We start from the raw sequence: 56,504 nt of genomic DNA on the forward strand, positions 1-56,504 counted from the left end.
GGGCCGTTCAAGCGCGGCCGCGTGCTCGACCTGTCGTATGCGGCGGCCAAGGTGATCGGCCTCGTGCACGCCGGCACGGGCCGCGTGAAGATCGAAGGGCTGTCGCCGCAGGAAGCGCGCGAGGCGCGCGACGAAATGTTCGCGTCGATCTCGGCGAAGTAACGCGGCGGATCGTCCGCTCATGCACAAAGGGCTGCCTTCCGGCAGCCCTTTGTCGTTTCCGCGCGCCGGCGTCGCGCGTCAGCCTTCCTTCAGCGCGAGCGCACGCGCATACAGCGTGTTGCGCGATGCACCCGTGAGCGCGGCCGCGAGCTTGGCCGCGCTCTTCACCGGCACTTCTTCCAGCAGCAGCCTGAGCAGCGCGTCGTGCGCGGTGTCGTCGGCTTCGCCGCTTGCCGCCGGCGCGCCTTCGACGACCAGCACGAACTCGCCGCGCTGCCGGTTCGCATCGCCCGCGAGCCAGCTCTGTCCTTCGGCCAGGGTGCCCTGGAACAACTGCTCGTGTAGCTTGGTGAGCTCGCGCGCGATCAGCAGCCGGCGCGCGGGGCCGAACGCGTCGGCGAGCGCGGCGACGGTCTCGGCGATCCGGTGCGGCGCTTCGTAGAACACCAGCGCGTACGGGTGCGACGCCAGCGCCTGCAGTGCGGTCGCGCGCTGTTTCGCCTTCGGCGGCAGGAAGCCCGCGAACGTGAATGCGCCGGCCCAGTCGCCGGCCACGCTCAGCGCGGTCACGGCCGCGCTCGGGCCCGGCAGCGGAACCACCGTGAAGCCGGCGGCACGCACGGCGTCGACGAGTCGCGCGCCGGGGTCCGAAATGCCGGGCGTGCCGGCGTCCGACACGTAGGCCACGCGTTCGCCGCCACGCAGCAGTTCGATCACGCGCTGCGCGGCTTCGCGTTCGTTGTGCTCGTGCACGGCGACGAGCGGTTTCGAGATCCCGTAGCGGGCGAGCAGTTGGCCCGTGTTGCGGGTGTCTTCGGCAGCGATGCGGTCGGCGAGGCCGAGCACGTGCAGCGCGCGCAGCGTGATGTCGGCCGTATTGCCGATCGGCGTGGCGACCACGTAGAGCGCGGCGTCCGGGTAGTGCTGCGTAGGCGCGAGTTCGAGGAGGGCAGTCATGGCAGGCAAGGCACGCAATCGCGGCACGAGCGGAACAAGGACGGCATTGTGCCACGCGGCGCCGGCCCGGCCGGATGGCGCGCGCGGTCGGCCGCATTCGGGCGACAACTTTTCCGGCGCGGCGCGATCCAAACCGGTCGGCGCGGCGTTCGAGCAGCGCGCGCGGCAGTTTCTCGAGCGCCGCGGTCTCGGGTTCGTCGCCGCGAACGTGACGATGCGCGGCGGCGAGCTCGATCTCGTGATGCGCGAGCCCGACGGCATGCTCGTGTTCGTCGAAGTGCGTGCGCGGCGCAGCACCCGGCATGGCGGTGCGGCCGCGAGCGTCGGCTGGCGCAAGCGGCGGCGTCTGGTCGCGGCCGCGTTGCAGTTCTGGTCGCGGCACGGCGCCGGCGCCGCATGCCGTTTCGACGTCGTTGCGTTCGAGGCCGGGCGGCTCGCGTGGTTGCGCGACGCATTTCGTACCGACGACGCGTAGCCGCGAGCTGTGACGAGATGTAAAGAGTTCTTGCCGGACCCCCGGAGAGGGCGCCGGAGTACGGTAAACTCGCCGCACCCACGATGTCGCGCGAGTTGTGCCGCGCGCCCAGTTCACCAGGAATCGATGTCAGTCGAACGTATTCAGCAACAATTCCGCGACAGCGCCGCGCTTCATGCCGAAGCGGCCGACACGCTGTCGCTGCCGATCGCAGCCGCGGTCGATGCGATGTTCGCCGCACTGGCGAACGGCAACAAGATCGTCGCATGCGGCGACGGCCCGTCGGCCGCCGCCGCGCAATACCTCGCCGCGTCGCTCGTCGGCGGTTTCGAGCGCGAGCGTCCCGGGCTGCCCGCGATCGCGCTGGCCACCGACGCGTCGCAGGCCGGCCTCGCGGGCGCCGCGGCCGTCGAGCAGTTGTTCGCGCAGCAGGTGCGCGTGCTGGGCCAGACGGGCGACATCCTGCTGGTGCTCGACGCGGGCGGCGCATCGCCGCGCGTGCTCGCGGCGATCGACGAGGCGCACGAGCGCGAGATGACCGTCGTCGCATTGACGGGCGGCAACGACCACACGGTCGTGGCCGCGCTGTCCGACACCGATATTCCGATCAGCGTGCCCGCCGTTCGCGCGGCGCGCATCCACGAAGTCCATCTGCTGACCATCCACTGCCTGTGCGACGGCATCGACGCGATGCTGCTGGGTGAGGATTGAACGAAGGAGAGCCGTCGATGAATCAAAGCCGCGTCAAACAGACGCTCGTCAGAACCACGCTGCTCGCCGCGCTGACGGCGGGCCTCGCCGTGTCGCTGCAGGGTTGTGTGCTCGGAGTCGTGGGCGCTGCGGCGGGCGGCGGCGCGCTGATCGCGACCGATCGCCGTACGCTCGGCGCGCAGACGGAGGATCGCGAGATCCAGGTCAAGTCGCTCACGCAGATCAACAACGGGCTGCCGGACCAGTCGCACGTGAACGTGACGGTGTTCAACCGTCGCGTGCTGCTGACGGGCGAAGTGCCGAACGATGCGTCGAAGCAGCGCGCCGAGGAAATCGTGCGCGGCATCAACAACGTGAACGGCATCGTCAACGAGCTGTCGGTCGAGCCGGCGTCGTCGCTGTCGTCGCGCGCGAACGACTCGTACCTCGAAGGGCGCGTGAAGTCGGAGCTGATCGCGACGAAAGGCATCTCGGCGAACTACTACAAGGTCGTCGCCGAACGCGGCAATCTTTACCTGATGGGCCTCGTGACGGTGGATGAAGGCAATCGCGGTGCGGAAGCCGCGAGCCAGGTGCCGGGCGTCGAGAAGGTCGTGAAGGTGTTCCAGTACGTGAAGCCGCAGGACGCGCAGGCGCTGCAGGACGCGTCGCCGGCGAGCGGCGCATCCGGCGCGCAGGCGGCTGCCGCACCGGCGGACAGCGCGACGGTCGGCGCGGTGCCCGACGCATCGGTGCAGTCCGCGCCGCTGCAGCCGCCCGCGCCGATCTCGAATTCGTCGAGCGTGCATCCGGGCAATCCGAAGGCGAAGGCGCAATGACGGGCATGCGGATGAAGCAGATGAAACGATGGATGGTGCAGGGCGCCGCGGCTGCGGCGCTCGCGGCCGGCACGCTGGGCGTCGCGCATGCGGACGTCGGCGACGGCCTGAAGGTGGCCCGCAGCAACGCGTGCATGGGCTGCCACGCGGTGGACCGCAAGCTCGTCGGCCCGTCGTTCAAGGATATCGCCGCGCGCTACAAGTCCGATCCGCAGGCCGTGGCCAAGCTGTCGAAGAAGGTGAAGGACGGCGGCTCGGGTGTCTGGGGCGCGATTCCGATGCCGGCGCATCCGCGCATGAGCGACGCAGACGTCCGGTCGGTGGTCGAATGGGTGTTGGCTGGAGCACCGTCGAAGTAACGCGTCGGGGTGACGTAACCCCTATTGCCAAGCGCGGAAATGCGTGTGTATGATGATCGACTGTTGGGGCGGTAGCTCAGCTGGGAGAGCGTCGCGTTCGCAATGCGAAGGTCGGGAGTTCGATCCTCCTCCGCTCCACCAACGGACTTCGAAGGGCTTGATCGCATGAGACAGGAAGCATATTTTTGCCCCAAGTGCAAAGATATGCTTCCCTGACAAAGTGCAACGTTATGCTTCCTTGGCAAAAAGCCGGCCTCGTGCCGGCTTTTTGTTTGGTCGCTCACGTTCTTGCTTACTCGAGCCAGCACACCAGATGAATATTCTCAAAGGCTGCGTCAGCTGACAGCTTTGTCCCTTATCGTTGCCGGCAGTTGTGAGTGCATTTGCGTGTCGATCGGGGCGCGTGACTCACCGCATGAACGCTCGGCGGTTTGTTGTCCGGTAGGCAGCCATCGAGACTCAGCCATTCACCAGTCAAACTTATAGGATCTCTCTGACCTGATTTCGTCAATCGTGCGCTTGATTTGCCGCCGATCATCCTCGTTCAGGCGGTCCAGATCGCTTTCAATCCGCGTAAGGTATTCCTCACCACCGTATGAAGCGGCTACCCGCTTGAGAATCTTGGCGATATCGTGAGTTCGACATGCAACTAGCGCCAGATCGCCGGCCTTCCACGACGACGACATAAATGCGTTGACGAGCTCCCGGCGTGCTGTTTTGCAGCGATCCCAATCGAAAAAACGGGACAAACTTTAAGAAGTCTGGCACATCGTCGGCCTTCGCAAATTCCTGATAGACCACGGGAAACAAGGCCGCGATCAACATCGAGACCGGCTGTCGACGGGCGTGAAGCAGCGATTGTATGAGCCATCCGGCCGCATTCACCAGAGCGTTACGCGATGTCTTTTCAGCGTCGAACATAAGTCTGGCGCACGCGTCGTAGGCCGCTTCAGTCAGATCCAGCGCTTGTCGGCCTTGTAGGACATGCGCGATTTTATCGACCGCCCCAACGATAGATGTGCGTGCGGTCGATGGCGCTATCTCGAAGGCGATAAGGTTTCGGCTTGCGACTGCGGCGTCTCGGTCGCGCTTTAGCCCGACCCTACCATAACGCTGATGTCTGAATACGGTATTGAACGGGTGCGCGGCGGGCATTTTTGTCAATCCGATCAAGTAAATGTCGAAGCGGCCCTGCGAGCAACAGGGGCGTGGGATCGCATCAAGCAAGCTCAAGCACCGAAGATTGCTTGGAGCGTGGATGCCTCTTGGAGCGACGCACTCGATGAATTCTTGAATATCGCCGTGCAATATTACGATGCTGGCGTTCCGGAGCACCTGCGTGACAGCGTGTTTGGCGCAGCCTATCGTTTGACGCGATACCGCTTCTGGCGAGATGAGTTTGCTCCGGGATTGGCTTGGGATTTCTGGAGTCCCAAGGGCGTACTTCCAGTGTTGCTATCGTTCAAATACCAGCGCCCAGTGTCCAGTGGGTTGCCCTCGTCATATGACGTGTTGGCGGCTGCGCTAAACCGAGGGCGAGGCGGAAATCATCCGTTGCGACGATTGTTTCTCTTGGCTTGGAAGACATACCAACCCCCGACAACCGATCGGCAGGCTGCCACAGTCGAGCGATTTATGGGATACCTCGACGAGGATGAAGACTACGATCGTAGATACGATGATTTCGTATCCGTTTTGCTCCCGGAAACAAGAAATTTGCTAAGAGGAAAATGAGATAGCTCTCGGTTGTGCGGTTAGGTTGTTGATCTTTGCGTGTAACCGTAAGAAGAATAGCTTTGTCATGACAAGCATAAGTACCTGCTTGTCAAGCTACAGCGATCTCAGTTATGAAAGGTGCGGGAAACTAGCGTGCGGTGTCCTCTTTCTACTGTTGATGAACCAAAAAGGCGGGCATTTTACTTATCCGCGAGAAACTGCTGCTGACTAGCGATCAGTGATGCACCACAGGCGGTCTTCATGCCATGCAGGGCGACAGCGCGACCTTCAATCGAATACTGGCTCGATCCCTGAATGATCGGGAATATACCTTTACATTTCGGGCAACTGACCATATGGCCAACGCCAGCCGCTGGCTGACCACTGAGATCCATGCCTCCGAAGCCATCCAGCACGATACCACCGTGATCCGTCAAGTCGCCCTTACGAATGATGGGTTGCATTTTGTCAACTCAATACTTCATTCTTTGTCAATTACTACTCGGCTGTTATCGAGATATTTTTAGAAAATATCATTCCGAATCAGTAAATTTCGGGTCCTTCACTATGTCATCATCGTCGCTGGAGTAGTAAAGAAATCCAAGCTCCTTTGTTTCCACAAGAATACCTTCAGACAATTTTCCGCCTCCGACCAACTCTTCATCGATAAGCCAGTCGTCATACCCATCTACACATTGGCGCTTGTCGAAATCACAGACGACAAGGCCAGCAACGTCCCCCTCGACGATAACATGATCGCCAATGTGGATCTCTAGCCCAGATGAAACGTATTTCACGATGCGCCTCCTCCCTATCAAGGCGAGTTGAGAAATGGCTCAATCGGCACCATGCTTGACGTCAACTGCTCCGGCTTAAGCACATATTTTTGCTTCGCCCAGAAGCAAATGCATTTCGGATATGGCGACTGATTGGCCTGAAATATATTGTGATGCGACCCGTATACGCCATGTTGCATTTCATTATCAGGTATCACATCAAGCGGCCTGTACGCAAATGTGCCAACCGCGATGATTTTCCCCGAAACGGTTTTGCACGGGTTGCATTTATTCGGGCAATCATCTTTTTCTTTGACCTTTTCTTGCGTACTGTCCGTGGACCTCGTCATGTACCAAATGCCCGCTCCGATCATGACCAGCGCACCGATTCCTGCGCCGATCAGTGTTCCCGGTCCCGGAACGACGCTTCCGATACCGGCCCCCATTGCTATTGTGCCGAGGCCATCGGGATCGATCTTGTGTGTCGGAATGCCGTCCGCATAGGCGTAGAAATTTAGCCCTGCACGCAGTCCGATCGGATCTTGATTGATGTATCGACCTATAGCTGGATCGTAGTATCGATGCCGGTTGTAGTACAGCCCGGACTCTCTGTCCCTGAATTGCCCCGGAAACCGAATCGGGTTGTCGATTTCGTCGGCGATCATCGACTTCGTCTGTCCGTAGCCGTCGAAGTCTGCCGCCCACACGACGCGGCGCATCTCGTCGTAGAGTTCTTGCGGAGCGCCAAGGTGGTCGGTAATGTAGAAGTACCTTTTGCCGCGCTCGAGCCGAGCCACAGGCCCGGCATGGTCTGGATGAGCAACATAGGTCACGGACTCATCGTTACGAGGTGTCCGACCTGTACGGACCTCCTGCAGCATCCAGTCGCCGTCCCAGACGAACAGCGTCGTAGACGGTGCTGCGCCGGCGGGTGTGTGAACCTTTGCGATCCGTCGGCCGAGCGCGTCGTACTGGTATTCGGTGCGGCTGCCGTCGGCCTGTTCGATACTGCTCAATTGATGCCCGTTGTCGTAGCGGTAGCGCGTTTCCACGGATTCAGGCGTGGTTACGGGGGGGACGGCCTCCCTGCGGGCAAGTAACCGGTCGAGCAGCCCCGGATTGTGATCCGACTCGGGAACGTCCTGTATCGGACGCTCTACGCGCCCTGTACGGTTGCCGTGCCCATCGTAGCTGAAATCAAATTGGGAGCGTGTCATTCCGGCGACTGTGATGAATCTCTTCAGTCGATCACCAGGTGCCTCCGGGACGGCAGCCGCATCGGCCATCGACGTAGCTGTGCTATCGCGTTCCGATCCGTGGTCCAGCCGCGAGAGCAGGTTGCCGGCTGGATCGTACCGATATATTTCACCCGATGGGTGCGGGACGGCTTCGCCGCCCCGCCGGTTCACACCGGTCAACCGCGCGAGCGGATCGTATTCGAAATGACGCTCGCCTCGCCACGTGTCGGCCAACCGCGTGATCTGCCCGGCCATGTCGTAATCCCATGCGCGCCACGGACGCGGTTCTGCACGTGGCTGCCCGCGCTCATCAAGATCCTGCAAGCGCTGCGTTTGAAGGAATCCGGCTTCGTTGTACACGAACAACTGCGCGATAGGGCCTTGAACTGCATGAATCGTCCGATGCAATGCATCGCGTTCGAAACTCGCCAGCGGTTCGCCGTCGAGCAGTAGCCCGTGAATATGACCACTGCCGTAACGTTGCCACGTCAGCAAGCCGACGCCGGGCAACTGCATCCCGCTGCGGTTGCTGGCTGCATCGAACGTGTGCTGTAGTCGCCAAACTCGCCCGTGGTGCGATTGAACCTCGGCCGTGCGCCGTCCGGCAGCATCGTATTCGTACGTGATCTGCGATGGTTCGCTGTCTCTCGGTTCGTGGCGGATCTGCGTCAGCAGGCCACGAGCGTCGTAGCCAAATGTGGTGTGTGTGCCATCCCCGAGTCGTCGCTCGATCGGCCGTCCCAGATTGTCGTACAGCAGCGTCGTGCGCAATTGGCCGTCATTGCCGTGATTGATTTGCGCGATCTGTTCGCCAACGGCGTTGTATTCGACTTGCTGGCGTCGGCCATCGAATCCCGTTTGGGCAATCATGCGACTCTGCGCGTCATACTCGAACGTGCAGCGCTCGCCCTTGGCGTTGGTCAGCGCCACGACTCGCCCGAGCGCGTCGTAACCGTAATTGGTGGTGGTGCCATCCGGCGCTTCAACCCGGACGATCTGGCCGTAGGCGTCCCGTGTCACCTGCGTCGTGCGCCCGAGCGGATCGGTATAGGCAATCGCCTGTCCTGCCCGATCGTATGTCGTTTTCCAGACGCCGAGCCCAGCCGGGGCGATCGCCGTCGGCAGTCCGGCAGCATTACCGTAAAATTTGCTCGTCTGCCCGAGTGCGTTCGTCTGGTGGGTTTGCCGCCCGCGCTCGTCGTAACCGTACTGCGTCGTGAAGCCCGAGCAGTCGGTGCGTGCGATCATCTGACCGGCGTCGTTGAATTGTGTTTTCGTCACGTTACCGAGCGCGTCGGTGTGCGCAACAGCCAAGCCATTCTCAAACGTGGTAATAGATGTGTTGCCGAGCGGATCGATCTCCTTGACCAGATGGCCGTCGGTGTCGTATTCGCGCTGCCAGATATGCCCGGCGGGATCGGTAATTCGCGTAGGCAAGTTCTGGTCGTTGTATTCAATGCGCGTCAGCTGACCTGCGGCGTCACGGATCGCGATCGGATTCCCGGTTGCGTCGCTGATTGATTGCGTCTTGCGGCCGAGCGCGTCGATGCGCGCCGCGACATTACCCGTCTCATCGAACTCGGTCTGGTCCGCGCTGCCGTCCGAATGAACGATCTGGTCGACTGCCCATAGGCCGTTGTAGCGGTATGTCGTCGTGTTCCCGAGTGCATCCGTCACCTGCGTCATCCGGGCGGTCGGCTGGTACGAGAAGCGTGCCTCGCGCGTCACGACTGGCTGGCCGTCGGCGTCGAGTGTGTACGCGTAGGTTCTGATGCAGCGCGCCTGTGGCGTCTCGCCATCCCACTCGGCGACGAACGTTGCGCCGGCCGGCGTCTGGTAGCGCGTCAGCAGGTGTGTGTGATACGCGTATGTCCAGGTTAGATTGCCACTGTCGATCGCCTGAACGAGATCGCCGTGATCATCGTATCGATACGCGGCAAGTTTCTGCGTCGAAGTGCCATGCTCGTCGAGCAGATGGACCTCGATGATGCGGCCTTCATTGTCATGCTGGCACGAGACCGTATGGCAGTTGTTCTGGATCTGATGCAGGTTGCCGCTCGGCGTATACCTAAACGACAGCGATTGCTTGTCGCGGGTCTCGTAGCGCTCCAACAGCCAACGATCGGATTCGCTCGGATGCGGGCTATACGTCTCGACGATGCCATTCGGAAAGCGTACCGCGTACCTCGTGAGCCCCTCGATACTGTCAAGCCGCTGAAGCGTGTATTTCTCGATCGGATGAAAGTGTTCCTGACCCGAATCGAGCAACGGAAATTGCAGCTGTCGGCCGTCGAAGTCGATATAGACGAGCTTCGGTATATCAGCGATCGTCACGCGACGTACTTCGGTCGCGTACTGAAGCTTCCATGCGACGCCGAAACTGCCGATTCGCTGATCGGCACTGCGATAACGCCGGTTCCAGCGGATCGGCACTCTTCCTGGCAATGTGAAATCGTCGTGCGTGAGCAACTTCTGGCCAGTTGCAACGTCCACTGGATGCGCGCTGGTGGTCTTCTTAGCGCATTCCGCGCAATCGGCCTCCGTGACGGGCGCGAGACCTTTTGCACTGCCGCCGCTCTGCGTGACCGGTCCCTCGAGATAGATGCCCTTGCCCTTTAGGTGAATACCGGCCGCGTCGATCGTGATCGTGCCACCCGGACCGATCAGTTGCGCTGTCTTCGCGCCTGAGAGGCTTGCCTGGCCCGAGTCGGTGATTCGGATCTGATTGCTATTCGCACTCTGCACCGGATCGGGGATTTGTGGGCTGAAGCTGGGGGAAATGTCGAGCGGCCTCTCCTGGTCTTTCTTGACCGCATCGCCGACGGCCTTGCCTCGTACTGTTACCTCATAGGTATGCCCCACGTGCGCGGTCCAGTCTTGTACCACGCGATCAACCCGATCCATGCCGACCGTGCTGGCCATCTGCAGTACGACATTGCGTAGATACAGGCCGCCGACGTTGACATTGTAGGCCAGACCGACGTTGAGCATTTTGCCAAGTCCGACCGATTGCACGGAGGCCAGACCGACGGTCTCAAACTTGACGCCACCAGTCGATAAGGTCCAGTTCTGGCCAATGCTGGCCTTCTCGTCGTTCCCAACCGATTTTTCGCGATCGTTGCCGACCGAGTGCGATTCATCGTTCTCGACTTCGATGCGCTGATCTCTCTCCGCATGCAACCAGACTTCTTCTTGTCCCTTTCGGTCTTCGAAGCGCAGTGCGTTCGCCGTTCCATTGTCGCCGCCTGTCGTTGAGCGTGTCAGGATGCCGCTCTGGGTCGCGTTGTCCGGCAGCGCCCACGGTGGCATGTTCGCCGCGTTGTAGACAGATGCAATAATTAGGGGGCGATCAGGGTTGCCGTCGGTGAAGGTCACGACGACCTCGTCCCCAATGCGAGGAAGCTGGATCATCCCGAATCCGCTACTGGCCCAGGGTTGCGCGACGCGAACCCAACACGAACTCGCCTGATCCTGCTTCCCGAGCCGATCCCAAGGCAGCTGGATCTTCACGCGACCAAGCCTGTCGGTGTAAATTTCCTCGCCTTTCGGCCCGACCACCACTGCTGTCTGCACGCCATGGATCATGGGTCGCGGACTCGTCAGCAGCGGCCGATAAGGAATCTTCTTGCGGATGCAGCGGAATTCGGCCGTATAGATCGCGCTGCCCAGCGCGGGTAGGACTTGCGACTCCGGCTTTGCCTGGTAGTTGTTCGTTCCGTGGTGCCGGATCGACGTCAATAGAAATTGCCGGTCCTCGGGCTTCGCCTGCTCGTGATCGTAGTGCGCGTCGAGCTCGAAGTACCGCTCAAGCTCGAGCCTGCGGTAGTGACTCTTGCCGACGAAGATCTTGCTGTGGGCAGCCAGCGCCTCGGCCCGGAATCGGGCGAGTTGTTCGCCTCGATCGGAATCGGGAAAACCGTGGGCGCCGAGATAGTCGTAGAGCTCGTAGTTGTCGACTTCACCTTGGTCGACAGCCGTGTCGCGTTCGACGTAGCGCCGCGCACCAGGCGCTTTATAGTCTCCGGTCTTGAGCGCGACGCTGCCCGACGTGAATTTGCGACGCGATACGAATGATGTAACGACCTGGTTGCTTTCTAGGATCTCGTCGGTCGAATAGCGCAGCACCGGACTGTACCCGGCAATCGGACCGGCGTTGATCGACGAGTCCGTGATGATTAACGTATGGCCGTCCTTCTTGTGTTCGAAATAGAAGAACAGCCCTTCTTCCTGCATCAGGCGCAGCGCGAAAGCGAGATCAGTCTCCTTGTACTGGGTACAGTAGCTGCGATTAACCGTTGGCGCGGACAAACGAAACACGACGTCACCGAATCTCCGGTATCGATGCATCACGTCGTTGAGGATCTCGCCGACCGTCTGTTCCTGAAAAATCCGGATATCCTGACGGCGATCCATGAAGGCGAGCCATGGCCTTGCGACGGCCTCGTAGGTTGCCAGACCGCCATCGGTGCCTGTGTGTATAAAATCGGTGACGTAGCCGTGGAAATAGCGCACGTCCGTGCTAGCAAGCGCGTCGGTCAGCTGCAGGGTGACCGTCACCGGCTTGCCGATCAATTGCTTGAGCTCGATGTTCGGGTCTTGGGACGCGAGCATGAACTTCATTTCAAACAGTTCGCCCAACCCCTCTTCGCAGACGAACTCGGTCAGCACGAGCGCTGAGCGACCGGACAGCGGCGTGTCGATCGTGAACAGCCGATTGTTTTGCAGCGCAAAGAATTGCTTTGCGATCTCTTGAAGGGAAATCGGCGACATAGGCGATGACGTCCTGTCGTTGTTGGTTCTTCTATCGGACCGGGAGGCAGCCTCCTCCCATATATCGGTCCCTCTCTCATCAGGCATACTGCCCAATCGTGCGATCGTAGCAAAGTCGTTTTCGCGAGGCACGATTTTTTTGGCTATTGTTTCTTATCGATGCCGAACTGGAGGGACGTGCGCCATATTGTTGGCGAAATTGTGGATTAACGTGTCGCTGCGGCTCACGATGACGTTGTCCGATGCGCAATAATCAGTTGCGCCGCTGCAGTGCCTGCTCACGTACCTCGAGAAAGATCGAACGGCGAACTTTATTGGGGCATATCAAATTTGTTCATGACTGCGCCTGTTGAGGTGATTTTTAACCGGTATTCAACATAAAGAATTAAGTTGACGCGCCGGGATATAGGGGAAATTATTCTGCCGACATCGCTGCGTTGCATCACAGGAATCGTCTGCTACAACCCGAAATCAGTGAGGGCGTTCTGTACCGATGCCGCGTCCATCAATATGTCGGTTGGTGCTTCATCGATGTCCTAGATTTCATCACTGACGCAGCTTCGACTCACGAGAGCTGCTGCTGTGATGGCGGAAAGTTTCATCAATGAAATGGACTCCTTGGAGAATGAGTCCTTGGGTTGCCCCGATCAAATTTGGAGGCTACCAGTAGGCCCCGGTTTGTGCGCTCGCGAGCATTCTCGAAATCAGGTCGATGCCTTCGGGAGTTTGAAGGTAGTCTGCGGGGCATCTCCCTCCGAGCGCGGGAACTGGTGAACGAAGCCAGTTGAGCAGCCATGATCGTGCGTCAAAGCCATCTGGATTCCCCGAGTCATCAACCATTCTCTGAACCTGCGCGGTAAGCATTTCGATGACAGCAGGCGGGACGCTTGCTGGGCAGGAGCCCGATGATGGCGAGCGCTCGTTGCTGCCTTTCCTAATGTTGGGCATATCCGTGTCATAGTCGGTTTGGCGTCGGTCGTGCTGTCACACCTGATAAAGCTTCACAAGACGTGGTTCCGATCTCCAAGAGTAGTTCTTCTCACGCCTGCTGCGGAACCCGTTTAGACATTCACGATTCACCGTTGACTGAACAAAGTGCAACGAATTCGTTCACATTTGGACAAAGTGCAAATATATGGTTCCGACCAAATCATCAAGGAAGGATGTCGGAGGCTAACTAACGGGGTTTCAGTGCAGAGATATGGTTCCAGCCATCGAAGAAATATGCTTCCTGTCTCAGCAAGATCAGGCCCTTTTTGTTTTTGCTCCTGGCGTTTCACCTCTATCTCGAAATACAAACGTATACATTTGCATACGGTCGCATTATGCTTCGAGTAAGTGACTCGAAGGGATTGAACGTCATGCAAACCGTATCGGTACGAATTCCGGAGGACGATCTCGCGTGGCTAGTCGAACTGCAATTGCCGGATGCGACAAGCCCGAGCGACAAGATTCGCGCGCTGATTGCCGACGCTCGTCGGCGGGTCAAGGGGGCGCACGACTTCGTCCGATGCGCGGCGCTGCTCAGGGAGCAGGTGCGGCCGATCCTCGACGCGATCGACGCCTACGAACATGCCACATATCACCGTTCTGAAATCGTGACGCTGCTCGCGTCGCAACTCCCGGAACTCATGGCCAGCCTCGTGACGGCGGCGCCGCCGGGCAAGCCGATTGGCGAGGCCGCCGGCGAACTCGAAGCACGGCTGACTGCGAAGAGCATGCGCATGCTGCTCGGGCTGCTGCGCCTTGCCGTGACCGGCAATCCACCCGCTTATGATCCTGCCGTGCTCGATTCGTACGTGCACGAGGTCAAGGAACTGGCGAATCTTATTCAGCCGGCTCAGGCGAAGCCGTGAGCAGTCGATGAAACCGGCGCTTGGTGACCGGGCCGGTCAGGCCCGCGTGAATTCCTGAAGGAGTGACAAGTCGTGACGACAGAACATTTCGGTATCCGAGTCAAAAGGTTGTTGACCGCGAACGTGCATTCGCTGATCGGTTCGCTGGAAAGCCGCATGCCGCAGGCCATCCTCGAGCAGTACCTGCGCGAGTTCGACGAGGTGATCGCGCAGGCGCGGGTGGCGCTGGGCCGGCATGAAGCCGCGCGGTATCAGGCTTCCAAGGCAATTGCGCGCATCAACAACGAGATCGAACGTTTGAACGAACTGCTCGGCACCGCGCTCGCCAGAAACGACGATGCAGCCGTGCGTGCCGGCGCGGAGCGGCAGATCGAGCTGGAGGATCAGCTCGGCGTGCTCCAGCAGTCGCTTCACGAGGCGAGCGAGCACGCGCAGGTCGCCGAGGGCGATCTGCTGGGTCTGCGCGCGAAGCGGGCCGAGATGGAAGCGGGGCTGCGTGAACTGATCGCGGCACGGGCAGTCGCACCCGGCGACGGCGAGCGCCGGACGGAAGGCACGGCAGCCGCGGACCCGCGGGCGGAGCAGCTCGAACAGGGTTTCAACCGGACGATGGCCGGCGCGACCGGCGCGCCGGGATTGGGCACCAGTCCCTCGTCGGCTGATCCGTCGCTGCTGTATCGTCTTGAAACTCTGCACAAGGAGCAGCGGATCGAGGAACGCGTCGCGCGCCTGAAGTCGCAACCCGGAAAGCTAGCGGGCGACATCTCCTGATCGGGTGTTTCCGAACCTGAGAGCAAAACGATAATGATTTCTTCACTGATGCTGCCGGGCAACGCGCCGTTCGTCGTCGCCATCGGGCTGATGATCGTCATTGGCGTGCTGGAATGCGTGTCGATGCTGATGGGGCTGAGCCTGACCGAGCATGCGGGCAGCTTGCTTGTGCTGCATTTTGGTCTCGATCATGCCGACAGCGGCGCCGACGCCAGCGTTGTCGGCCAGTTTCTCGGCTGGCTGCATGTGGGCCGGGTTCCGTTGCTGATCCTGCTGATTCTCTTCCTGCTCGGCTTTTCGATTGTCGGACTAGCGTTGCAGACATCACTGCAGGCCGTCGCGGGTTTCATGATGCCTACCGCGCTAGCCGTCGGGTTGGCGGCGGCCGCGGCGCTGCCGTTCGTGCGCCACACCGGCAAATTCGTCGCGCGCTTTCTCCCGCAAAGCGAAACCACGGCGGTTTCCGAAGCCGATTTTATCGGCCGCACCGCACGGATCATCACCGGCGAAGCATCACTGGGCAATCCGGCCGAAGCACGGCTCGTCGACGAGCACGGCCAACAGCACTATGTCCGGGTGGAGCCGGACGAAGCCGGCCGGACTTTCGCGAAAGGCACGACGGTCCTGCTCGTGTCGCGCATCTCGGGTTCGCGCTATCACGCGATCGAAAATCCCCGGCCCGAATTGCTCTGAATCACTTTTCGCCAGGCGGCCGCCGTTCCGGGCGGCGCGGGCTAGCGCATGTTGCTGTCACCATCCGTACACAGGAGTCGAACAAATATCATGATGAATGCACTCTCATTCTGGGGCGCCATTGCGTTGGCAGTGGTGGTGGGTCTCTGCGTGATCGGCCTGATTTTCGCGCGTCTCTATGTCCGGGCATCCGCGGAGCGGGCCTTCGTCCGCACCGGTCTCGGCGGTCAGAAGGTGATCATGAGCGGCGGCGCGGTGGTGCTGCCGGTGTTTCACGAGGTGATCCCGATCAACATGAACACGCTGAAGCTCGAAGTGAGCCGAGCGACGCGCGATAGCCTCATCACGAAGGACCGGATGCGTGTCGACGTGGTCGTGGCCTTCTTCGTGCGGGTCGCACCGACCGAAGAGGGGGTGTCGACCGCCGCGCAGACGCTCGGGCAGCGCACGCTTGCGCCGGAAAACCTGCGCGCGCTCGTCGACGACAAGTTCGTCGATGCGCTGCGCTCGACTGCCGCGCAGATGACGATGCAGGACCTGCAGGACGCCCGCGAAAAATTCGTGCAGGGCGTGCAGAACACGGTCGCCGAAGATCTGACGAAGAACGGGCTCGAGTTGGAAAGCGTGTCGCTGACCAATTTCAACCAGACGTCGAAGGAGTATTTCGATCCGAACAATGCGTTCGACGCCGAAGGCCTGACGAAGCTCACCCAAGAAACCGAGCGGCGCCGCAAGGAGCGCAACGAGGTCGAGCAGGACACCGAGGTAGCTGTGCGTGAAAAGAACCGTGACGCACTGTCCCGCAAGCTCGAAATCGAGCAGCAGGAATCGTTCATGAAGCTCGAACAGGAGCAGCAGGTCAAGACGCGCACGGCCGAACAGAATTCCCGCATCGCCACGTTCGAGGCCGAGCGTCACCAGGAGGCGGAGCAGAGCCGGATCGCCGCCGAGCGGCAGATCCAGGAATCCGAGATCCAGCGCGAGCAGGCATTGCGCACCCGCAAGGTGGAAGCGGAGCGCGAAGTGCGCGTGAAGGAGATCGAGCAGATGCGGGTCACGGAGATGGCGGCGATCGAGCAGGCGAAAGTGACTGAAATTGCGCAGCAGGAGAAGGCAATCGTGATCGCGGAGAAGTCCGAGGCGCAATCGCAGGCGCAGGCTCGCGCGAATGCCTCGCTCGCGGACGCGGTGCGCGCCGAGCAGCTGGTCGAGACGACACGCAAGACCGCCGAGGCGGATCGCGCGAAGCAGGTGGCGCTGATCGAGGCGTCGCAGGAGGCGGAAACGCAGGCGGTTCACATCACGACGCAGGCGCGAGCGGAGCGGGACGCGGCTCAGATGCAGGCTGCCGCGATGGTCGAGCTGGCCGAAGCGGCGCGCAAGAAGGGTCTCGCGGAGGCGGAAGCGCAGCGTGCGCTGAACGACGCGATCAATGCGCTTTCGTCGGATCAGACCAGCCTCAAGTTCAAGCTCGCGCTGCTGCAGGCGTTGCCGGGCGTGATTCAGCAGACCGTCGAGCCGATGAAGTCGATCGACGGCATCAAGATCATCCAGGTCGACGGGCTCAATCGCGGCGGTGCGGCGGACGGCGGCACGTCGGTCGCGACAGGGGGCAATCTGGCCGAGCAGGCGATGTCCGCGGCATTGTCCTATCGCGCGCACGCGCCGCTGATCGATTCGCTGCTCGGTGAAATCGGTTTGTCCGGCGGATCGCTGCAGGGATTGGTGCCGGCTGTCCCGACTGACGTGCCGGCAGCGAACCACGCACTGGCGGCGAACCACGTGCCGGCGGTCACCGTTTCGCCCGAGAGCGGCCGTGATGCCGGCTAACGCCAGATAGTGGTGGATCGGTCGCCGGCTTGGCCGGCGGCCGGTCGGGGTTGGTGCTTGCTGTTTGTTGCCGCCTGCGCTTCCCGTCATCCCCGCCCGAAACTCGGCCGCTTCGGATCATACGTCCACCCCGGCACCAGATAACGCATCGCGACCGCATCGTCGCGCGCGGTGCCGCCCACCTCGTTGTACAGCGCATGCGCGGCCTCGACCTGCGCCATGTCCAGTTCGATGCCGAGCCCCGGCCGTTCCGGCACGGCCACTTTGCCGCCGACGATCGCGAGCGGCTCGCGGGTGAGCCGCGCGTCGCCTTCCTGCCAGATCCAGTGCGTATCGATCGCGGTGATCGTGCCGGGCGCGGCCGCTGCCGCATGCGTGAACATCGCGAGCGACACGTCGAAGTGGTTGTTCGAGTGCGATCCCCACGTGAGCCCCCAGTCGCGGCACAGTTGCGCGAGCCGCACCGAGCCCTGCATCGTCCAGAAATGCGGATCGGCGAGCGGAATGTCGACCGCCTGCAGCCGCACCGCATGATCCATCTGCCGCCAGTCGGTCGCGATCATGTTGGTGGCGGTCGGAATCCCCGTCGCGCGGCGGAATTCGGCCATTACCTCGCGGCCCGAATAGCCGCCTTCCGGCCCGCAAGGATCTTCCGCATACGCGAGCAGGTGGCCTTGCCCGCGGCACAGCGCGACGGCCTCGTCGAGCGACCACGCGCCGTTCGGGTCGAGCGTCGCGCGCGCGGCGGGAAAGCGTGCCTTGATCGCCGCGATCGCTTCCATCTCGTCGGCGCCGGCCATTACGCCGCCCTTCAGCTTGAAATCGGCGAAACCGTAGCGCTCGACCGCGGCTTCGGCCTGCCGCGCGATCGCGGCCGGCGTGAGCGCCGCTTCGTTGCGCAGCCGGAACCACGGGTCCGACGCCTGCGCTTCGTCGCGATACGGCAGATCGGTGCGGCGCCGGTCGCCAAGGTAGAACAAATACGCGAGCATCGGCACCGCGTCGCGCTGCTGGCCTTCACCGAGCAGCGCCGCGACCGGCACGTCGAGGTGCTGGCCGAGCAGGTCGAGCAGCGCGGCTTCGATCGCGGTGATCACGTTATCGAGCCGCAGGTTGATCTCGTGCGGCTGACGCAGCACCGCCGCCTCGCCGGCCGACGTCACTTCGTGGCGAATCGTGCGCCCGGCGCCGGCGCCCGCACCGGACAGCGCCGCGCGCACCGCGTTGAGCGTTGCCTGGTAGCGTCCGATCGACTGCCCGACCACGAGATCCGTCATGCGCTCGAGCGCGTGGCGGATGCCTTCGCCGCCCGGCACTTCGCCGACGCCCGTATGCCCGCTGCTGTCGTCGAGGATCACGAGGTTGCGCGTGAAGTACGGCGCGTGTGCGCCGCACAGGTTGAGCAGCATGCTGTCGCGGCCGGCGACGGGAATCACCTGCATGCGGGTGACGCGCGGGGTGCCGGCACGGCTGGGTTCGGACATCGATTCGCTCCTGGTTCCGGTGGCGTGCGGGCCGCCGGACGCGCCGGCGCGGCCCGCGCCGTTCATTGAAGCTCGACGCGGCGGATCTCGCCGACGACGAACAGGTAGCAGACCACGGCGACGAGCGCATGCGCGACGACATAGACGAGCGCGCCGTTGAACGAGCCGCTGCGGTCGACGATATAGCCGATCGCGATCGGCGTCGTGATGCTGGAAAGATTGCCGCACGTGTTGAGCAGCGCGCCGCTCAGGCCGGCGATCTGGCGCGGCGCGGTGTCGGCGTTGACGGCCCAGCCGAGCGCGCCAAGCCCCTTGCCGAAGAACGACAGCGCCATGAACACCACGACGAGCACGTGCGAATCGGTGTAATTGCAGACGATCATCGACATCGACAGCAACATGCCGATCACGATCGGCACCTTGCGCGCGACCGACAGCGACCGGCCCTGCCTGAGCAGCGTATCGGACACGACGCCGCCGAGAATCCCGCCGAGGAACCCGCATACGGCGGGGATCGACGCGACGAGGCCGGCGTTGAGGATCGACATCCCGCGCGCCTGCACGAGATAGACGGGGAACCACGTGATGAAGAAGTAGGTGAGCGCGTTGATGCAGTACTGCGCGACGTACACGCCGACCAGCATCCGGTTTCTCAGCAGCGCCTTCACGTGGCGCATCGACGGGCCGCCGTCGCGCCTGCCCGTCGCGTGGTCGATGTCGACGAGCGCACCGCCTTCGGCGAGGTAGTCGAGTTCCGCGCGGTTGATGTTCGGGTGATGCTTCGGGTCGTACATCGTGCGGTTCCACACCAGCACGAACACGAAGCCGAGCACGCCCATCACCGCGAACACCGACTGCCAGCCGAACGCATGCACGAGCCAGCCCATCAGCGGCGCGAACACGACGGTCGCCGCGTACTGCGCGGCGTTGAAGATCGCCGACGCGGTGCCGCGCTCGGGCGCCGGGAACCACGCGGACACGATCCGGCTGTTGGCGGGGAACGACGGCGCCTCGGCCGCGCCGACCAGAAAACGCAGCCCGAACAGCAGCGCGAACGCGGCCGCCCCGCCGAAGAAGCCGATCCCGCCTTGCAGCAGCGTGAACAGCGACCAGAAGAAGATGCTGAATGCGTAGACGATGCGCGAGCCGTAGCGGTCGAGCAGCCAGCCGCCCGGCAATTGCGCGACCACGTACGACCAGCCGAACGCGGAAAAGATGAAGCCCATCTGCACGTGGCTCAGGTGCATCGAGCGGGCCAGCGCCGGGCCCGCGATCGCGATGGCGGCGCGATCCGCATAGTTGATCGTCGTGATCGCGAACAGGACGGCCAGCACCAGCCAGCGCACGCGGGTGCGCCGGGCCGTTGCCGACGCGGACGCCGGCAGCGCGTGAAGCGGATTCATGACTCGTCTCCTCCGAAGGGCGGAAGGTGCCGTCGTGCGGCAGGCGCGTCGGATGCGCGCGTGATGTGTGTGGATGCCGCCGACGGGAGGCCGGGCACCGGACGCCGATGCAGGCGCAGCGTCCCGGCCATTCTGTCATGTCGACATTTGCGCTTTCATGCCAATTGCTGACTTGATCGATTCAGCATTTGAATCGATCGAAGGCGGTGCGCGGTCACGCGTGCGCGTCGTCCGGGCCGTTGCGGTGGTGGTGCGCCACGTGCTGCGCGAGAAACTCGACGGCGGCGCGCACGCCGGGCAACTGGCCGCGCCGATGCGGCATCAGCAGCGTCGTCGTGACGGTGCCGGCGCACCAGCCGGGCAGCACGCGCACGAGCGTACCGGACGTGAGCGCGGCCCCGGCGATCCAGTCGGGCAGGCATGCGAGCCCGAGGCCGGCCGTCGCCGCCTGTAGCAGCAGCGTCGATTCGTCGGCCTGCAGCCGCAAGCGCGGCGTCACGTCGACGGTGTCGCCAGCGTCGCCGCCGCGCTGCAGCCGCCACGGCTGCGGGCCCGGGTGGAGCCCGTCGTGCTGCGCGAGATCGGCCGGTGTGTCGGGCGTGCCGGCCCGTGCGAGATAGGCTGGCGCGGCGACGACGACGATCGGCGACGCCGCGAGCGGCCGTTGCACGAGCGCGGAATCGGGCAGCGGCGCGAAATGGCTGCGCACCGCGATGTCGAAGCCTTCCTGCGCGATGTCGACGAGGCGGTCGCTCGCATGAATCTGCAGCAGCAGCTTCGGGTGCGCGATCGCCAGCGCCGGCAGGCACGGCGCGAGGATGTGCTGCGCGACCGGCACCGAGCTCGTGATCCGCACGACGCCGGCCGGCTCGGCGGCCTGCCGCAGCACCGCGTCGCGCGCGCTTTCGGCCTCGATCACGGCGGCGCGCGCATGCTCGAAGAATTCGGCGCCGACCGGTGTGAGCCGGAAGCTGCGCGACGTGCGATGCACGAGCCGCGCGCCGAGCGTGCGCTCGAGCTCGGCCACGCGCTTGCTGACCGTCGATTTCGGCAGGTCGAGCCGGCGCGCGGCCGCCGACATGCTGCCGGCATCCACCGCCTGCACGAACAGGTAGAGATCGTTCAGATTCACTTCCAGCGTCCACATGGAGAAACGACGGGTTTCGATTTTAGCGGCTACTGCGCCATCGTCCGCCATGGGAGCATGACGGCTCGTTCAACTTTCGCGGAATTCTCCGATGTCTCCGATCCTTCTCTACGGTATTCCCGCCGGCTGCTCGTTCGGCTCGATCGTCGCGCTCGAATGGGTCGGCCGCCCGTACCGGCTGTCGCGTATCACGATGCCGGGCGCGGTGACGAGCGACGCGTTCGTCGCCCTGAACCCCGTCGCCGAAACACCGGCGTTCGTCACCGCGAACGGCGACGTGCTGACCGAAAGCATCGCGATCCTCGGCCATATCGGCGCGCAGGCGCTCGACAGCGGCCTCGCGTTTCGCCAGGGCAGCGCGGATTTCGACCGGCTGAACCGGATGCTGGCGTGGCTGAACACGACGTTCTTCAACGCGTTCGGTGCGCTCTGGTACGTGTACGAACACGACACCGAAGGCGCCGAGAAAGAGGCGCTGCAGGCATACGGTCGCGGCAAGGTGCTGAAGGCGCACCGGCAACTCGAAGCGCTGCTCGAACGCGGGGAAGGCCCGTGGCTGCTGGGCGCGCGGCGCACGCTGGCCGATGCGTACTTCGCCGGGATCGCGCGCTGGGCCGACTATCACGCGGTGTTCGAGCGCGATGCGTTCCCGCGTGTCGCCGCGCTGCGCGCGCGGCTCGCCGACGATGCCGGCGTGCAGTTCGCGCACGCGATCGAGGAAAACCTGCCGCCGCCGGCGTCGTCGGCGTTCGAAGGGCATGTGTCGCTCGACGACGCGTTGGCCAGCGCGCGCGGCATCGCGGTGCCGGCGCGGGTGGCCTGACCGGCCACGTCGGCCATCCCGGCCACGCGGCGGGATGGAATCCGCTGGCTTTTTTTACCCGGATAATATTGACATCCAATTAATACCCGGATAAAAATAGCGTCATTCCGATTCCAGCCTGCGGGCGACCACCATGACGACTTCCACGCTCCTTCCTTCGTACACGGCCTTCGACGGGCACCGGCGGCTCGCGTCGGGCCCGCTCGTGACGGTCGCGCTTGCGGTCCGGCAGGCGGCCGGCGACGCGATGCCCGGTTCGATCCTGATCTTCGACGACGCGACGGGCCGCTCGATCGACCTCGACCTGCGCGGCACGGCGGACGACGTTCGCGCGCGCTATGCGGTGCCGTCGGGCGATGCATCCGGCGGCGCCGGCGAGCCGGCCGGCTCGGGCGAGCAGCGCGGCCGCGGCCGGCCGAAGCTCGGCGTCGTGTCGCGCGAGGTCACGCTGCTGCCGCGTCACTGGGAATGGCTCGGCGCGCAGCCGGGCGGCGCGTCGGTCGCGCTGCGCAAGCTCGTCGAGGACGCGCGGCGCACGCATGCGGCGGCCGACCGGCAGCGCGACGCGCAGGCCCGTGCCTACCACTTCATGTCGGCGATGGCGGGCGACCTGCCCGGTTTCGAGGAAGCCGCGCGGGCGCTGTATGCGAACGATCCGGCGCGGCTGGCCGAGTGCGTCGCCGGCTGGCCCGACGACGTACGCGACCATGCGCTCGCGCTGGCGCGCGGCGACCTGCCGCCGTCCACCGAAGGCCACTGACGGAGCGCCGACGCAATGACCGTATTCGACCTGAACCGCGGCGCGATTGCGCCGGTCGCCGACGAAGTCGACCTCGTCGATCTGCGTGTGACGGGCACCATTCCGCGCGAACTCGACGGCACGCTGCTGCGCAACGGCCCGAACCCGCCGGGCGGCCGTTTCGAAGGCAACGACGTGCTGTCGTGGTGGCCGGAGGCCGCGATGCTGCATGCGATCGCGTTCGACGGCGGCCGCGCGGCCAGCTACCGGAACCGCTGGGCGCGCACGCAGCGCTGGGCCGCCGTGCACGCACCCGGGCAAGTGCCGCATCTGCCCGACACCAATCCGAACGTGAGCGTGTTGCAGCATGCGGGCGAACTGCTCGCGCTGGCCGAGGGCGGCGCGCCGCTCGCGATCACCGCCGCGCTCGATTCGCCCGGCCTGCCGGCGCGGCATGCGGGTTTCGACGGCGGGATGACCGCGCATCCGAAGGTCGACCCGGTGACCGGCGAGCTGATCCTGTTTCGCGCGGACTGGCGTGCGCCGTGGCTGCGCTACGGCGTCGTGGATGCGCAGGGCGTGCCGCGCGTCGGTCTCGAGATCGAGCTGAGCGCGCCGTCGATGATGCACGACCTCGCGATCACCGAAACCCGCAGCCTGTTGCTCGACCTGAACGTCGGCTACGACTTCTCGCTGCTGAAGCAAGGCCACCGGATGCCGCTGCGCTGGCACGACGACCGGCCCGCGCGCATCGGCGTGATCCCGCGCCACGGTGGCGACGTGCGCTGGTTCGGCGTCGAGCCGTGCTTCATCCAGCACGTCGTGAACGCGTACGACTGCGACGCGTCGTGCATCGTGCTCGACGCGGTGCGCTATCCGTCGTTCCTGCGGCTCGACGCGCGCACGGGCCGCTTCGCCGACAACCCGGTCGGCGAGCTGTGGCGCTACGTGATCGATACGGCGAACGGATTGGTCGACGAAGGACCGCTCGCCGACGGCGGCATCGAGCTGCCGCGCATCGACGAAAGCCGGACCGGGCGCCGCTACCGCTATCTGTATGCGGCCGAGCAGCCGAACCCCACGGAAATGCGCGGCGTGATGCGTTTCGATCACGTGCGCGGCACGACGATGCATTACGCGGTGCCGCCCGGCGACCAGAACGGCGAACCGGTGTTCGTGCCGCGTCCGGGCCGTCGCGACGAAGACGGCGAGGACGACGGCTGGCTGCTGGTGATGGTCTACCGCGCGGCGACGGATACGAGCGACGTCGTGATCCTCGATGCGCGCGCGATCGACGCGGGGCCGGTGGCGACCGTGCATCTGCCGCGTCGCGTGCCGGCCGGGTTCCACGGCGCGTGGGTGCCGCGCGAACGTCTAACGTGAGCGGCGGCGCGCGTCACTGCGCGCGCAGTGCGTCGACGATCTTCAGCCGCGCGGCGCGCATCGCCGGCAGGAAGCCGCCGACGAGCCCCATCACGAGCGAGAACACGAGCGTCTTCACGACGATCGTCGGCGTCAGCACGAAGCGGAACGACAGGTCCGAGAAGGTCTGGAAGTTGGTCGTCGAGAACGACGCGAACTGCATCAGCGACGCGCACGCGAGCCCCATCACGCCGCCGACGAAGCCGAGCAGCAGCGCCTCCAGCAGGAACGCGACGAGCACGTTGGTGCGCTTGAAGCCGAGCGCGCGCAGCGTGCCGATCTCGGCCACGCGGTTCGCGACCGACGCATACATCGTGATCATCGCGCCGATCATCGCGGCGATCGAGAAGATCGTCGACAGCGTGATGCCGAGGATGTTGATGAACGTCGACAGCGCCTTCGACTGGTCGCCGTAGAAGGTCTGTTCGCGCTTCGCCTCGTCGGTCAGCCGCGGGTCGACGTCGATGTCGGCCTTGAAGCGCGCGAAGCCGTCGGCGCTCGGGATGCGCAGCACCATCGACGAATAGCTGGTACGCCGGAACGACTGCATCAACTGGTCGACGTCGCCCCAGATCTCCGAGTCGAAGCCGCTGCCGCCCGCGTCGAACACGCCGACGACGGTCCAGTCGCGCTGCGCGAAATGCAGGCGGTCGCCGAGCTGCGTGCCGCTGAAGCCTTTCGCGATCGCGCTGCCGACGACGATCTCCGACGAGCCCGGCGCGAACGGGCGGCCGGCCGCGAGCTTCACGTGCGGCCGCAGCGCGAGGCCGGCCGGCGACACGCCGCGGATCACGACGTTCGACGGCTTGCCGGTCGACGTCTTGACGAGCGAGATCAGCACGACGGCTTCCTTCGATACGAGCGGCCGGCCGTCGGGGCCGAGCGCGACGGCCGGGTGCATCTCGAGCGCGTTGGCCTGCTGATGGTCGATCGAACTCTGGATCTCGGTCTCGGCGCCCTTGCGGATCACCACCGCGTTGTCCGCCTCGCCGGTCGACACGAGCGTTTTCGTGAGCCCCGCGTCGAGCATCTGCACCGTCGCGAACACGAAGATCACGAGCGCCATCCCCCCTGCGGTGAGCGCGGTGGTGAGCCGTCGGGTCCACAGATTGCGCGCGATGTAGGTGAGCGGGATCGCCATGCGCGCCTCTATCCGATCGCCCGCAGGCCTTCGACGACGCGCACGCGCGCGGCCTGCCATGCCGGCACGAGCGCGGCCGCGAGGCCGACCGCGACCGAGCACGCGGCCTGCAGCACGACCGTCTCGGTCGACACCTTGAACACCGGGAAGATGCCGCCGGCCGCCTGCTTGAACAGGCTCGCGGCGGGCGGCGTCGCGAGGATGCCGAGCCCGCCGCCAGCCACCGCGATCGCGACCGATTCGCCGAACACGATCAGTGCGAGGAACCCGGGGCCGAAGCCGAGCGCCTTCAGCGTCGCGTATTCGGCCGTGCGCTCGCGCGCGCTCATCGCCATCGCGTTGGCCATCACGGCCATGATGATCAGGATCACCACGTACGACACGAGGCGGATCGCCGCGATGATCTGGTTCGACATCGCGACGAAGCCGAGCTGGAACGCCTGTTCGGTCTCGGTCAGCGTTTCGGCGAGCGAGTTCTTGAACACCGCGTCGACGTTGCGCGCGATCGACGCGCCGTCGTCGGGGTTCGCGATGCCGAGCACGAACACGCCGACCTGGTCGGCCTGCTTCGGCGTGCGCTTGCGCACCGTCTCGTTCAGGTAATCCCAGTGGAACACCAACTGGCGCGTGATCGTCGAATCGTCGCGGCCGTCGAGAATCCCGCGCACGACGAAATCCCACGTGCCCGGATAGATCGTGCCCTTCAGCGGGATCACGTCGCCGACCTTGAAGCCGAATTGCGTCGCGAGCTGGCGGCCCACGAGGCAGCCGCGGCGGTCGCGGTCGTAGTCGGCGCGCTGCTGTGCCGGCAGGATGAATTCGGGATACAGGTCGAGATAGTTGTCCGATACCGCGAAGCTCGCGAAGAAGTTCTTCGGGTCGCGGTAGATGCCGCCGAACCAGTTCGAGCGGACCACGGCCGTCACGCCGTCGACGCCGCGGATCCGGTTCTCGTCGCTCACCGGTAGCGGAAACACCAGCGAGATCGCGTTGCGGGTGACGAGCCGGCCGCTGGACGCGGCCGCCGCGCCCGCGTACCACGCGTCGACCACCGTATGCAGCAGCCCGAACGCGAGCACCGCGATGGTCAGCCCGAGTACGGTCAGGAGCGTGCGCAGCCGGTGCCGCAGCGCGTTGCGCGCGATCAGCTTCACGACCATCTTGCGCGCTCCCGCCGCCGGTCAGCCGGCGTGCCCATCGATCAGCTCCCCTTTTTCCAGATGCACGAGCGAACGCGCGGCGCCGGCCGCATGCGCGTCGTGCGTCACCATGATGATCGTCTTGCCGAGTTCGGCGTTCATCCGCTGCAGCATCGCGAGCACGTCGGTCGCCGACGCGCGGTCGAGGTCGCCGGTCGGCTCGTCGGCGACGATCAGCACGGGATCGGTGATCAGCGCGCGCGCGATCGCGACGCGCTGCTGCTGGCCGCCCGACAGCTCGGATGGGTAATGGCGCGTGCGATCGCCGAGATTCACCATGTCGAGCACGAGCTCGACGCGCTCGCGTCGTTCGCGGCGCGACAGGTGCGTGAGCATCAGCGGCAACTCGACGTTCTCGAACGCGGTGAGCACGGGCATCAGGTTGTAGAACTGGAAGATGAAGCCGACGTTCGCGGCGCGCCATTCGGCCAGTTGCGCCTCGGCGAGTTGCGAGATGTCGAGGCCGCCGACGCGCAGCTCGCCGCTGTCGGGCCGGTCGATGCCGGCCACGAGGTTCAGCAGCGTGCTCTTGCCGGAGCCGGACGGTCCCATCAGCGCGACGAAGTCGCCTTCGCCGATGTCGAGCGAGATGTCGGTCAGCACGGGCACGATCTGGTTGCCGCGCCGGTACGACTTCGCGACGTGGCTGATCTCGACGAGGGGCGACGGGGCGTCGTTCACGCGCGCTACTTCTTCGCGACGGTCACTTTCGCGCCGTCCTTCAGCTTCGCGCCCGGCGCGAGCACGACCGTGTCGCCGGGTTTCACGCCACGGATCGCCACCAGCTCGCCGATCCGCATGCCGCGCGTCACGGCCACCGCATGCACGGTGTCGTCCTTCACGACGAACACGACCGGCCGGCCGTCGCGCTCGACCACGGCGCTCGCCTGCACGGCGGTCACCGGCTGCCGGTCCTGCGGCGACGCCGGCTTCGACAGGAATGCGATCTTCGCGCTCATGTCGGGCAGCACGCGCTCGTCGCGGTCGACGAAGCGCACCTTCACGAGCACGGTGGCCTTCGAGCGGTCGACGGTCGGCACGATCCGCGACACGCGGCCGGCGAAGCGCATGTCGGGCAGCGCGTCGAGCTGGATCTCGCACGGCTGCTCGGCGCGGATCTTCGCGATGTTCGATTCGGCGACGTCGGCCTCGACCTCGAGCGTCTCCATGTCGGCGATCGTCACGACCGCGCCCTTGCTGTCCGACGCGGACGAGAACGGCGTGATGTTGTCGCCCACGTTCGCGTGCTTGGCGAGCACGATGCCGTCGAACGGCGCGCGGATCACCGTCTGGTCGACCGCGACCTGCGCGGCCTGCGCGTTCGCTTCGGCGGACGCGATCGCAGCCCGGTCGCTATTGAGCGTCGCGCGCGCCTTGTTCACGCGGGCCGTGTCGGTGTCGAGCTGCGCGGCCGGCACGGCGCCGCGCGGCGCGAGCGCGGCGGTGCGGCGCAGCGCGATCTCCGCATCCTTGAGTTCCGCCTGCGCGACGCCGAGGTTCGCGCGGGAGACCTGCACCTGCGCGCGCGCCTGGGCAAGCGACGCTTGCACGTCGCTGCTTTCGAGCCGCGCGATGATCTCGTCCTGCTTCACGCGCGTGCCTTCGAGCACGCCGAGCCATTCGACGCGCCCCTGGCCCTTCGACGCGACCGCGGCCTTGCGTTGCGGCACGACGTAGCCGGTCGCATTGAGCTGCGTGTCGTTCTGGTACGGGTAGGCGGACGTGACGGACGTAGTGTCGACGGTCGGCCGACCGGTGAGCGCGAGGCCGGCGACGATCGCGATGACGATCAGCACGGCGGCGGCCGCATAGCGGACCCACCGGCGCCGGCGCGGCACCGGTGCGATCGGACGCCGGTCGATTTTCAGTTTGTCCAGATTGTGATCGGGCAATTTGAGCGCCTCGAGACGGCGGCGGTCGTATGACCGGCGCGATCCGGTTTCCGGGGAAAGGGACGGATGGACGCCAGTATAAGCGCCGCCCCGGCGTCGCGCGAGCCGGTTTGCGGCGCCGTGCGGCGACGGCCTGTCCGGCCTGCCGGCGCCGGCCGACGCGCCTGCCCCCGGGGAAACCCGAGGATGCAAGCAACGTGTCAACTTGCTGCGAACGCGGTGCGTTATGGAACCAGTGCGTCAGGTTTTGTCGCGACGGAAACGGCGAAAGCCGGCCTCGCGGCCTGGGGCTCCGGTGCGAATGCCTCGCATCTTTGATTACCGGTACGTTTGATTTTTTCTCCGCTAAAGGAAGAACAATGAAGAAGACGCTCGCTTCGATCATCGCCGCAGCATTCGCACTCGCATCGGTTTCGGCATTCGCACAGGCGTCCGCGCCGGCAGCCGACACGTCGGCCGCCGCTTCGGCACCGGCCAAGAAGGATCACAGCAAGCCGAAGCACCAACTGAAGCACCACGGTTCGAAGAAGGGCCAGGCGAAGGCTGCAGCCGCATCGGCTGCCGGCACGAACGACGCAGGCACGCAGAACTAAGCGGTTCGCCGCCACGGCCGGCGTTGCCGGTCACCGGTCTGCCAACCCCGCATGCTCCGGCATGCGGGGTTTCGTTTTTTCAGGCGCCGGGTTCGGCGGGTTCGTCGAGCCGGGCGGGCGGCGGCATGCGCATCGCGTCGACCACCGCGCGCATGCGCCGCCAGTGCGAGCCTTCCCAGAACACGCGCCGGCACACGTCGCACGCGGCGAAGCGCCGGTGCCGCTGCCGGATGCCGGCCGGCACGCGCGGTGCCGCGGCCGCTGCATCGAGCGGATGCAGCGGCGCGTTGCAGCGCAGGCACAGCCGGAACGGCCGCATGTGCGGCGCGAGATCGAGCCGCTCGAACAGTTCGCGCAACTGGTCGGCCGGCTGCAGCGCATGGAGATAGCAGCCGCGCGCGACCGCGCGCCGCTTGAGCAGCTCGCGATCGCGCGTCAGCACGATCCGGTTCTCCCGCTCGGCGAGCGCCGCAAGTTCATCGTCGCGGTAGTGGTTGTCGTAGCAGGTGTCGAAACCGGCGAGGCGCAGCAGTTGCGCGAGGCCGCCGAGATGCGCGTCGGCAACGAAGCGCCATGACGCCGGTTGCCGCGCGGCCGCGCCGTTGGCCGCCGGCCGTGCGCGCTCGGGAAAGACCTCGACGCGGTCGCCGTCGTCGAGCGGCCGGTCGAGCGCGGCCGGCGCGTCGTTCACGCACAGCCGGCCGATTTCGGTATGCGGGACGCCGAGCGCCTCGATCGCATGCTTCGCCGTCGCATCGCGGGCGTACACGTGCGCGAACGTCCGATCGCGCTGCGGGCGCGCGAGAAAGGCGTTCAGTTCGCCGTGAAAGCGGAAGGTCGCGGTCGTCATCCGTGCAGTATCGCACCGCGCCCGGCCGGCGGCAGGCGCTGCAAAGCGCCGGCATCTGTGTTTAACTCGCGGCTTCACGGAGCGAAGGAGCGGGACATGGATCTCGGGTTTATCGGGCTGGGCGAAATGGGGCAGGCGATCGCGACGAACCTGCTGAAGGCGGGCCACACGGTGCGGGTCTGGAACCGGTCGCGCGAGCGGGCCGAGCCGCTGGCGGCATTCGGCGCGCGTGTCGTCGACACGCCGGCCGACGCGTTTCGCGGCGACGCCGTGTTCTCGATGCTCGGCGACGATACGGCCGCGCGCGCGGTATTCGACGACGCGCTGTTGGCCCAGGCGCCGCGCGGGCTGATCCACGTAAACATGGCGACGGTGTCGGTCGCGCTCGCCGAATCGCTCGCGCACGCGCATGCGTCGCGCGGCATCGACTACGTCGCCGCGCCGGTGATGGGGCGGCCCGACGTCGCGGCCGCCGCGCGCCTGACGATCATGGCGGGCGGCCCGGCCGAGGCGATCGACCGCGTGCAGCCGCTGTTCGACGCGATCGGCCAGAAGACCTGGCGCTTCGGTTCGTTGCCGCAGCACGCGAACGTCGCGAAGATCGCCGCGAATTTCACGCTCGCGTCGGCGATCGAGACGCTCGGCGAGGCGTCCGCGCTGCTGGGCGCGCACGGCGTCGCGATGCGCGATTTCCTCGACGTGATCACCAGCAGCGTGTTCCCGGGGCCCGTCTACGAAGGCTACGGCGCGATGATCGCGGAGCGGCGCTACGAGCCCGCGCGTTTCAAGGCGCGGCTCGGGCTGAAGGACGTGCGGCTCGCGCTGGAGGCCGGCGACGCGACGTCGGTGCCGCTGCCGGTGGCGAGCGTCGTGCGCGACAGCCTGCTCGACGTGCTCGCGCACGGCGGCGGCGACCAGGATTTCGCGGTGCTCGGCGAGGCCGCGCTGCGCCGCGCCGGCCGCTGACACGCGACAGAAGTGCCGTGCGCACGGCATAATCGGCAGTCCGTTTTCCCTTACATCATTCCAGGCAGAGGCAGTTCATGAACTTGCATACGTGGTGGCTTTTCGTGGCGACGGTGTTCGTCGTGTCGGCGATTCCGGGCCCGAACATGCTGCTCGTGATGACGCACGGCGCGCGGCACGGGCTGCGGCGCTCGTCCGCGACGATGGCCGGTTGCCTGAGCGCGCTGGTGCTGATGCTCGCGGTATCCGCGGCGGGGCTCGGCGCGGTGCTCGAGGCATGGCCGGCGATGTTCAACGCGCTGCGCTTCGCGGGCGCGGCCTATCTGATCTATCTCGGCGTGAAGGCGTGGCGCGCACGCGTGGACGACGCGCCGGCGGCCGACGCCGATGCCGTGTCGCAAGGGGCGTCGGCGTCGCGCGTGGCGCTGTTCCGCAATGGCTTCCTGGTCGCGGGCAGCAATCCGAAGGCGATCCTGTTCGCAGCCGCGCTGCTGCCGCAGTTCATCAACGCGGCCGAGCCTACGTTGCCGCAGTTCGGCATCCTCGTCGTCACGTTCGCGGCGATCGAAGTGAGCTGGTATCTCGTCTACGCGGCGTTCGGCACGCGCATCGGCGCCACGCTGAAGAGCCAGAGCGTCGCGAAGGTGTTCAACCGGCTGACGGGCGGGCTATTCGTCGGCTTCGGCGCGATGATGGCGCTGGTTCGTCACTGATTCCCGGCCCGCACCGGCGTACCGAACGCCCCGTCCCTCGCAAGAGGGCGGGGCGTTCAGTTTTCGGGCTCCGCGTCGCACCGCTGTCCGCTTACGCACGCGGGCGATCCAGCGCCACCGCGCCGGCGCCGCGTCCGGCCGTCAGCCCGAACACGGCCGCCGCACCGGCGAACGCGAACCCGACACCGCACACTGCGCTCCATCCGCCCCATGCCCACGCGCTGCCCGCGAGCGCCGCGCCGAGCGCGCCGCCGACGAAGAACAGCCCGACGAACAGCCCGTTCAGGCGTCCGCGCGCGGCCGGGTTCAGCAGGTTGATCGCGCGACGGCCGATCGTCTGGTCGACGATCACGCCCGCATCGAGCAGTGCCGCGCCGCCGGCCAGCAGCGCGAGCGCGACGCCGCGATGCGCATGCGCGTCGAAGCCGAACCAGCCGGCGCCGGCGATCCCGAGCACGGTGAGCGCCGCGAGCATCGTGCCGTGCGCGAGCCGCTGCGCGGCCGGGCCGTGACCGCGGTCGCCCGCGCGGCCGGCGAGCGGCGTGACGATCGCGCCGCTGGCGCCGGCGAACGCGAACAGCGCGATCCCATGCAGATCGAGCGCGAACGGCGGCTGCGCGAGCCGCAGCCCGACGGCGGTCCAGAACGCGCTGAACGCGGCCATCGCGAGCGCGGCCGACAGCGCATGCCGGCGCAGCACCGGCTCGTCGGCGAGCAGGCGTCCCATCGATGCGAGCAACGCGCGGTAGCCGGCCGTGATCGACGGCGTGCGCGTCGGCAGGCGCAGCGCGAGCACGACGGCGATCGCCGCGTTCGCGAGCGCGGCCAGCAGATAGAACGCACGCCAGCCGGCCGACCCCGCGATCAGGCTCGCGAGCGGCCGCGACAGCAGGATCCCGAGCATCAGCCCGCTCATCACGTTGCCGACCGCGCGGCCGCGCTGCGCTTCGGGCGCCATCGACGCGGCCATCGGCACGAGCATCTGGATCACGCTCGACGCGGCGCCGGCCGCGAGCGTCGCGAGCAGGAACACGGTGCCCGAGCGCGTGAAGGCGGGCAGCGCGAGCGCCGCCGCGCAGACGGCGAGCGTCGCGACGATCAGGCGGCGGTTCTCGAGCAGGTCGACCAGCGGCACGAGCAATGCGAGGCCGGCCGCGTAGCCGAGTTGCGGCAGCATCGCGACGAGCCCGGCGAGGCCGGGCGGCAGGTGCAGGTCCGCGCTGATCGGGCCGGTCAGCGGTTGCGCGGCGAACAGATCCATCACGATCACGCCGACCGTCGCGGCGAAGAACAGCGTCATGCCGGTGCTCAGCGCGGGCGGCGCGGCGACGGACGAGGAAACGGGGGCGGAGCAACGGTTGGCAGGGCAGTTCATCGGAAGCCTGACGGGGAGGTCGAAGGAATTCCCATCGTAGGTCCCCGATGTTTATGCGACAATTGAAATATGTATAACATGATTATGCGAGTTTGTTTTGAATACGCGTGATCTCCAGGCGTTCGTCGCGGTCGTCGACAGCGGGTCGATGGTTGCCGCGGCCGCGAAGCTTCATCTGACGCAGCCGGGCCTGACGCGGCGCGTGCAGAACCTCGAATCGCTGCTCGGCGTGCCGTTGCTCGAGCGGCAGAGCAAGCCGCTGAAGCCGACCGCGGCCGGGCGCGACGTCTACGCGCTCGCGCGCAACGTGCTCGGCGCGGTCGACGAGCTGATGGCGGCGGGCGCGCCGGACGGCGAACCATCGGGCGAGCTGCGCATCGGCGTGCCGCCGTTTCTGTCCGAGCTCGCGCTGGAGCGGCCGATCGATCGGCTGCGCGACGCGTTCCCGCGCCTCACGCTGCGCGTGACGGCCGGCTGGTCGCCTGCGCTGGTGCAGGGCATCGAGCGCGGTGCGCTCGACGTCGCCACCGTGATGGTGCCGGCGAGCGCGGCGTTACCGGACGCGTTGACGGCGACGCTCATCGCCACGCAGCCGACGGTGCTCGTCGCCGCGCGCGATTTCCCGCTGCCGGCGGGCCCGCTGTCGCTCGACACGCTGTCGGGTTTTCCGTGGGTGCTGAGCCAGGACGGCTGCGGGATGCGTTCGGCGCTGAGCCGGGCGCTCGGCGCGGCCGGGCTGCCGTTCGACGTCGCGGTCGAGGCATTCGGCTCGGAGTTGCAGTTGTCGCTCGTCGCGCGCGGCGCCGGCATCGGGATCGCGCCGCCGAACGCGCTGGCGCGCAGCGCGCATCGCGATGCGCTGAGGGTGGTGGAAACGACGGGGCTGGAAACGCGGATCAACGTGTGGATCGTGCACGGCACGTTGCCGGGCCGGCTGGTGCGGCCGGTCGCGCTGCTGCGCGACGCGCTGGGCGAGGTACTCGAACGGGAGAACGGGAAGGGGTCAGGTGCCGTCACGGCGAACTAGAGGCCGCGTTCGAGGGAAAATCCTTATTTTCTCTACGGAAATGTTGCATTGCGGAAACCGATTCGCTATAGTTGTACCTGTCTCCTCCATGTCTCCTCTGATATGGATTCAGCCCGCCGCTTAGGCGGGCTTTTTTTTGCCTGCGATTGTGTCGCGGCGCTCCATTTGCCGGCTCTCGCCGCGCTCAGAACTTGTAGGTCATCCCGACGTAGCTGATGATCGGGTCCGCCTTCAGGTCCGATTTCGACTCGGCGAGCACCGAGCCGTCGGCCGCCTTGATCGTCACCGTCGACGTCGTCTTCAGCGGGATGTAGGTCACCGACGCGACCAGCCCGAAGTGTTCGGTCAGGTTGTACTGCAGGCCCGCGTTGAACACCGGCTGCCACGACGACGACGCCTTCGCTTCCACCGACGTCGTCCCCGGCTTGCCCGCGCCCGCCGCGAGGATCGCACCGAGGTTGTCCTGCGTCTGCTTGATGAAGTTCGTGTTGAGCTGCAGGTCGCTGAACCAGTTGTACGACACGCCGAGGCCGAGGAACGGACGGAACTTCGCGGTGGCCTGCCCGAAGTAGTACTGCAGGATCACCGCCGGGCTCCACTGCCGCACGCTCTTCACGATCGGGTTGACCGATCCCAGCCCGATGTTCTGCGTGCCGAGCGCGCCGGCGGGGCCGGGCGGCTTGATCGTGCCCTGGCCCGACACCTTGAACACCGGCGGCACGCCTGCCACCGACGTGACCGCGATGTGATCGGTCAGGAAGTGGCTGACCGTCAGGCCGACGGTGTCGGCGCCGCTCGTGTGCAGCCCGGTGCCCGGCGACGTGAACGACGGCGGCAGCCGCAGCGGCGTGTTGATCGGCGTCGGCGCGACGTTGGTCGTCATCGGCGTGCTGCTCTGCTGCGGCATGATGTGGAACCAGCCCAGCGTGACGACGTTGCTGCCGGCGCTCTGCGCGTGCGCCGCGAGCGGCGCGGCGGCGGCCGCCGCCGCGCAGAGAAGGGTTTTCTTCATCACGGCTTCTCCCTCCGCTTACTGGACGAATGCGCCGATCGTGAAATACGGCGTCGATCCGGCGTTGTCGAGGAAACCGAACACGCCACCCGTGAAGATGAACTTGCCGGTCGGCGACGTGCTGCCCGAACCCGTGTGGATCGTCGTGACCGTGCCCGGCACCTTCTGCGTGTAGTCGAGGTCGAGCGCGGTGGCGAGCGACGCCTGCGACGGCTGGAACGGGTCGAGCAGCGTGGCCTGCTTGTCGATCAGCGCGGTGGTGCGGTAATCGAACTGGCTGTCGACGCCGATGTATTCCCCGTTCTGCGAGCCGGCCGCCACGGCCGTCTGCGGCGCGAGGATCGAGATGCTCGATTCGTCGTCGGCGGTCAGGCCCGGCACGCCGTTGCTGTCGGGCGTCGGATTCGGGTTCGCGACCCCCGTGCGCACGAGGATCGGCACGAGCTGGTTGCGCAGCTTGCCGACGATCATGAAGCCCTTGCCCTGCGGGGTCGCCGACAGCGTCGGCTTCAACTGGCTCGCGTAGTTGTTCGACTGGAACGCGCCGCTGCCGTCGGCCGACTGCACGAAGTTCGTGCCCTGCTGCGCGCATGCGCCGCCGGCGAACTGGCCGGTCGTGTCGCACTTGGTCCACGTGCCGTCCGCGTTGATCGTCACCTTCGCGTCGATCGATGCCGGCGCGAATTTCTGCGACGGCACTTCGCCGAAGCCGATGTGGCTGTACGTGCCCGCGACCTTCGTGATGTCGGTTTCGATCGACGAGAAGCCGATGAACGGGTAGTACGGGAATTTCGTGTCGGGCACCGCGGCCTGGCCGAGCACGCCGTCGAACTGGATCTCCTTGCCGGGAATCGTGCCGCCCGCCACGCCGAAGCCGACGAAGATGCGCGCCGGACGCGACGCGTCGAGGCTCGCGCCGTTCAGGCGGAACGCGCACTGGTTCAGCTTGTTGGTCGGCAACAGCGTTTCCTGCGTGAGCGTGCCGCTGTCGACGGTGCCCGCGCGGGTCGGCACGACGGTGCCGGTCTTTTGCGGCACCGGCGATTCGACATAGGTGACCTGCCAGGTCATCTTGGTCGTGTCGAGCTGGACCTTCGCGAGTTCGCCGCTGCCCGCGCCGCCCGTAAACACGGTGTTGTAGTCGAGCGTGGCGGGGCAAAGCCGCTCTTCGACGAGCGGCGGCGGATTGTCGCTGCCGCCGCCGCATGCGGAAAGAAGGGGGGCGGCAAGGGCCGCCGCCAGAATGAGGTTGCGCTTCATGTTGCTCCTCCAGATTTGTCTTGTGCGGCGGCCAGCTCCCTGTCGGCCGCTTCTGTCGTGTGCTCGTCCTGCCGGCGCCGAGCCGAGCGCCTTCGTGCCTTCCCTGCGCGCGGCGGCGGGCCGGCCGCCGCGCCCTCGATCGCTACTTGCTGATCTGCGCGCCCACGCCGAAGTACGGGGTCGACGATGTCGTCGAATTCGCCGACGTCGACGTGACGCCGCCGTTCACCGTGCCCTGGATCAGCGCCGCGTACAGCCCGCCCGTCGCGATCACGACGCCCGATGCGGACGGGTAGTTCGTGCCGGGCGGCGGCTTCGGTATCGTCGTCGCGTTCAGCAGGCCCGGCGTCGTCTGGCCGTAGTCGAGCGTGAAGCCGTCTTCCTCGGCCTGCGTGGACGGGTTGATGAACGACGCGTTGCTGCCGCGGATCAGCGCGGCCGTGTACTTGAAGTTCGAGTCCGCACCCGCGTAGCCGCCGTCGATCGCGCCCGACGTGATCGCCGTCGCCGCGCCGAGCACCGCGATGCCCGATTCGTCGTCGACCTGCGCGTCGAAGTGCAGCGGCGGCGTGCCGAGGTTCACGTTGCCCGTGCGCACGATCACCGGCACCGTCGCGCCGTTGAGCTGGCCGATCACCATGTGCGCGGTCGCCGACTTGCCGGTCGCGCCGACGATCGGCAGTTGCGTCTGCGGCAGCGTCTGCGGCGCCTTCGTGCTGTCGAAGTAGCCGCCCTTCGCGCTCGTCTTCCACGGATCGCCGGTCGTCTGGCAGCCGCCCGAACTGCTCGACGTGCATGCGCCGTTCGCATCGAACGTCTCGCTCGAATTCGAGCCCTTCGTCGCGTAGTTGCCCGACGGCACGAGGTGGTAGAGCAGCGCGTTGTACGTGCCCGGCAGTTTCGAGAGGTCGGTCGTCGTGTTCGCGAAGCCGAGGAACGGATAGAAGTCGAAGTGACGGTTCGGCACCTGGCCGACGTTCTGCACGACGCCCGGGACGATCGTCAGCCCGTCGTACTGGATCGTCGCGCCGGGAATGCCGCCGCCCGCCACGCCCATGCCGACCAGCAGCATCGGCGGGTTCGCCTGGTTGAAGTCGGCGGCCGTCGAATAGGTCGAGCCGTCCGACGCGGGGCCGGTGCCCGGCGTGAGCACGAACGCGCAGCGCGTCTGCTCGGCGGTCGGCAGCGTGCCGGCCGGCGGGTGGACGACCTTGCCCGTGATGGTCGTGCCGACGCGGCTGGGCGTGACGGTGCCCGTCTTCAGCGGAATCGGCGATTCGAGCCACGTGAGCGTGTACGTCATCGCGACCGCGTCGATGTTGACGCTGACGATCTCGCCGCTACCTGCGCCGCCGAGATACGTGCTCTTCGCGATATCGGCGTTGGCCGGGCAGAGTGCGCCGTTGATGGGCTGCGAAGGCGGCGGCCCTTGCGTGCCGCAGCTCGAGCCGGAACATTGGGGCGCATCGATCGGCGCGAGCGCGCCACCGGAGTCCCCCCCACCACATGCAACCAGGAAAGGGGCAATGGCAAAGGCCGTTGCCACCCCCTTCGATAAGGCGTGCGACATGCCGCTGTCTCCAATCGTTTAATTGTGCGAGCTAATGTCGCCGCCTGGATTTTTGCTGTCAATTGATGAACCCGTCTAAAAAAGGCGATTGAAACGGGATCTGCGATTTGAATCCTTGCCCGATAAGGAAATCGGTAAGAATTTAAACGCGGGACGGGCTGTCGAAAGCTGCCGCGGCAGCGGTTGCGCGGCGTTCGGCGCGCTCTCGCAACGCCTTCCCGCGTATAACGGCAGCGTTTAAATCGACGGTATCCGGTTTATCCCTATTCGGGATTGACTGGATGAGGAAGAGGGCTGGTTTAATTCACTGGTAATCGCGCAATGGAAAGCTTGTAAATATTTGTAAATGCGCGGCCCCGTGTTTTTGTATATTGACTGATACGGGTAAATAAAAAGCCGGCCAATGGCCGGCTTTGCATCGCGTGCGATGTTGAATCAGCGTTTGAGGCCCGCGTCCTCGGCTGCGCCGATGTTGAGGTTCATGCACTGGATCGCGGCGCCCGATGCACCCTTGCCGAGGTTGTCGAGGCGCGCGACCGTGACGAAGCGCTCCGCGTTGCCGAACACGAACAGGTCGACGCGGTTCGTGTCGTTGTTCGCCTGCACGTCGAAGAAGCCGCTGTCGAGATTCGCCTCCGCGTCGAACGGTGCGACGCGCACGAACGCTTCGTCCGCGTAGTACTCGGCGAACACGCGCTGCACGTCCTGCGGCGTCGCGCGCTTCGCGAGCTGCTCGGGCGTGAAGTAGGTCGTCACCGCGAGGCCCTTCAGGAAGGGACCGACGATCGGCGTGAAGATCGGCGCGTGCGCGAGGCCGGTATGCGCGGCCATTTCCGGCAGATGCTTGTGGGCAAGGCCGAGCGCGTACGGGCGCGGGCTCGCGAGCTTGCCGCCCGGCGCGGCGCCTTCGTACTCGGCGATCATCGACTTGCCGCCGCCGCTGTAGCCGGTGATCGAGTAGCTGTGCGCGGCGAACGTCGGCGCGACGATGCCCGCATCGACGAGCGGACGCATCGCGAGCACGAACGCCGATGCGTGGCAGCCGGGCACCGCGATGCGCTTCGACGTACGAATCTTCTCGCGCTGCGCACGGGTCAGCTCGGGCAGGCCGTAGGCCCAGTCGGCGTGGGTGCGGAACGCGGTGCTCGCGTCGATCAGCGTGGTGTCCGGATTCTCGACGAGCGATGCGGATTCGCGCGACGCGACATCCGGCAGGCACAGGAACGTGACGTCCGACGCGTTGATCAGGCGGCGGCGCTCGTCGACGTCCTTGCGCTTCGCTTCATCGATGCGCAGGATCTCGATGTCGCTGCGTGCCGACAGGTATTCGAAGATCTTGAGGCCGGTCGTGCCTTCCTGGCCGTCGACAAAAACTTTGGTGCTCATTTCGCTCTCACTGAATGAAACGGGAGCCGCGGCGCCCTGAAACCGCCATTTTAAGACGTCATCCGGCGGTGCTGCACCGCACGGGGCGAAAAAAGACGGCCGGCGGCCGTCTTGTGTCCCTCCCTTTGACGCCGCCCGCGCCGCCGCACGGACGGCGGCGCGGCGCGGGCGGGCGTCCGGATGCGCTCAGCGGCCGCCGGCCACCCAGCGCGCCGTCGCGTCGGCGACACGCCGGCCGAACGCTTTCGCGGTGTCGAGGTCGCCGGGCAGCGGGCCCTCGTCGGGCGTCGCGTCCGCCGGCGATTGCGCGAGCAGGCCCGTGAAGCCGCCGACGTAGTTGATGTCGTTGCGCGTGGCCGCCTTCGAGTTGGCCGGCATCATGCCCGTGCCGACCCACACCATCCCATGTTGCATCGCCAGCGTGACGAAATACTGAATCGTCGAGAACTTGTCGCCGTTCATCGTCGCCGAGTTCGTGAAACCCGCGGCGATCTTGTCCTTCCATTTCTGCGTAAACCACGGTTTCGACGTGGCATCGGCGAACTGCTTGAACTGCGCGGACGGGCCGCCCATGTAGGTCGGCGCGCCGAAGACGATCGCGTCCGCCGCGTCGAGCGCGGCCCAGCCCGCGTCGTCGAGCTCGCCGACGGCGATGAGGCGTGCGGTGGCGCCGGCATCCTGCGCACCCGCGTGCACGGCCTCGGCCAGTTTCTGCGTGTGACCGTAGCCGCTGTGATAGACGATGACGATGTTCGACATGAAGCGTTCTCCGGAAAGGGATGGGAACGGCCGAGCGCAGGCTCGCCGCGTCGCGCGCCGCACGCGGGCGGCGCGACGGATACGCGGCGGGGCGCCGCGACCGGTGCTGCCGAGTCTAGCAAGCCGAAATGACGGGAAAAAGCGCGCGGGCCGCGCACTGAAATTCGCCGGCGCGGGCAATCGTGCCGCGCAACGGGCGGCGGCGCGCGAGTGCCTACTGTCCGTAAGTGACCGTGAGTTGCGCGGCGCCGATCGCGAGCGTGCCGATTTCATGCTCGAACATCGGCGCGGGGCGGCCCTGCGAGACGCGCAGGTCGGTGCCTTTCAGCGCGTAGACGGTGATCACGTAGCGATGCGGCTTGCCGGGCGGCGGGCACGGGCCGCCGTAGCCGTCGATCCCGAAATCGTTGCGCGCCTCGCTCGCGCCGATGCGGCGCAGGAAGCCGGATGCGCTCGCGTCGGCCGGCAGGCTCGTGACGGTCGCGGGGATGCCCGCGACGGCCCAGTGCCACCAGCCGTGCCCGGGCGCGTCGGGATCGAACATCGTGACCGCGTAGCCGCGCGTGCCGGGCGGCGGGTTGCGCCACGCGAGTTGCGGCGAGCGGTTCGCGCCCTTGCAGTCTCCGCGGTCGAACACGTTCGCGGCCCGCACGCGGGCGCCCGGCGTCAGGTCGTCGCTCGTCACGGTGAACGGGCCTTCCGCATGCGCGGGCAGCACCGCGAAAACGGCGGCGTACAGGAGGGCGGGGAGGCGGAGCGGAGACGGGCGACCCGATGGCGCAGGCGGAGCGATCCGGCGATCCACACGCATATGGCGCTTCTCCCGTCACGTGGGCCGGGCCGAGGCTCCCGGCATTGTTGGCGTTGTGTGTTGCCCGCGCCGCCGACGGCGGCGATGGATCAAGTCTAGCATTAGGGTTCGATGAGCGACGCACACCGGCGAGCGCGATTGCGATCGGTCAGGGCGCCGGTCGGCGGACGAAAAAAAGCCGCCTGCGATGAAGCAGGCGGCTTTCTCGGCCAGTGCGCCGGCACGCATGCCGGCGTGGCGTCATTCCTTCGGGGCCGTCGCGCCGCCGTGCGCGGCTGACCACTCGGCCGGTGCGTGCAGGAATTTCTCGACTTCGTCGAGCGTCTTCGTCTCGAAGTAGCCCGAGGCCTTCGCGACGCGCAGCACGTCCCACCACGTGGCGAGCGCGTGCAGGTCGACGTCGATGTCCTTCAGGACCGACACGCTTTCCTTGAAGATGTCGTAGTGGAACAGCACGAAGCAGTGGTTCACCTTCGCGCCGGCGGTGCGCAGCGCGTTGACGAAGTTGATCTTGCTGCGGCTGTCGGTCGTCAGGTCTTCCACCAGCAGCACGCGCGAGCCTTCCTCGAGATGGCCTTCGATCTGCGCATTGCGGCCGAAGCCCTTCGGCTTTTTGCGCACGTACTGCATCGGCACCATCATCCGGTCCGCGATCCAGGCCGCGAACGGGATGCCGGCCGTCTCGCCGCCCGCCACCGCGTCGATCTGCTCGAAGCCGATGTCGCGCGTGATCGTCGTTTCCGCCATTTCCATCAGCGCACGGCGCACGCGCGGATACGAGATCAGCTTGCGGCAGTCGATATAGACGGGGCTTGCCCAGCCGGACGTGAAGATGAACGGTTTTTCGGCATTGAAGTGCACCGCCTGCACTTCGAGCAGGATTTTGGCGGTCGTATCCGAGATCGACTGACGATCGTAGCCTGTCATGGGCATTCCTTGGGTGATGAGCGAGGAGCGGGCGCGGGCCCGGTGGCGCAGCAAGGGAACCCGCCCGGGGGGCCGGGGCGCGATCGGCGGACCAATCGCATCGCTGCGCGCGTAGCCGGCTATTTTACCCGATCCAGGCCGGTTTTCGGCGGAATTCGCGCGGGTTCGCGATGCCGCTCGCCACCGGCGAAACAAACGGGGCGCGACCAGTTCGATGCTGATGCCGGGGATGCGGCGGTGCACCAACAGAGGTCATTTAGGGGGTGTACACTAGGCGACCCTTGGAAATCGTTCAGTACTTTGTACTTTCCTCTTGCCATCCGCCAAGGTTCGATGGCGTGCCGATCCGGCGCGTCGCGGGCCGTCTCGCAGTCGACCATCCCCTCGATTCAAGCAGACGCGGCCGAAGGTGCTGTGTACTGAGTCGTCACAATTTCGCATGTCTCTCGCAGGTCAATCATGGACGAACAACTGAAGCAGGCCGCTCTCGCTTATCACCTGAACCCGAAACCCGGCAAGATTTCGGTCACCCCGACCAAGCCGCTGTCGAACCAGCTCGATCTGTCGCTCGCGTATTCGCCGGGCGTCGCCGCCGCGTGCGAGGCGATCCACGCCGATCCGCTCGACGCGCAGAAGTACACGTCGCGCGGCAACCTCGTCGGCGTCATCACGAACGGCACGGCCGTGCTCGGTCTGGGCAACATCGGCCCGCTCGCCGCGAAGCCGGTAATGGAAGGCAAGGGCTGCCTCTTCAAGAAATTCGCGGGCATCGACGTGTTCGACATCGAACTGTCGGAATCCGACCCCGACAAGCTCGTCGAGGCGATCGCGATGCTCGAGCCGACGCTCGGCGGCATCAACCTCGAGGACATCAAGGCGCCGGAATGCTTCTACATCGAGCAGAAGCTGCGCGAGCGCATGAAGATACCCGTCTTCCACGACGACCAGCACGGCACCGCGATCATCGCGTCGGCCGCGATCCTGAACGGCTTGAAGGTCGTCGGCAAGAAGCTGTCGGAAGTGAAGCTCGTGTGCTCGGGCGCGGGCGCCGCAGCGATCGCGTGTCTGGACCTGCTGGTGAACCTCGGCCTCACGAAGTCGAACATCCTCGTCGCCGATTCGAAGGGTGTGATCTACGAAGGGCGCGGCAACCTCGATCCGTCGAAGCAGCGCTATGCGGCGAACACCGACGCGCGCACGCTCGCCGACGCGATCGTCGGCGCGGACGTGTTCCTTGGCTGCTCGAGCGCGGGCGTGCTGAAGCAGGACATGGTCAAGACGATGGGCGATCGCCCGCTGATCCTGGCGCTCGCGAACCCGGAACCGGAAATCCGCCCGGAAGACGCGAAGGCCGTGCGCCCGGACGCGATCGTCGCGACCGGCCGTTCGGACTACCCGAACCAGGTCAACAACGTGCTGTGCTTCCCGTTCATCTTCCGCGGCGCGCTCGACGTCGGCGCGACGACGATCACCGAGGAAATGAAGCTCGCGTGCGTGCGCGCGATCGCCGAGCTGGCCGAGGAAACCGACCAGAGCGAGGAAGTCGCGAAGGCGTATGAAGGCCATTCGCTCGAATTCGGGCCGGAGTACCTGATTCCGAAGCCGTTCGACCCGCGCCTGATCATCAAGATCGCGCCGGCCGTCGCACAGGCCGCGATGGATTCGGGTGTCGCCACGCGTCCGATCCAGGACATGGACGCATACCGCGAGCAGCTCGGTGCGACCGTCTACCGCACCGGCATGGTGATGCGCCCGGTGTTCGCGGCGGCGAAGCAGAAGGAGGCCCGCATCGTGTTCGCCGAAGGCGAGGACGAGCGCGTGCTGCGCGCCGCGCAGTTCGTGCTGCTGGAAAAGATCGCGAAGCCGATCATCGTCGGCCGTCCGTCGGTCGTCGACATGCGCCTCGCGAAGATCGGTTCGAAGCTGAAGGCCGGCGTCGATTTCGAAATCGTCGATCCGGAAGACGATGCGCGCTACCACCGCTACTGGCAGGCGTATCAGGAGATCGGCGCGCGCGACGGCGTGACGCCGGAAGTCGCGAAGGCCGCGATGCGCAAGTTCAACACGCTGATCGGCGCGATGCTGGTGCACCTGGGCGATGCGGACGGGATGATCTGCGGGATGATCGACACGTTCCACAGCCACCTGAAGTTCATCGAGCAGGTGCTGGGCCGTGCGAAGGGCGCCGAGCACTTCGCCGCGATGAACCTGCTGATGCTGCCGGGCCGCAACCTGTTCGTGTGCGACACGTACGTGAACGAACTGCCGAGCGCCGACCAGCTCGCCGACATGACGATCCAGGCCGCGGCCGAGATCGAGCGCTTCGGCATCGCGCCGAAGGCCGCGCTGCTGTCGAACTCGAACTTCGGCAGCGCGCCGTCGGCGTCGTCGCGCCGGATGGCCGAGGCCCGCAAGCTGATCGTCGAACGTGCGCCGAACCTCGAAGTCGACGGCGAAATGCACGGCGACGCGGCGCTGTCGGAAATGATCCGCAAGCAGGCGTTCCCGGGCACGACGCTGTCGGGCGAAGCGAACCTGCTGATCATGCCGAACGTCGAAGCCGCGAACATCGCGTACAACCTGCTGAAGATGGTCGGCGGCGAAGGCGTGACGGTCGGCCCGTTCCTGCTCGGCGCGGCGAAGCCGGTCCACATCCTGACGCCGGCCGCGACCGTGCGCCGGATCATCAACATGACGGCCGTTGCCGCCGCGAACGTGAACACGAAGTAAGTTCACGCCCGCGGGTGCCGCGCATCAGGCGCGGTGCAATGAAAAACGCCACGGAACCTGCGTTCCGTGGCGTTTTTTTCGTGTGAACCGTGAAGGGCGGCGCGGGCGGACGTTCCGACCGCGAACGCTTCGCCCGCCGCGTACCGTTACGCGACCTGCTGGTGCGACTCGCCGCCTGCCGGCGAACGCCACTTCGCGAGCAGCGTGTGCCACTTTTGGCGCACCGCGCGCAGGTTGTTCTCCTTCACGTGGCCGTAGCCTCGAATGCCGTCCGGCAGCGCCGCGAGCTCGAGCGCGAGCGGGCGGTTGGCCGCGTTCAGCCTGGCCAGCACCTCGTCGATCAGCGCTTCGTACTCGCCGATCAGCGCGCGCTCGGTGCGGCGCTCCTCGGTGCGGCCGAACGGGTCGAAGCCCGTGCCGCGCAGGAACTTCGCCTTCGCGAGCAGCCGGAACGCCGACATCATCCACGGGCCGTAGGCCTTCTTCACGAGATGGCCGTGCGCATCCGTCTTCGCGAACAGCGGCGGCGCGAGGTGGAATTTCAGCTTCCAGTCTCCCTCGAACTGCGCGGTCAGGCGCGCGAGGAACGCAGGATCGGACTGCAGCCGCGCGACCTCGTATTCGTCCTTGTACGCCATCAGCTTGAACAGGTTGCGCGCGACCGCTTCGGTCAGCGGCTCCTGCACGGTGTCGCCGTCCGCCAGCGCACGCTCGGTGGCGCGCACCTTGTCGACGAATGCCGCATAACGCGACGCGTACGCGGCGTTCTGGTACGCGGTGAGGAATGCCACGCGCTTCGCGATCAGCGCGTCGACCGCCTTCTTCGTGTGCAGCGAGATCACCGTGGCGCCTTGCGCGGGGCGGGCGTCGCCGGCCGCGGCCTGCTTTACGCTGGCGAGATCGTACGCGGCGCGGCGGCCCCAGTCGAACGCCGCGCGGTTCTTCTCGACCGATACCGCGTTCAGCTCGATCGCGCGTTCGAGCGACGCGAGCGTCAGCGGCAGCCAGCCCTTCTGCCATGCGTAGCCGAGCACGAACGGGTTCGTGTAGATCGCATCGCCGAGCAGCGCGACCGCGAAGCGGTTCGCGTCGATGAAGTCGACCGCGTCACCGGCCGCTGCGCGGATGTCGTTCTCGGCGGACACGCCGGGGAAGGCCCAGTTCGGGTTCTTGATGAACTCGGCGGTCGGCGTCTGCGCACTGTTGACGACGACCCGTGTCGCGTCGTGCCGCATCCGCGACGTGCATTCGTCGCCGGCCGTGACGATCGCATCGCAGCCGATCACGAGATCGGCTTCGCCCATCGCGATCCGCGTGGCGTGGATGTCGGTCGGCGCGTGCGAGATCTGCACGTGGCTCATCACGGCGCCGCCTTTCTGCGCGAGGCCGGTGACGTCGAGCACGGTCACGCCCTTGTTCTCCAGGTGCGCGGCCATCCCGAGCAGCGCGCCGATCGTGACGACGCCCGTGCCGCCCACGCCGGTGACGAGCACGCCGTACGCGCGCTCGATGTCCGGCAGCGTCGGTTCGGGGATCGGCGGCAATGCGCTGCCGTCGACCGACACGGCCTTCGGCTTCTTCAACTGGCCGCCTTCGACCGTGACGAAGCTCGGGCAGAAGCCCTTCACGCACGAAAAATCCTTGTTGCAGCTCGACTGGTTGATCTGGCGCTTCGTGCCGAATTCGGTTTCCAGCGGCTCGACCGACAGGCAGTTCGACTGCACCGAGCAGTCGCCGCAGCCTTCGCACACCGCTTCGTTGATCACGACGCGCTTGGCCGGGTCCGGATACGTGCCGCGTTTGCGACGGCGGCGCTTCTCGGTCGCGCAGGTCTGGTCGTAGATCAGGATCGTCGTGCCTTCGATCTCGCGCAGCTCGCGCTGCACGTCGTCGAGCTGGTCGCGGTGATGGATCGTCACGCCCGGTGCGAGCAGCGCCTTCTGGCTGTCGTACTTCTCCGGTTCGTCGGTGACGATCACGATCTTCTTCGCGCCTTCGGACGCGAGCTGATGCGTGATCTGCGGCACCGTCAGCACGCCGTCGACCGGCTGGCCGCCCGTCATCGCCACCGCATCGTTGTAGAGGATCTTGTAGGTGATGTTCGCCTTCGACGAGATCGCCGCGCGCACCGCGAGCAGGCCCGAATGGAAATAGGTGCCGTCGCCGAGGTTCGCGAACACGTGCTTTTCGTCCGTGAACGGCGCCTGGCCGATCCACGGCACGCCTTCGCCGCCCATCTGGCTGAAGGTGCTCGTGCTGCGGTCCATCCACACGGTCATGTAGTGGCAGCCGATCCCCGCGATCGCGCGCGAGCCTTCCGGCACGTTGGTCGACGTGTTGTGCGGGCAGCCCGAGCAGAACCACGGCTTGCGCTCGGTCTGCACGTGCGGCTTCGCGAGCGCCATTTCCTTCGCGTTGATCACCGCGAGCCGCGCGGCGATGCGCGCACGCACGTCGGACGGCAATTCGAACTTGTCGAGCCGCGTCGCGATCGCCTTCGCGATGATCGCCGGCGACAGCTCGTAGTGCGCGGGCAGCAGCCAGTTGCCCATCGGCACCGACCATTCGCCGCCGGCGCCGTCCTTCTCGTCGAACTTGCCGAACACGCGCGGGCGTTGCGCATCGGGCCAGTTGTACAGCTCTTCCTTGATCGCGTATTCGAGGATCTGGCGCTTTTCCTCGACGACGAGGATTTCGTCGAGCCCGCGCGCGAACGCCTGCGCGCCCTGCGCTTCGAGCGGCCACACGCAGCCGACCTTGTAGAGCCGGATGCCGATCCGCGCGCAGGTTTCGTCGTCGAGGCCGAGGTCGATCAGCGCCTGGCGCACGTCGAGGTACGCCTTGCCGCCGGTCATGATCCCGAAGCGCGCATTCGGCGAGTCGATCTCGATGCGGTCGAGCTTGTTCGCACGCACGTACGCGAGCGCCGCATACCACTTGTAGTCGAGCAGCCGCGCTTCCTGCACGAGCGGCGGATCGGGCCAGCGGATGTTCAGCCCGCCTTCCGGCAGGATGAAATCGGTCGGCAGCACGATCTCGGTGCGATGCGGGTCGATGTCGACCGACGCCGATGATTCGACGACGTCTGTCACGCACTTGAGCGCGACCCACAGGCCCGAATAGCGGCTCATCGCCCAGCCGTGCAGGCCGAAATCGAGATATTCCTGCACGTTGGACGGGAACAGCACCGGCAGCCCGCAGGCCTTGAAGATGTGTTCGGATTGGTGCGCGAGCGTCGACGATTTCGCCGCGTGATCGTCGCCGGCGAGCACCAGCACGCCGCCGTGCTGCGACGAGCCGGCCGAGTTCGCGTGCTTGAAGACGTCGCCGGTGCGATCGACGCCCGGGCCCTTGCCGTACCACATGCCGAACACGCCGTCGTATTTTGCGCCCGGGTACAGGTTCACCTGCTGCGAGCCCCACACGGCGGTGGCGGCGAGGTCTTCGTTGAGGCCGGGCTGGAAGACGATCTGATGGGCGGCCAGATGCTGCTTGGCTTTCCAGAGCGACAGATCGAGGCCGCCGAGCGGCGAGCCGCGGTAGCCGGAGATGAAGCCGGCCGTATTGAGGCCGGCGGCGCGGTCGCGTTCCTGCTGGAGCATCGGCAGGCGCACGAGGGCCTGGATGCCGCTCATGTACGCGCGGCCGCGTTCCAGCGTGTATTTGTCGTCAAGCGTGACGGACTTCAGCGCGGCTTCTAGCGACGCGCGTTGGTCTGCGTCTAGCGGGGCATTCATTAACTGTCTCCTCCACCCGGTCTGGGATCACCAAAACTTCGGTTGCGTCGGCATCTTTTGGACGCGTCAGCAGTGGCCGGCATGTTCGCCGGTTTCAAGGGATGGTAGCACTGGGGCAAACCCGCCGCCCATCGGTCGCAACGCGGGGAAATGAGGGCGGCGCACCGCAAAACAGGGCGGGATGATGCGTTACATCATGTAAAAGCATGTAAAGCCGCATTGATCTGCCGGCAAATGCCGTTAATCTTGTCGGCCTGCCGGAGGTGCCCGGCCGCGTCGGTTCGTTCCGACGCAGTCGGGGAGGCGCCGGCAGTTTTACAGGAGGTGCAATGAACACACGTCATATCCAGAGTTTCCTGATCGTGTCCGCCGCGTTTTTCGCGATGACCGGCCCGGTGCACGCGCGCGGCGCGAGCGCACTGGCGGCAGCCGGCGCGCAGATGCGTCAGATCGTGCCGGCCCAGGACACCGCAGCACAGCCGTCGGCCGAACGTGCCGCCGAGTCGAAGGCGAACGTGCGTTGATGTGATCGCGCGGCCCGCGGGCCGCGCCGGTATGCAAAAAGGGCGGGAATCCGAGGGTTCCCGCCCTTTTTCTTTGTGCCGCCGGATCGCGTGGCCATCCCGGTTACTCGGGCGGCCGCCGCGCGGCGGCAGCGTCAGGCCTTGTCCTGCACGACGCCGCGGCGGATCTGGTCGAGCTCGATCGATTCGAACAGCGCCTTGAAGTTGCCTTCGCCGAAGCCCTGGTTGCCCTTGCGCTGGATGATCTCGAAGAAGATCGGCCCGATCTGGTTTTCGGTGAAGATCTGCAGCAGCAGGTCGTCGCGCGCGCCGTCGATCAGGATCTTGCGCTTCTTCAGCTCGTCCAGCGATTCGCCGTGGTTCGGCACGCGGCGGTCGACCAGTTCGTAATACGTGTCGATCGTGTCGAGCAGCTTCACTTCCTTGCTGCGCAGCCCGTCGACCGCCCGGTAGATGTCGCTCGCGCCGAGCGCGATGTGCTGGATGCCTTCGCCGTGATACGCGTCCAGGTATTCCTGGATCTGGCCGGCCGTATCCGAGCCTTCCTCGTTGATCGGGATGCGGATCTTGCCGCACGGCGACGTCATCGCCTTCGATTTCACGCCCGTCACCTTGCCTTCGATGTCGAAATAGCGCACTTCGCGGAAGTTGAACAGGCGTTCGTAGAACTCGGCCCATTCCTGCATGCGGCCGCGATGCACGTTGTGCGTCAGATGGTCGATGTAGGTGAGGCCGTGGCCGACCGGGTTCGGGTTCGCGCCGGGAATCGGTTCGAAGTCGACGTCGTAGATGCTGATGTCGCCGATCGCGCCCGGTTGTGCGCCGTTCTTGCCGCGCCAGCGGTCGACGAAGTAGATCAGCGAATCGCCGATGCCCTTGATCGCGGGGATGTTCAGTTCCATCGGGCCGGTCTTGTTGTCGAAGCCCCATGCGCCGAGCTCCAGCGCGTGCTGGTACGCCTTGGCGGCATCCTGCACGCGGAACGCGATCGCGCAGATCGACGGGCCGTGCAGCCGCGCGAAGCGTTGCGCGAACGAATCGGGTTCGGCGTTGATGATGAAATTGATATCGCCCTGGCGGTACACCGTCACGTCCTTGTGGCGATGGCGCGCGATCGCGGTGAAACCCATCCGTTCGAACAGTTGTCCGAGGGCTTTCGGGTCCGGTGCCGTGTATTCGATGAATTCGAAGCCGTCGGTGCCGACGGGGTTGTCCCAGGTGGGGATCTGCATGTCGTGTCTCCTGTGCGGGGCGATCGGCCGGGGCGGCGTGCGCGTGCCCGGCGTGGTTCGATGTCGACGGCCGCGCCGGCAGCGCGCGTGCGCGGCGAGTCGAAACATGCGACAGAGTGTAGCGGGCGGCCGCGAGCGGAAACTTGCGAACTTAATCGCCCGCGCCTACGATGGCGCAATTTCCAATCTCAAAATAATCATCGGAGGGCAGAAGATGGCGCAAGCCGAATTGGATGCCATCGATCGGCGAATTCTCGCGATTCTTCAGGAGAACGGGCGCCTGTCGAACCAGGAGATCGCCGAACGCGTGAACCTGTCGCCGAGCCCCTGCCTGCGGCGGATCCGGCGGCTCGAGGAAATCGGCGTGATCACGGGCTACGTCGCGCTGCTGAATCCGCAGAAGCTCGGGCTCGACCTGCTGGCCTACGTGAGCGTGCGGCTCGAAAAGCGCGGCGGCCTCGCGCCGATGCGGGCCGACGAGACGTCGGCGCGCGCGGGCGCGACCCACGCGGAACTGTTTCGCGCGGCCGTGCAGGCCTGGCCGGAAGTGGTCGCGTGCCACGCGATGACGGGCGACATGGATTACCTGCTGCGCGTGCAGGTCGAGGACATGGCGCATTTCTCCCGCTTCGTGCAGGAGCATCTGCTGCACCATCCGTCGGTGATCGACGTGAAAACGAGCTTCTCGCTCGACTGCTTCAAGGAAACGACGGCGTTGCCGATTCGTTCGGTGCGCTAGCGCGGCGGGGAAGGGAGGGCGCCGGGCACGCCCGCAGGCGCGGCCCGGCTGGCTGACGTCGTCGACGTCAGGCCGTCAGTGCGGCGGGCATCAGCGATTCGATGAACTTCGTCGTGCGGCGCGCCTGGCGCTTCATCGCGTAGTCGAACACCGCGGCCTGCTCCTGCAGCATCTCGGCGATGATCGTCGAGTGGTCGGCCGGCGGCAGCGACAGGTACGCATCGGCTTCGCCGTACGCGTACTCGATCCGCATCCCGGACTTCTTCGCGATGTGCATCATCGTCGCGTTACGCGACAGGCAGTGCATGTACAGCATCGTCACGTGCGTGTTGCGGCTGCGGATCGCCGCGCGCTCGAACAGCTTCGAGCCGACGCCGCGGCCGCGCGCGCTTTCGAGCACCGACACGCCGAATTCCGCCGTGCGCGTGTCGCCCTCGGCCGGCAGATAGGCCAGGTGGCCGACGCCGATCAGTTCGAGGTCGTGGTCGAACACGCCGAACACGGTATCGCGACCGAAGTCGATCGTGCGGACATAGTTCTCGATCACGTGGTCGGGAACCATCTGGCCGAAGCGCAGCAGGCGGTCCTCTTCGTCGAGCGAGAGAAAGTGGGTGAGCATTTGCTCACGGTCTTTGGAAGCCAGTTCCCTGACGAGAACCGGCGCAGTACCGACCTTGCCGACAGCATCGGCACGGCCGTTGAATTGCGTGTTCATCGTGGGTTCCTCAGTGTGGGCGCACAAACGGGTTGTGCAATGCAACAGCATTTTACCCGAGCGGGGTTGGGGAAAACCCGTATTTGACAGTGTTTATGCCGAGGAGGAATTCTAAATCCGCTTAGTTCATTCTCTATCTATTTGATTTTTAACGGATATAAAATTCATCATATGAAATGCGTGGCGGGCGGTCGCACTGTGCCCGCCACGCAACGCATGCTGCTGCGCGGCAATCAGGCGGCTGTCGACAGCCCGCGCTCGATCAGGTCGATCACCTGTTCGGCGAAGTCGCGGTAGCCGAGGCGCCCGCCCGGCTTCAGCCACGTGAAGGTCCAGTTGATCATCCCGAACACCATCATCGTCACCGAGGTCTGGTTTTCCTTCGAGATGCGGTCCGGGTACGCGCGCGCGAGCTGCCGCGTGAACGCCGCGACGATGTCGCGCTGGCGGTCGAGCACGATTTCGCGCTGCGCGTCCTCGAGATACTTCACGTCGTTGAGCAGCGCGACGTGGCGGCTGTGCGACGTCTCGTATTCGGCGAGGAACGCGCGCACGAGTTCGGCGAACGCGTCGCGCTCGCTGAGGCCGCGCCGCTGGCTCGCGCCCTCGACCTCGGCGATGATCAGCATCAGCCGTTTCGTGTAGCGGTCGAGCAGGTCGAACAGAATCGCTTCCTTGCTCTCGTAATAGTGATAGAGCCGCGCCTTCGACGTGCCGCTCGCGGTCGCGAGATCGGACATCGACGTGCTCGGGTAGCTCGTCTGCGCGAATTTCTCGGCGGCCAGGTCGAGGATCTGCTCGCGCTGGGATTCGTGGTCGGGCGCTCGGGTTCGGGCCATGGTCGAATACGGAAGATTAGCGGTGCGGGGCGGCGCGGACTGCGCGCACCTGCGTGGAAGAGAGGGCGTCGGGCGCATCGTCCTGCAGCTCGAGCCGGCCGGCGACCGCCAGCTCGCGGCAACGCCACCAGGCGATCGAGTCGCTGACGAACAGCCCGCCGCGGTCGGCGGCGGCCATGATGCTGCCGACGAGGCGCCGCGCAGGCTGCCAGTCGGTTTCCGCGCGCGCGACGATCAGTGCGTCGAGATCGGCGTAGTGGCCGCTCTTGATCGTGTTGCTGACCCAATAACGCAGTTCGGCGTTCAGGTGCTTCGCTTCCTGCCATTCGAGCGCGAGGCGGCCGATGCGCAGGACCGAGACCGGCGCGGCCGCCGGCCGCTTGCGCGCCAGTTCCGCGGGCGAGAACATCCCGGTCGCGCATGCCTGGTCGGTGCGCGACAGCGACGCGCGCTGCGCGGCGTCGAGATCGGCGGCCGACAGCCGCACCTCGTTCAGGCGCTGCGGCACGTTGCGCAGGTGATAGGCGACGCGGCGCAGCAGCAGCTTGTCGCCGACGCTCGGCGCGTGCCACACGACGACCTGGCCGGTCTCCGTCGCGAGCTGGTCGAGGCGTGCGAATTCGCCTTCGATTTCCGCGTTCCAGTCGGGAATCTGGTTGCCGAGCACGTGCTGCCAGAAGGCGGCGCGCGTGTCGGGCGTCTCGTCGGCGCCCTTCAGCGGCCCGACGCCGAGATCGTCGAGCAAACCGACGACGCGCTCGTCGCGTCCGGCTTGCGCAAGAGCCTCGCGCAGCGACGCGGCGGCGGTGCCGCCCTGAATCACATGAATGGTACTCATCGGCCTGTCGTCAACAAAAGAAAACCGCCGGCCGGGCGGACGTTGCGACGTCCAGCCGGCCGGCGGCCCCTAGTGTAAGCGAGATGTGTGACGGCGAGAAACCGTCGGGCGCCGCGACGCGATGCCGCTCAACGTTCGTCGAAGCTCACGACGACCTTGTCGCTGATCGGGTGGCACTGGCACGTGAGCACGAAGCCGTCCTTCACTTCGTGGTCCTCGAGCGTGTAGTTCTTCTCCATCCGCACTTCGCCTTCGACCACCTTCGCGCGGCACGTGCAGCACACGCCACCCTTGCACGCGTACGGCAGCGCGAGGCCGGCGCGCAGGCCCACGTCGAGCAGGCTCACGCCTTCGTACGGCAAACGCAGCTTGCGCTTCTTGCCGTCGAGCACGATTTCGAGGTCGGCGGCCGGCGTCTGGTCGGTGATCTCGACGACCGGTGCGCCGGCCTGCGGCAGCGGCGTGCCGAAGCGCTCGACGTGCACCTTCGCCTGCGGCACGCCGGCCGCCTTCAGCGCGGCTTCGGCGGCATCCATCATCGGCGCCGGGCCGCAGATGAATGCCTCGTCGATCGCGTCGGCCGGCGTCAGCGTCGCGAGGAATTCCGCGCACTTCGCCTGATCGAGCACGCCGTTGAACAGCTCGACATCCTGCAGGTCGTCCGACAGCACGTGATAGAGGACGAAGCGGTTCATGTAGCGGTTCTTCAGGTCCTCGAGCTCCTCCGCGAACATGATCGCGTCGACGCTGCGGTTGCCGTAGATCAGCGTGAACGTGCTGCGCGGCTCGAGTTCGAGCGTCGTCTTCACGATCGCGAGCACCGGCGTGATCCCCGAGCCGCCGGAAAACGCGACGTACTGCTTGCCGTGGTCGGCGTTCAGGTGCGTGAAGAAGCGGCCGTCCGGCGTCATCACGTCGATCGTGTGGCCGGGCTTCAGCGTGTCGAACGCGAAGTTCGAGAAGCGGCCGCCGCGCACGCGCTTGATGCCGATGCGCAGTTCGCCGTCACGGTCGTAGTCCGTCGTGCCGACGCAGATCGAATACGAGCGGCGCGTCTCCTCGCCGTCGATGTGGGTCTTCAGCGTGACGAACTGGCCCTGCGTGAAGCGGTACGCGTCGCGCAGCTCGGGCGGCACGTCGAACGAGACGGTCACGGCGTCGGCGGTCTCGGGCCGCACGTCGCGGATACGCAGCGGATGAAATTGCGGGGTCGCCATATTCAGTAGGGTTTGAAGTAGTCGAAGGGTTCGCGGCAGTCGACGCAGCGATACAGCGCCTTGCAGGCCGTGGACGCGAACTGCGCGAGACGTTCGGTGCGCGCGGAACCGCAGCGCGGGCAGGCGGGTGCCGCGACCGGCCGCGGCACGAAGCGCACGACGTTTTCCCGCGGCGCGGCGCTGCCGCACTGGCCGGCCGGCGGCGCAATGCCGTACGCGCGCAGCTTGTCGCGCGCCTCCTGCGTGATCCAGTCGGTCGTCCATGCGGGCGCGAGCACCGTCTCGATCCGGTGCGGCGGCAGATCGGCGGCCTGCAGCGCGGCTGCAATGTCCTCGGCGATCTGCGACATCGCCGGGCAGCCCGAGTAGGTCGGCGTGATCACGACTTCGAGCCGGCCGTCGTCCGCGCGGCGGACGTCGCGCAGGATGCCGAGCTCGCGGATCGACACGACCGGGATCTCCGGGTCGGGCACGGCTTCCAGCACGTCCCACGCACGGGCGAGCAGCGGATCGTCGCGGTGCGCGGCGGCGTTGCGGGCTGGGGCAGCGGTCTGGGCGGACATCGTCGGGCTCCGTGGCGTGGGCCGGTTACCAGCTCGCGCCGGGGTGCTGGCGCGCGAGGCTCTGCATTTCCGCGAGCAGGTAGCCCATGTGTTCCGAGTGCTCGCCTCGCTTGCCGGTCGTCACATGCTTCACCGGCGCCGGCGGCGTCAGCGTGGCCTCCGCGAGCGCGTCGTCCACGTCCGCGCGCCACGCGGCTTCGATCGCGGCCGGCGCCGGGCCGATGCCCGCTGCAACGATCGCGTCGTCGATCGCATCGGCGGCGAAGCATTCGCGCGTATACGGCATCAGGTAGTCGAGCGCGGCTTGCGCGCGGCGGTGCGATTCGTCGGTGCCGTCGCCGAGGCGCACGAGCCACTCGCGCGCATGCTGGACGTGATAGCGGGTTTCCTTCACCGATTTCGCGGCGATCGCGGCCAGTTGCGTGTCGGTCGACGTTTCCAGCGCGCTCCATACGTGCAGCATCAGCGTCGCGTACAGGAAGTTGCGCACGATCGTCACCGCGTAGTCCTTGTCGGCGTGCGCGGTGCCGGACACCGGGCCGTAGTGCGGCAGCTCGGCGAGCGTGAAGTTCGCGAATTCGCGCTCGGTGCGGAAGTACGCGTAGTCGTCCTCGGTCTTCGTCGCGCCGGTGAGCTGGCGCTCGAGTTCGGCCGCGTGGGTATACAGCATGCGCGCCTGGCCGATGAGGTCGAGGCTCATGTTGGTGAGCGCGATGTCTTCCTCGAGGATCGGGCCGTGGCCGCACCATTCGGCGTTGCGCTGACCGAGGATCAGCGCGTTGTCCGCGAGGCGCAGCACGTAGGAGAGGTGTTCGGGCGTGATCGTCATGGCGCGCGTTACATGTGGTTGACTTCGTCGGGCAGCGTATAGAACGTCGGGTGACGGTAGATCTTGTCGCCCGCCGGCTCGAACAGTTCGGCCTTTTCGCTCGGATCCGACGCGGTGATCGCCGACGACGGCACCACCCAGATGCTCACGCCTTCCTGGCGACGCGTGTAGACGTCGCGCGCCATGCGCAGCGCCATCGTCGCGTCGGCGGCGTGCAGGCTGCCGCAATGCTTGTGGTCGAGGCCCTGCTTGCTGCGCACGAACACTTCCCAGATCGGCCATTCCTTGTTCATCGCTTTCTCCTGATTCCTGAATTCGAGGGATGCCGCTCAGGCGGCGTGCTGTTCGGCGCGGGCGCGGCGCTTCGCTTCGTGCGCGAGCGCGGCTTCGCGCACCCAGGCGCCGTCTTCGTGTGCTTTCACGCGGGTCGCGAGGCGTTCCTTGTTGCACGGGCCGTCGCCGTTGACCACGCGCCAGAATTCGTCCCAGTCGATCGTGCCGTAGTCGTAGTGGCCGCGCGCCTCGTTCCACTTCAGGTCGGGGTCGGGCAGCGTCACGCCGAGCACCTTCGCCTGGTCGACCGTCGCGTCGACGAATTTCTGCCGCAGATCGTCGTTCGAGATCCGCTTGATGCCCCATTTGGCGGACTGGCTGCTGTGGACCGAATCGGCGTCGCTCGGGCCGAACATCATCAGCACCGGCCACCACCAGCGGTCGACGGCCTGCTGGACCATCGCGCGTTGCGCGTCGCTGCCCTTCATCATCGACAGCAGCGCGTCGAAACCCTGGCGCTGGTGGAACGACTCTTCCTTGCACACGCGGATCATCGCGCGCGCGTACGGGCCGTACGTGCAGCGGCACAGCGGGATCTGATTCATGATCGCGGCGCCGTCGACCAGCCAGCCGATCA

At 65.9% G+C, this 56,504-nt stretch carries 51 protein-coding genes and 1 tRNA gene (2 of these 52 cut by a window edge); 21 read left to right on the forward strand and 31 right to left on the reverse strand.

What is annotated here, in order from left to right:
* A protein-coding gene (locus tag WT24_RS00930; RefSeq protein WP_059503320.1) for a septal ring lytic transglycosylase RlpA family protein crosses the window boundary here: on the forward strand, positions 1-162 show its 3' portion. The gene continues 450 nt to the left of window position 1, outside the view; only the last 162 of its 612 coding nucleotides appear in the window; the start codon falls outside the window, past its left edge; the stop codon is at positions 160-162.
* Positions 163-240: 78 nt separating this feature from the next.
* Here WT24_RS00930 and rsmI read toward each other — a convergent pair whose 3' ends face one another.
* Positions 241-1,119 (reverse strand): 16S rRNA (cytidine(1402)-2'-O)-methyltransferase, encoded by an 879-nt coding sequence (gene rsmI / locus WT24_RS00935; protein ID WP_059790376.1) that lies wholly within the window; start codon positions 1,117-1,119, stop codon positions 241-243.
* 46 nt (positions 1,120-1,165) lie between these two features.
* On the opposite strand from rsmI, the gene WT24_RS00940 reads away from it, so the two are divergent.
* From WT24_RS00940 to WT24_RS34055, 6 genes are all read left to right on the forward strand, one after another.
* On the forward strand, positions 1,166-1,594 hold the full coding sequence (locus WT24_RS00940) for a YraN family protein (protein ID WP_179949298.1): 429 nt from the start codon (positions 1,166-1,168) through the stop codon (positions 1,592-1,594).
* A gap of 126 nt (positions 1,595-1,720) precedes the next feature.
* Positions 1,721-2,305 (forward strand): SIS domain-containing protein, encoded by a 585-nt coding sequence (locus WT24_RS00945; RefSeq protein ID WP_059503326.1) that lies wholly within the window; start codon positions 1,721-1,723, stop codon positions 2,303-2,305.
* Between the two features lie 17 nt (positions 2,306-2,322).
* The gene (locus WT24_RS00950) at positions 2,323-3,123 is read left to right on the forward strand and encodes a BON domain-containing protein (RefSeq protein ID WP_059503406.1); all 801 of its coding nucleotides are present in this window, start codon (positions 2,323-2,325) and stop codon (positions 3,121-3,123) included.
* Positions 3,120-3,482, forward strand: coding sequence for a c-type cytochrome (locus WT24_RS00955; RefSeq protein WP_059790379.1), 363 nt, complete (start codon positions 3,120-3,122; stop codon positions 3,480-3,482). Before WT24_RS00950 ends, WT24_RS00955 begins: the two co-directional genes overlap by 4 nt.
* Positions 3,483-3,547: 65 nt before the next feature.
* Positions 3,548-3,623 (forward strand) — tRNA-Ala (locus WT24_RS00960).
* A 975-nt stretch (positions 3,624-4,598) separates the two neighbouring features.
* A complete protein-coding gene (locus WT24_RS34055) occupies positions 4,599-5,216 on the forward strand; it encodes a hypothetical protein (RefSeq protein WP_156441713.1) in 618 nt (205 codons plus the stop codon).
* Between the two features lie 182 nt (positions 5,217-5,398).
* On the opposite strand, the gene WT24_RS00965 is transcribed toward WT24_RS34055, so the two are convergent.
* The 4 genes from WT24_RS00965 to WT24_RS35565 form a co-directional block, all read right to left on the reverse strand.
* On the reverse strand, positions 5,399-5,662 hold the full coding sequence (locus WT24_RS00965; protein ID WP_060030499.1) for a PAAR domain-containing protein: 264 nt from the start codon (positions 5,660-5,662) through the stop codon (positions 5,399-5,401).
* Positions 5,663-5,731: 69 nt separating this feature from the next.
* A complete protein-coding gene (locus WT24_RS34060; protein WP_144026308.1) occupies positions 5,732-5,995 on the reverse strand; it encodes a hypothetical protein in 264 nt (87 codons plus the stop codon).
* 17 nt (positions 5,996-6,012) lie between these two features.
* Positions 6,013-11,982 carry a type VI secretion system tip protein TssI/VgrG gene (gene tssI, locus WT24_RS00970; RefSeq protein WP_060030504.1) on the reverse strand — a complete coding sequence of 1,990 codons (5,970 nt, stop codon included), beginning with the start codon at positions 11,980-11,982 and terminating at the stop codon, positions 6,013-6,015.
* A 660-nt stretch (positions 11,983-12,642) separates the two neighbouring features.
* Positions 12,643-12,930, reverse strand: coding sequence for an MbcA/ParS/Xre antitoxin family protein (locus WT24_RS35565; protein ID WP_082742043.1), 288 nt, complete (start codon positions 12,928-12,930; stop codon positions 12,643-12,645).
* A gap of 413 nt (positions 12,931-13,343) precedes the next feature.
* Here WT24_RS35565 and WT24_RS00975 point away from each other — a divergent pair, with 413 nt between their 5' ends.
* The 4 genes from WT24_RS00975 to WT24_RS00990 all read left to right on the forward strand — a co-directional run bounded on the left by WT24_RS00975 (position 13,344) and on the right by WT24_RS00990 (position 17,132).
* Positions 13,344-13,838: a hypothetical protein gene (locus WT24_RS00975; protein WP_060030507.1), complete on the forward strand. Its 495-nt coding sequence runs from the start codon at positions 13,344-13,346 to the stop codon at positions 13,836-13,838.
* Between the two features lie 72 nt (positions 13,839-13,910).
* The gene (locus tag WT24_RS00980; RefSeq protein WP_060030510.1) at positions 13,911-14,609 is read left to right on the forward strand and encodes a PspA/IM30 family protein; all 699 of its coding nucleotides are present in this window, start codon (positions 13,911-13,913) and stop codon (positions 14,607-14,609) included.
* A 33-nt stretch (positions 14,610-14,642) separates the two neighbouring features.
* On the forward strand, positions 14,643-15,302 hold the full coding sequence (locus WT24_RS00985; RefSeq protein WP_257127405.1) for a YqiJ family protein: 660 nt from the start codon (positions 14,643-14,645) through the stop codon (positions 15,300-15,302).
* Between the two features lie 90 nt (positions 15,303-15,392).
* Positions 15,393-17,132 (forward strand): flotillin family protein, encoded by a 1,740-nt coding sequence (locus WT24_RS00990; RefSeq protein WP_257127406.1) that lies wholly within the window; start codon positions 15,393-15,395, stop codon positions 17,130-17,132.
* Positions 17,133-17,218: 86 nt separating this feature from the next.
* On the opposite strand, the gene WT24_RS00995 is transcribed toward WT24_RS00990, so the two are convergent.
* From WT24_RS00995 to WT24_RS01005, 3 genes are all read right to left on the reverse strand, one after another.
* Complete coding sequence (locus tag WT24_RS00995) at positions 17,219-18,616, reverse strand: enolase C-terminal domain-like protein (protein WP_060030574.1); 1,398 nt, start codon at positions 18,614-18,616, stop codon at positions 17,219-17,221.
* Between the two features lie 62 nt (positions 18,617-18,678).
* Complete coding sequence (locus tag WT24_RS01000; protein ID WP_060030513.1) at positions 18,679-20,019, reverse strand: MFS transporter; 1,341 nt, start codon at positions 20,017-20,019, stop codon at positions 18,679-18,681.
* Between the two features lie 214 nt (positions 20,020-20,233).
* Positions 20,234-21,217: a LysR family transcriptional regulator gene (locus WT24_RS01005; protein ID WP_060030517.1), complete on the reverse strand. Its 984-nt coding sequence runs from the start codon at positions 21,215-21,217 to the stop codon at positions 20,234-20,236.
* A gap of 40 nt (positions 21,218-21,257) precedes the next feature.
* On the opposite strand from WT24_RS01005, the gene WT24_RS01010 reads away from it, so the two are divergent.
* From WT24_RS01010 to WT24_RS01020, 3 genes are all read left to right on the forward strand, one after another.
* A complete protein-coding gene (locus WT24_RS01010; RefSeq protein WP_060030519.1) occupies positions 21,258-21,989 on the forward strand; it encodes a glutathione S-transferase family protein in 732 nt (243 codons plus the stop codon).
* A gap of 133 nt (positions 21,990-22,122) precedes the next feature.
* Positions 22,123-22,749, forward strand: a complete 627-nt coding sequence (locus tag WT24_RS01015) for a DUF2239 family protein (RefSeq protein WP_060030522.1) — start codon at positions 22,123-22,125, stop codon at positions 22,747-22,749.
* A gap of 15 nt (positions 22,750-22,764) precedes the next feature.
* The gene (locus WT24_RS01020; RefSeq protein WP_060030525.1) at positions 22,765-24,111 is read left to right on the forward strand and encodes a carotenoid oxygenase family protein; all 1,347 of its coding nucleotides are present in this window, start codon (positions 22,765-22,767) and stop codon (positions 24,109-24,111) included.
* 13 nt (positions 24,112-24,124) lie between these two features.
* On the opposite strand, the gene WT24_RS01025 is transcribed toward WT24_RS01020, so the two are convergent.
* The 4 genes from WT24_RS01025 to WT24_RS01040 are packed head-to-tail and all read right to left on the reverse strand — an operon-like array spanning position 24,125 to position 28,382.
* Positions 24,125-25,291 carry an ABC transporter permease gene (locus WT24_RS01025; RefSeq protein ID WP_060030528.1) on the reverse strand — a complete coding sequence of 389 codons (1,167 nt, stop codon included), beginning with the start codon at positions 25,289-25,291 and terminating at the stop codon, positions 24,125-24,127.
* Between the two features lie 8 nt (positions 25,292-25,299).
* The gene (locus WT24_RS01030) at positions 25,300-26,451 is read right to left on the reverse strand and encodes an ABC transporter permease (protein ID WP_059503342.1); all 1,152 of its coding nucleotides are present in this window, start codon (positions 26,449-26,451) and stop codon (positions 25,300-25,302) included.
* A 21-nt stretch (positions 26,452-26,472) separates the two neighbouring features.
* Positions 26,473-27,171 carry an ABC transporter ATP-binding protein gene (locus WT24_RS01035; RefSeq protein WP_060030531.1) on the reverse strand — a complete coding sequence of 233 codons (699 nt, stop codon included), beginning with the start codon at positions 27,169-27,171 and terminating at the stop codon, positions 26,473-26,475.
* A 5-nt stretch (positions 27,172-27,176) separates the two neighbouring features.
* Positions 27,177-28,382, reverse strand: coding sequence for an efflux RND transporter periplasmic adaptor subunit (locus tag WT24_RS01040; RefSeq protein ID WP_060030534.1), 1,206 nt, complete (start codon positions 28,380-28,382; stop codon positions 27,177-27,179).
* Between the two features lie 359 nt (positions 28,383-28,741).
* Between WT24_RS01040 and WT24_RS01045 the strand changes: the two genes are divergently transcribed.
* A complete protein-coding gene (locus tag WT24_RS01045; RefSeq protein WP_012327737.1) occupies positions 28,742-28,975 on the forward strand; it encodes a hypothetical protein in 234 nt (77 codons plus the stop codon).
* A 79-nt stretch (positions 28,976-29,054) separates the two neighbouring features.
* Here WT24_RS01045 and WT24_RS01050 read toward each other — a convergent pair whose 3' ends face one another.
* Complete coding sequence (locus WT24_RS01050) at positions 29,055-29,825, reverse strand: Mut7-C RNAse domain-containing protein (RefSeq protein WP_060030537.1); 771 nt, start codon at positions 29,823-29,825, stop codon at positions 29,055-29,057.
* On the opposite strand from WT24_RS01050, the gene WT24_RS01055 reads away from it, so the two are divergent.
* Together WT24_RS01055 and WT24_RS01060 are read left to right on the forward strand one after the other, a co-directional pair.
* A complete protein-coding gene (locus WT24_RS01055; protein WP_257127407.1) occupies positions 29,715-30,791 on the forward strand; it encodes an NAD(P)-dependent oxidoreductase in 1,077 nt (358 codons plus the stop codon). The genes WT24_RS01050 and WT24_RS01055 overlap by 111 nt on opposite strands.
* A 77-nt stretch (positions 30,792-30,868) precedes the next feature.
* Positions 30,869-31,504 (forward strand): LysE family translocator, encoded by a 636-nt coding sequence (locus WT24_RS01060; RefSeq protein ID WP_059503351.1) that lies wholly within the window; start codon positions 30,869-30,871, stop codon positions 31,502-31,504.
* A gap of 91 nt (positions 31,505-31,595) precedes the next feature.
* Here the strand turns inward: WT24_RS01060 and WT24_RS01065 are convergent, their stop codons facing one another.
* A complete protein-coding gene (locus WT24_RS01065) occupies positions 31,596-32,879 on the reverse strand; it encodes an MFS transporter (protein WP_059503353.1) in 1,284 nt (427 codons plus the stop codon).
* 97 nt (positions 32,880-32,976) lie between these two features.
* Here WT24_RS01065 and WT24_RS01070 point away from each other — a divergent pair, with 97 nt between their 5' ends.
* Positions 32,977-33,906 carry a LysR family transcriptional regulator gene (locus WT24_RS01070; RefSeq protein WP_060030543.1) on the forward strand — a complete coding sequence of 310 codons (930 nt, stop codon included), beginning with the start codon at positions 32,977-32,979 and terminating at the stop codon, positions 33,904-33,906.
* A gap of 184 nt (positions 33,907-34,090) precedes the next feature.
* On the opposite strand, the gene WT24_RS01075 is transcribed toward WT24_RS01070, so the two are convergent.
* From WT24_RS01075 to WT24_RS01105, 7 genes are all read right to left on the reverse strand, one after another.
* Complete coding sequence (locus tag WT24_RS01075; RefSeq protein WP_059503357.1) at positions 34,091-34,918, reverse strand: OmpW family protein; 828 nt, start codon at positions 34,916-34,918, stop codon at positions 34,091-34,093.
* 18 nt (positions 34,919-34,936) lie between these two features.
* Positions 34,937-36,178, reverse strand: a complete 1,242-nt coding sequence (locus WT24_RS01080) for a DUF2957 domain-containing protein (protein WP_059503359.1) — start codon at positions 36,176-36,178, stop codon at positions 34,937-34,939.
* Positions 36,179-36,320: 142 nt separating this feature from the next.
* On the reverse strand, positions 36,321-37,748 hold the full coding sequence (locus WT24_RS01085; protein ID WP_060030546.1) for a DUF2957 domain-containing protein: 1,428 nt from the start codon (positions 37,746-37,748) through the stop codon (positions 36,321-36,323).
* A gap of 435 nt (positions 37,749-38,183) precedes the next feature.
* The gene (argC, locus tag WT24_RS01090) at positions 38,184-39,134 is read right to left on the reverse strand and encodes an N-acetyl-gamma-glutamyl-phosphate reductase (protein WP_059503363.1); all 951 of its coding nucleotides are present in this window, start codon (positions 39,132-39,134) and stop codon (positions 38,184-38,186) included.
* 186 nt (positions 39,135-39,320) lie between these two features.
* Complete coding sequence (locus WT24_RS01095) at positions 39,321-39,893, reverse strand: flavodoxin family protein (RefSeq protein WP_027783284.1); 573 nt, start codon at positions 39,891-39,893, stop codon at positions 39,321-39,323.
* 214 nt (positions 39,894-40,107) lie between these two features.
* Entirely contained in the window at positions 40,108-40,704 is a 597-nt protein-coding gene (locus WT24_RS01100) for a YbhB/YbcL family Raf kinase inhibitor-like protein (RefSeq protein WP_059503365.1), read from the reverse strand.
* 240 nt (positions 40,705-40,944) lie between these two features.
* Positions 40,945-41,631, reverse strand: coding sequence for an orotate phosphoribosyltransferase (locus WT24_RS01105; RefSeq protein ID WP_059503367.1), 687 nt, complete (start codon positions 41,629-41,631; stop codon positions 40,945-40,947).
* A 459-nt stretch (positions 41,632-42,090) separates the two neighbouring features.
* Between WT24_RS01105 and WT24_RS01110 the strand changes: the two genes are divergently transcribed.
* Positions 42,091-44,361, forward strand: coding sequence for an NADP-dependent malic enzyme (locus WT24_RS01110; RefSeq protein WP_059790394.1), 2,271 nt, complete (start codon positions 42,091-42,093; stop codon positions 44,359-44,361).
* A 146-nt stretch (positions 44,362-44,507) separates the two neighbouring features.
* Here the strand turns inward: WT24_RS01110 and WT24_RS01115 are convergent, their stop codons facing one another.
* A complete protein-coding gene (locus WT24_RS01115) occupies positions 44,508-48,098 on the reverse strand; it encodes an indolepyruvate ferredoxin oxidoreductase family protein (RefSeq protein ID WP_060030549.1) in 3,591 nt (1,196 codons plus the stop codon).
* 329 nt (positions 48,099-48,427) lie between these two features.
* Here WT24_RS01115 and WT24_RS01120 point away from each other — a divergent pair, with 329 nt between their 5' ends.
* Positions 48,428-48,622 carry a hypothetical protein gene (locus WT24_RS01120; RefSeq protein WP_034209530.1) on the forward strand — a complete coding sequence of 65 codons (195 nt, stop codon included), beginning with the start codon at positions 48,428-48,430 and terminating at the stop codon, positions 48,620-48,622.
* A gap of 134 nt (positions 48,623-48,756) precedes the next feature.
* Here the strand turns inward: WT24_RS01120 and hppD are convergent, their stop codons facing one another.
* Positions 48,757-49,854: a 4-hydroxyphenylpyruvate dioxygenase gene (hppD, locus tag WT24_RS01125; protein ID WP_059503372.1), complete on the reverse strand. Its 1,098-nt coding sequence runs from the start codon at positions 49,852-49,854 to the stop codon at positions 48,757-48,759.
* Positions 49,855-50,068: 214 nt separating this feature from the next.
* Here hppD and WT24_RS01130 point away from each other — a divergent pair, with 214 nt between their 5' ends.
* Positions 50,069-50,593 carry an Lrp/AsnC family transcriptional regulator gene (locus WT24_RS01130; RefSeq protein ID WP_059500083.1) on the forward strand — a complete coding sequence of 175 codons (525 nt, stop codon included), beginning with the start codon at positions 50,069-50,071 and terminating at the stop codon, positions 50,591-50,593.
* Between the two features lie 67 nt (positions 50,594-50,660).
* On the opposite strand, the gene WT24_RS01135 is transcribed toward WT24_RS01130, so the two are convergent.
* The 8 genes from WT24_RS01135 to paaA form a co-directional block, all read right to left on the reverse strand.
* Positions 50,661-51,308, reverse strand: coding sequence for a GNAT family N-acetyltransferase (locus tag WT24_RS01135; protein WP_059790402.1), 648 nt, complete (start codon positions 51,306-51,308; stop codon positions 50,661-50,663).
* A gap of 233 nt (positions 51,309-51,541) precedes the next feature.
* A complete protein-coding gene (locus WT24_RS01140) occupies positions 51,542-52,147 on the reverse strand; it encodes a TetR/AcrR family transcriptional regulator (RefSeq protein WP_006482923.1) in 606 nt (201 codons plus the stop codon).
* Positions 52,148-52,163: 16 nt separating this feature from the next.
* On the reverse strand, positions 52,164-52,985 hold the full coding sequence (locus WT24_RS01145) for a DUF1835 domain-containing protein (RefSeq protein WP_059500085.1): 822 nt from the start codon (positions 52,983-52,985) through the stop codon (positions 52,164-52,166).
* 128 nt (positions 52,986-53,113) lie between these two features.
* Entirely contained in the window at positions 53,114-54,202 is a 1,089-nt protein-coding gene (gene paaE, locus WT24_RS01150) for a 1,2-phenylacetyl-CoA epoxidase subunit PaaE (protein ID WP_034209525.1), read from the reverse strand.
* A 2-nt stretch (positions 54,203-54,204) separates the two neighbouring features.
* Entirely contained in the window at positions 54,205-54,765 is a 561-nt protein-coding gene (paaD, locus tag WT24_RS01155) for a 1,2-phenylacetyl-CoA epoxidase subunit PaaD (RefSeq protein ID WP_060030552.1), read from the reverse strand.
* A gap of 25 nt (positions 54,766-54,790) precedes the next feature.
* Positions 54,791-55,594, reverse strand: coding sequence for a 1,2-phenylacetyl-CoA epoxidase subunit PaaC (gene paaC / locus WT24_RS01160; protein ID WP_060030555.1), 804 nt, complete (start codon positions 55,592-55,594; stop codon positions 54,791-54,793).
* A gap of 8 nt (positions 55,595-55,602) precedes the next feature.
* Positions 55,603-55,887 carry a 1,2-phenylacetyl-CoA epoxidase subunit PaaB gene (gene paaB, locus WT24_RS01165; RefSeq protein WP_006482881.1) on the reverse strand — a complete coding sequence of 95 codons (285 nt, stop codon included), beginning with the start codon at positions 55,885-55,887 and terminating at the stop codon, positions 55,603-55,605.
* 36 nt (positions 55,888-55,923) lie between these two features.
* Positions 55,924-56,504, reverse strand: partial view of a 1,2-phenylacetyl-CoA epoxidase subunit PaaA gene (gene paaA, locus WT24_RS01170; protein ID WP_059500090.1) — the 3' portion only. The gene runs 418 nt beyond the window's last position; 581 of the gene's 999 nt are visible here — the last part of the coding sequence; its start codon lies off the right edge, out of view; it ends in the stop codon at positions 55,924-55,926.

The sequence above is a fragment of the Burkholderia sp. MSMB1078WGS genome, from assembly GCF_001528895.1.
In the GTDB taxonomy this organism is placed as follows: domain Bacteria; phylum Pseudomonadota; class Gammaproteobacteria; order Burkholderiales; family Burkholderiaceae; genus Burkholderia.

Bases quoted from the DNA above. Each gene is read 5' to 3' on its own strand.
- paaC (WP_060030555.1), bottom strand. From the start codon at position 55,594: ATGACGATCACGCCCGAACACCTCTCCTACGTGCTGCGCCTCGCGGAC.
- paaB (WP_006482881.1), bottom strand. From the start codon at position 55,887: ATGAACAAGGAATGGCCGATCTGGGAAGTGTTCGTGCGCAGCAAGCAG.
- WT24_RS01145 (WP_059500085.1), bottom strand. From the start codon at position 52,985: ATGAGTACCATTCATGTGATTCAGGGCGGCACCGCCGCCGCGTCGCTG.
- WT24_RS01075 (WP_059503357.1), bottom strand. From the start codon at position 34,918: ATGAAGAAAACCCTTCTCTGCGCGGCGGCGGCCGCCGCCGCGCCGCTC.
- WT24_RS00945 (WP_059503326.1), top strand. From the start codon at position 1,721: ATGTCAGTCGAACGTATTCAGCAACAATTCCGCGACAGCGCCGCGCTT.
- WT24_RS35565 (WP_082742043.1), bottom strand. From the start codon at position 12,930: ATGCCCAACATTAGGAAAGGCAGCAACGAGCGCTCGCCATCATCGGGC.
- WT24_RS01105 (WP_059503367.1), bottom strand. From the start codon at position 41,631: ATGACAGGCTACGATCGTCAGTCGATCTCGGATACGACCGCCAAAATC.
- WT24_RS01010 (WP_060030519.1), top strand. From the start codon at position 21,258: ATGTCTCCGATCCTTCTCTACGGTATTCCCGCCGGCTGCTCGTTCGGC.
- WT24_RS00965 (WP_060030499.1), bottom strand. From the start codon at position 5,662: ATGCAACCCATCATTCGTAAGGGCGACTTGACGGATCACGGTGGTATC.
- WT24_RS00950 (WP_059503406.1), top strand. From the start codon at position 2,323: ATGAATCAAAGCCGCGTCAAACAGACGCTCGTCAGAACCACGCTGCTC.
- WT24_RS01055 (WP_257127407.1), top strand. From the start codon at position 29,715: ATGCTTCGCCGTCGCATCGCGGGCGTACACGTGCGCGAACGTCCGATC.
- WT24_RS00985 (WP_257127405.1), top strand. From the start codon at position 14,643: ATGATTTCTTCACTGATGCTGCCGGGCAACGCGCCGTTCGTCGTCGCC.
- WT24_RS01015 (WP_060030522.1), top strand. From the start codon at position 22,123: ATGACGACTTCCACGCTCCTTCCTTCGTACACGGCCTTCGACGGGCAC.
- WT24_RS00975 (WP_060030507.1), top strand. From the start codon at position 13,344: ATGCAAACCGTATCGGTACGAATTCCGGAGGACGATCTCGCGTGGCTA.
- WT24_RS01005 (WP_060030517.1), bottom strand. From the start codon at position 21,217: ATGGCGGACGATGGCGCAGTAGCCGCTAAAATCGAAACCCGTCGTTTC.
- argC (WP_059503363.1), bottom strand. From the start codon at position 39,134: ATGAGCACCAAAGTTTTTGTCGACGGCCAGGAAGGCACGACCGGCCTC.
- WT24_RS01045 (WP_012327737.1), top strand. From the start codon at position 28,742: ATGAAGAAGACGCTCGCTTCGATCATCGCCGCAGCATTCGCACTCGCA.
- WT24_RS01140 (WP_006482923.1), bottom strand. From the start codon at position 52,147: ATGGCCCGAACCCGAGCGCCCGACCACGAATCCCAGCGCGAGCAGATC.
- WT24_RS00990 (WP_257127406.1), top strand. From the start codon at position 15,393: ATGATGAATGCACTCTCATTCTGGGGCGCCATTGCGTTGGCAGTGGTG.
- WT24_RS01085 (WP_060030546.1), bottom strand. From the start codon at position 37,748: ATGTCGCACGCCTTATCGAAGGGGGTGGCAACGGCCTTTGCCATTGCC.
- paaD (WP_060030552.1), bottom strand. From the start codon at position 54,765: ATGTCCGCCCAGACCGCTGCCCCAGCCCGCAACGCCGCCGCGCACCGC.
- WT24_RS01025 (WP_060030528.1), bottom strand. From the start codon at position 25,291: ATGGCGATCCCGCTCACCTACATCGCGCGCAATCTGTGGACCCGACGG.
- WT24_RS01080 (WP_059503359.1), bottom strand. From the start codon at position 36,178: ATGAAGCGCAACCTCATTCTGGCGGCGGCCCTTGCCGCCCCCCTTCTT.
- WT24_RS01065 (WP_059503353.1), bottom strand. From the start codon at position 32,879: ATGAACTGCCCTGCCAACCGTTGCTCCGCCCCCGTTTCCTCGTCCGTC.
- WT24_RS34055 (WP_156441713.1), top strand. From the start codon at position 4,599: ATGTCTGAATACGGTATTGAACGGGTGCGCGGCGGGCATTTTTGTCAA.
- rsmI (WP_059790376.1), bottom strand. From the start codon at position 1,119: ATGACTGCCCTCCTCGAACTCGCGCCTACGCAGCACTACCCGGACGCC.
- WT24_RS01030 (WP_059503342.1), bottom strand. From the start codon at position 26,451: ATGGTCGTGAAGCTGATCGCGCGCAACGCGCTGCGGCACCGGCTGCGC.
- WT24_RS01120 (WP_034209530.1), top strand. From the start codon at position 48,428: ATGAACACACGTCATATCCAGAGTTTCCTGATCGTGTCCGCCGCGTTT.
- WT24_RS01000 (WP_060030513.1), bottom strand. From the start codon at position 20,019: ATGAATCCGCTTCACGCGCTGCCGGCGTCCGCGTCGGCAACGGCCCGG.
- WT24_RS01130 (WP_059500083.1), top strand. From the start codon at position 50,069: ATGGCGCAAGCCGAATTGGATGCCATCGATCGGCGAATTCTCGCGATT.
- WT24_RS01100 (WP_059503365.1), bottom strand. From the start codon at position 40,704: ATGCGTGTGGATCGCCGGATCGCTCCGCCTGCGCCATCGGGTCGCCCG.
- WT24_RS00995 (WP_060030574.1), bottom strand. From the start codon at position 18,616: ATGTCCGAACCCAGCCGTGCCGGCACCCCGCGCGTCACCCGCATGCAG.
- WT24_RS01050 (WP_060030537.1), bottom strand. From the start codon at position 29,825: ATGACGACCGCGACCTTCCGCTTTCACGGCGAACTGAACGCCTTTCTC.
- tssI (WP_060030504.1), bottom strand. From the start codon at position 11,982: ATGTCGCCGATTTCCCTTCAAGAGATCGCAAAGCAATTCTTTGCGCTG.
- WT24_RS00955 (WP_059790379.1), top strand. From the start codon at position 3,120: ATGACGGGCATGCGGATGAAGCAGATGAAACGATGGATGGTGCAGGGC.
- paaE (WP_034209525.1), bottom strand. From the start codon at position 54,202: ATGGCGACCCCGCAATTTCATCCGCTGCGTATCCGCGACGTGCGGCCC.
- WT24_RS01110 (WP_059790394.1), top strand. From the start codon at position 42,091: ATGGACGAACAACTGAAGCAGGCCGCTCTCGCTTATCACCTGAACCCG.
- WT24_RS01115 (WP_060030549.1), bottom strand. From the start codon at position 48,098: ATGAATGCCCCGCTAGACGCAGACCAACGCGCGTCGCTAGAAGCCGCG.
- WT24_RS01060 (WP_059503351.1), top strand. From the start codon at position 30,869: ATGAACTTGCATACGTGGTGGCTTTTCGTGGCGACGGTGTTCGTCGTG.
- hppD (WP_059503372.1), bottom strand. From the start codon at position 49,854: ATGCAGATCCCCACCTGGGACAACCCCGTCGGCACCGACGGCTTCGAA.
- WT24_RS01095 (WP_027783284.1), bottom strand. From the start codon at position 39,893: ATGTCGAACATCGTCATCGTCTATCACAGCGGCTACGGTCACACGCAG.
- WT24_RS01020 (WP_060030525.1), top strand. From the start codon at position 22,765: ATGACCGTATTCGACCTGAACCGCGGCGCGATTGCGCCGGTCGCCGAC.
- WT24_RS01135 (WP_059790402.1), bottom strand. From the start codon at position 51,308: ATGAACACGCAATTCAACGGCCGTGCCGATGCTGTCGGCAAGGTCGGT.